Genomic DNA, 55,679 nt, shown 5'->3' with positions numbered 1-55,679 from the left:
CCAGCCGGCTGCGCGGACTGATCCAGACCATCGTCTACCTGCCGCACTTCTTCAGCTGGGTGCTGGTGGTGACGTTCTTCGTGGCGATGCTCGGCGGCGCCGGGCTGCTCGCGCAGACCATGCGCGAGGCCGGGACGCAGCCGTGGAACGTGATGACCAACCCGGACACGTTCATCGTCCTGGTCACCGTCGAGGCGGTGTGGAAGGACGTCGGCTGGGGCACGATCGTCTTCCTGGCCGCGCTGTCCACCATCGACCAGAACCTCTACGAGGCCGCCGCCGCGGACGGTGCCGGCCGGTGGCGGCGGCTGTGGCACATCACGCTGCCCGGCCTGCGGCCGGTGATCGTGCTGCTGCTCATCCTGCGCCTGGGTGACGCGCTCTCCGTCGGCTTCGAGCAGTTCCTCCTGCAACGCGACGCCGTCGGCCGGCAGGCTGCCGAGGTGCTCGACACCTTCGTCTACCACTTCTCCATCGCCACCGGGAACTACGGCTACGGCGCGGCGGCCGGACTGTTCAAGGCCGTCATCGGGCTGGTGCTGATCCTGGCCGCCAACCGCGTGGCGCACATGCTCGGCGAACGAGGGATCTACTCGAAGTGACCACGCTCATCCGCCGGGTCGCCGGCGACCGACAGCGCCGGCCGGTGTGGCAGGAACCGCCCACCCCCCTCGGCCAGGGGCTCAAGGCCGTCATGCTCACCCTGCTGGTGGCGGGCGTGCTGTTCCCGCTCTGGGTGATCCTGGTGACCAGCCTCTCCTCCCGGGAGACCATCGCGCGGGCCGGCGGACTGGTGGTCGTGCCCAGGGGCGTCGACACGTCCGCGTACGAGACGATCTTCGCCGGCGGCGCGGTCACCCGGGCCCTGTGGATCAGCACGCTGGTCACCGTCTTCGGCACCGCCATCGCGCTGACCGTCACAGTGCTCGCCGCGTACGGGCTGTCCCGGCCGGGCTCGCTGGGCCACCGCTGGCTGCTGGCGTACTTCCTGATCCCGTTCCTGGTCTACCCGCCGCTGGTGCCGCGCTACCTGGTGGTCACCGGGCTGGGGCTGAAGGACACCATCTGGGCGCTGGTCCTGCCGCCGGCGATCAGCGTGTTCAACCTGGTCGTGGTGCGCGGGTTCTTCCAGGGCATCCCGTCGGAGCTGCTGGACAGCGCCCGCATCGACGGCGCGAGCGACTTCCGGACGCTCGCGCGCATCGTGCTGCCGCTGTCCCGCGCGGTGATCGCCGTGGTCGGCCTGTTCTACGCGGTCAGCTACTGGAACGTCTGGTTCGACGCGCTGCTGTTCATCGACAGCAACGACATGTACCCGATCCAGCGGGTGCTGCAGAGCTACCTGCTGGCCGGGCAGGCTCCGCACACCTCCGGTGGGAGCAGCGGGGTGACCATGCCACCGACCGAGGCGGTCAAGATGGCGGTGGTGGTGCTGACCGTCGCGCCGATCGTCGCCGTCTATCCGTTCATCCAGCGGCACTTCGTCAAGGGCGTGCTGATCGGCGCGGTGAAGGGCTGAGGGCGCGTCCGGGCGCGGCGCACCGCACCGGGGATGTCAGAGCACCTGGGACAGGAAGCGCCGCAGCCGGGGGTGCTCCGGCGCGTCGAACACCGCCTCCGGCGGCCCGGCCTCCAGCACCACTCCCGCGTCCATGAACGCCACAGTGTCGGCGACGCTGCGCGCGAACCCCATCTCGTGCGTCACCACGACCATGGTCATCCCGGCGGCGGCCAGGTCCGCCATCACCGCGAGCACGCCCTTCACCAGTTCCGGGTCCAGCGCGCTGGTCGCCTCGTCGAAGAGCATCACCTGCGGGCGCAGCGCCAGCGCCCGCGCGATGGCGACGCGCTGCTGCTGGCCGCCGGAGAGCTGCGCCGGCCGTGCGTCCGCCTTGCCGGCCAGGCCGACCAGGTCGAGCTGGGCGCGGGCGAGCGCCACCGCCTCGTCCTCGCTCAGCTTCTTGAGCTTGCGCAGCGCCAGCGTGATGTTGCGCAGCACGCTCAGGTGCGGGAACAGGTTGAACTGCTGGAACACCATGCCGATGCGCTGGCGCAGCGCGTCCGGGTCGTCGCGCAGCACGCTGCGCCCGTCCAGCAGCACGTCGCCCCGGTCCGGCTCGATCAGCCGGTTGATGGTGCGCAGCAGCGTCGACTTGCCGGAGCCGGACGGGCCGATCACGCAGGCCGCCCGGCCCCGGGCCACGTCCAGGTCCGCGCCGCGCAGCACCCGGTGCGCGCCGAAGGCCAGGTGCACGTCGCGGACGGCCAGGCTGACCGAGGTCGTGGTGGCGGTGGTCATCGCGGGTCCTTTCCGGACGGGGTCAGGTCGGCCGGCTCGGCGTCGGGCTCCGGCTCGGGCGGCGCGGCCGGGCGGCCCTGCCGCAGGCGCCGGTCCAGCCAGTTGACCGCGTGGGTCAGCGGCACGGTCAGCACCAGGTAGAACAGACCGGCCAGCAGCAGCGCGGACTGGTTGCCGGTGTTCGCCGCGTAGTCCTGCCCGATCCGGAACAGCTCCCGCTGGCTGGCCAGCAGGCCGAGGAAGTAGACCAGGCTGGAGTCCTTGATCAGGGCGATGAGCTGGTTGACCCAGGCGGGCAGGACCCGGCGTACGCCCTGCGGGATGATCACCAGGCGCATCGCCTCGCCCCAGGAGAAGCCGAGCGCCCGCGCGCCCTCCAACTGGGCGGCCTCCACGCTCAGGATGCCGGCCCGGAAGATCTCGCCCAGGTAGGCCGAGGCGATCAGCGACAGGGCCAGCACGCCCAGCGGATAGGGGTTCGGGCCCCACACCCGCATGCCGAGCGGCGCCAGGCCCACGCCGATGAGCAGGATGGTCGCCGCGGCCGGCAGGCCGCGGAACACGTCGGTGTAGATCCGCGCCGGCCACCGCAACCATCGGGTACGCGAGATGCCGGCGACGGCCAGCAGCATGCCCAGCACCGAGCCGAGCAGGGCGGCGGAGACCGCCAGGGTGAGCGTGTTGGGCAGCCCGACGGTGAGCATCTCGGGCAGCGCCTCGCGCATCGAGTCCCAGTCGAAGAACGTCTCCCACAGCGTGCTCAGTGGATCCATGTCCGCTCCGTCCGCCCTGCTCGTGCTCGGTTACCGGTTCAGGAGGCGGCCGTCGGCGACGGCACCGCCACCGACCCGCTGCCCGGCTTGAAGTCGGCCGGCACCGGCCGCCCCGGGTAGTACTCGGCCTGCAGGCGGCTCCACGTGCCGTCGGCGATCACCTCGTCCAGGCCCTTGTTGAGCGCCTCGCGCAGCTTGTCGTCGCCCTTCGCCACCGCGTACGCGGTCGGGGTGGGGCTGAGCTGCTTCGCCGCGACCTTGATCTTGCCGTTGCTGTCGGCGGCGGACTTGTCGCCGATCTCGGCCGGGGCGATCCAGGCGTCAGCGGTGCCGGCCTTGAGCTGGTTGATCGCGCTGTTGTAGTCGGGCACCCGCACCGGGTCGAGGTTCTGCTTGGTGGCGTAGTCGTCCTGCACGGTGCCCTGGACCACCACCACCCGCTTGCCGGCGAGCTGGTCGAAGCCGGTGATCGGGGAGCCGGCGGGCACGTCCAGGCCGAAGTAGCCGAAGTCGTAGCCGTTGCCGAAGTCGACGGTCTTCTTCCGCGCCTCGGTGATCGTGATCGAGGAGCTTCCCACGTCGAACTTGCCGCTGTTGACCTGCGCGAGCAGGCCGGAGAAGTCGGTGCCGACGAACTCCACCCTCAGGCCGATCTTGGCGGCCACGGCGCGCAGCAGTTCGTTGTCGAAGCCGGTGAACTCGCCGTCCTTCAGAAAGACGTTCGGCGGGGCGTCGGTGAGCGTGCCGGCGCGGATCACGCCGGGCTGGAGCAGGCCGTACGGGTTGTCGGCCGCGTCGGTGTCGTCGCCGTCGCAGGCGGTGAGCGCGGTGACGGCGAGCAGGGCGGCCGCGCCGACGGCGGCGGCACGGGTCAGGACGGTACGGAAACGCACGATGTCTCTCCAGAGTGGACGGACGCGCGGGGTGCGCGTCGACGCCGGCCCGCCGGACGGACGGCCGGGCCGGAGAAGGGTGGATCGGGGAAAGGAGGGTGGCGCTCGCTCAGCGCGCGAGGCGACAGCCGTCGCTGCACACCCGCATCAGGTCGACGTGGCGGCGCTTGACCAGCGCGAAGCGGGCCGGGTACGCGGCGACGTCGCCGGATGGGGTGGAGGGTGGTGCGGACATCGGTCTCCCTGGTCTGTTGCTGACCTGGGTGCCAGGCCACGCTTGCACCGGCGGCTGCCGGTGCCTGGTCTTCACCCGGGGCACCCCACCGCGGAGGAGGGTTGCCGGCCAGCGAGCCGGGGCTTCGCGCTGGCGCTCATGACCTGCCCAGAAGGCTAGCAGCACCGCAGCGGCGCTCGTCCAGGGGTTATGACCACCCTCACGCGCCGGGCCTCACCGCCGGGCCGGGACGACCGGCGCGTCCCGGCCGGTACCGTGCCGCGACGGGCTGCGCTGCTCGTGGTAGTCCTGCTCGACGTTGACGGTCCAGACGTCGTGGCCCGCGCCGTGCGCGATGTTCTCCGCGGTCAGCATCGCCGTCAGCATCGAGTGGTCGGCGTTGTTGTACCGGTGCATGCCGTTGCGCCCGACCGGGTGCACGTTCGGCACGTTCGCGGCCAGCCAGTCCCGGATCACGTCGACGTTGCGCTGGTACCGCTCGTCGTAGACCGGGTACGCCTTCGGCATCCGGACCACGTGGCCCGCCTCGACGCACCCGGACTTCACCAGGCCGAGGCGTTCCAGCTCGGCGGTGGCGAACGCGACGAGCTCCGCGTCCGGCGTCCGCCACATCTCGTCGCCCTCGAAGACGAAGTACTCCAGCCCCAGGCAGGTCCGCCCGTCCTTGACCAGGTACGGCGACCACGAGCCGAAGTTCTGGATCCGGCCCACCCGGGCGGCCGGGTCGTGCACGTAGATCCAGTTGTCCGGGAACGAGAACTCCTCGGGCACCACGAGCGCCACGGTCAGGAAGTCCCGGTACCGCAGGTCGTCGGCGGCGGCCCGCACCTCGGGCGGCGCCTCCGGGCGCATCGCCCGCACCAGCGCGGAGATCGGCATCGAGGAGATCACGTGGTCGGCCGGCTCGGTGCGCTCCCCGCCCGCGCCGGCCACCGTCACGGCGGTGGCCCGCCGCGCGGCCGGATCCCGGTGCACCTCGGTCACCCAGGCGCCGGTACGCACGGTGCCGCCCCGCGCGGTGACCTCCTCGGCACAGCGCTCCCACATCATCCCCGGGCCGTGCTTCGGGTACTGGAACTCCTCGATCAGGCTCGTCACGTCTGTGCGGTTGCGGCGGGGCAGCAGCGCGTTGCGCATCGCCGTGGCCAGCGACAGGTTCTTGATCCGCTGGGCGGCCCAGTCGGCCTGCAACCGGTCCGCCGGCATCCCCCAGACCTTCTCCGTGTACGTCTTGAAGAAGATCGAGTAGAGCCGCCAGCCGAACCGCGCCGACACCCACCCCTCGAAGTGCGACTGGTCCTTCGGCGGGCGCAGCCGGGCCCGGCCGTACGAGCCCAGACAGCGCACCGCCTCCAGCAGGCCGAGGTTGCGCAGCGCGTTGCCGGCGCTGAGCGGGTAGTCGAACAGCGCGCCCCGGTAGTAGATCCGGCTCATCCGCGGCCGGAGCAGGAAGTCCTCGTCGGGCAGGATCTCGTGCCAGAAGTCCTCGACCCGGGACACCTTGGTGAAGAAGCGGTGCCCGCCGATGTCGAAGCGCCAGCCGTCACGCTCCACCGTCCGGCTGATCCCGCCCACCACGTCGTCGGCCTCGTAGACCCGGACCGGCTCGCCGTGCCGCAGCAGCTCGTACGCGGCGGTCAGCCCGGCCGGCCCCGCCCCGATGATCACGGTCCCGTCGCCGTCGCCCATGCCGTACGCGCCCCCTCGCCCGCCGATGCGGCAGCGCGCTTACCCGCCCTGGCGGCGTCCTCACCTGCCGGTTCCCGCCGGTCCGGCGGGTGTGAGCCGGTCCGGACGGGGAACGCGCACCGGGTTTTGCGGCCGGGCGAGCCGGCCCGAGGGCCGGACGGCGGGAGCGCGATGGCGGACGAAGGGCGGGCCGAGCCCGGCGGCACGGCCGGACCCGATCGTGCCGCCGACCCCGGCGGCCCGGCCCGGCCCGGCGGCACAGCCCGGCCGGACCGAGCGGCCGACCCCGGCGTCTCGGCACGCGCCGACGTCGATGGAGACCACGAACCGGACCAGGTCGCCGACCACCGAGCCGACGGGCCCGACCGCGCGGCCGGTGGCGGCACACGCGCGGGGCGTACCCGATGGTGGTCGCGGGCAGCGGCAGTCGCCCGCCGGCTGCCGGAGCCGTGGGGGTTCGTGCTCGCCGTCTTCGCCGGGTCGAAGCTCGTGCTCAGTCTGATCGGCGTGCTGGTGCTCGCCGCGTGGGACGGGGTGCCGGGCGCGCCACCGCCCGCCGAGACCGCGATGCGTGCCCAGCAGGACGCGATCTCGTCCCACCGCTGGTTCTCGCTCTGGTTCGCCTGGGACTCGTTCCTCTACGAGCACCTGGCCCGCCTGCCGCTGGACCGGCCGTGGCCGGACTTCGGCTTCCCGCTGCTCTACCCGTTCCTGGCCCGGCCGCTCGCGCCGCTGCTCGGCGGGCACACCGCCTGGGCGCTGCTGCTGGTGAGCAACGTGGCGCTGGTGGTCCAGCTCTACTACGCGTACCGGCTGGGGGGCCGGCTGCTCGGCGGCGCGGGACCGGCCGGCGGGCGGCGGGCGGTCCGGTACCTGCTGCTCCTGCCGACGGCGTTCCTGTTCCAGGCGGCGCTCACCGAGTCGCTGTTCGTCTGCCTGGCGCTGGCCGCCTTCTGGTACGCCGAGCGAGGCCGCTGGCTGTTCGTCGGCGTCGTCGGCTACTTCCTGGCGATGAGCCGCTCGGTCGGTTTCCTCGTGGTGGTGCCGCTGGCGCTGGTGCTGCTGCGCGAGCACGGGTGGCGGGCCGGTCCCCGGCGGTGGCCGCGCCTGGTGCGGCAGGGCTGGCCGCTGCTGCTGGTCCCGGCGGGCTGGCTGACGTTCATGGCGTTCTGCCGGTGGCAGAGCGGCGACTGGTTCGCCTACCAGCACGCCCAGGAGACCGGCTGGGGGATCCGGCTGCAGAACCCGATCACGACCGCCGCGTCCGCGCTGACCGGCGGCAACTCGGCCGACGCGCTGCGGGTCTGGATCGCCGTGGCGACGGTGGCGGTGGCGGTCGTCGGGCTGCGCCGCCGCGCCGACTGGCCGTACCTGGTCTACACGCTCGTCATGGTGCTGGTGCCGCTGTCGATGGGGCCGCCGGTGTACAAGAGCCTGCTGCGCTACCTGCTCGCCGCCTTCCCCGTGGCGTTCGTGCTGGCCCGCTGGGCGCGGCGACGCGGCCTCGACGGCTGGCTCACCGCCGTGCTGGCGCTGGTGCAGGGCGCGTTGTTCGCGGTGTGGCTCACCTACTGGACCCACCTGATCATCTGACCGCTGCCGTCGTGGCCGTGCGGGCTGTCCGGCGGGACTGCCGGGTGGGCCGCAGAATGGGCGGATGACCGACCGGCGCGTGACTCTCGACGACCTCGGCGCCTGGTTGATCAAGGGCAACGCGGACGCGGTGGACCTGGCGGCCCGCTTCGCCGCCGACCCGCGCGTGAGCGGCTGGTGCGTCCGCCCCGGCTACCGGGTACGCCTCATGCGCGCCGGCCAGCCGGTGGTGTTCTGGGCCAGCGGCAGCCGGGGCCGCGCGCCGTACGGCGTCTGGGGCGTCGGCCGGCTCGCCGCCCCTGCCGTGCCCGGGGCACCGGGCGAGACGTGGACCGCGCAGCTGGACCTGACGATCCTGGACGAGCCGCTGCGGGTACGCCGCGACCTGCTGCGCGCCGACCCACGGCTGGCCGGCGCGGAGGTGCTCCGGCAGCCGCAGGCGGCGAACCCGTCCTACCTGACAGTGGGCCAGTTCGACGCGCTTCGCGGCTACCTGCCCCGGGACGGGCGCGCCTGACCGGTCCGCCCGGTCCGCCCGGTGCGTTTGTGCCCCCCGCTGTCGACGTGCCGGCTCAGGCGGCCAGGGCGGCGGTGAGCCGGCGGGCCTCGGCGACCAGCCGGCTGCCGCCGCCCCGGGCCACCACGTCGGCCAGCCCCGGTATCTCGATCCGCACGCCCGTCGCGGTCGCCGTCTCCGCCGCCAGCGCCAGCAGGTCGGGCGTACCCCGGGGCGGTGCCGGCTCGGCCAGCAGCGGCGGCAACGCCGCGGCGAGCAGCAGCCACACGCTCAGCGGGGCGCCCGCCGCCACCGCGTCGCGCAGCGGCGTGACCGCCCGCGTCAGCGTCACCTGCCCGCCGGCCGCCAGCGCGCCGAGGTGCCCGCCGGTCGCCGGCGCGTCCAGGTCACCCGCGGCGGCCAGGATCAGCACCGCGTCGAGCGCGGCCACCCGGTCCGCCTCGTGGCGGGCGCACAACCCGTAGGCCAGCGCCAGATCGAGGGCCGGTCCGCCCGCGCCGGTGCACTCGGCCAGCACCGGCAGGGCCGCGGCGTGCCCGAGGCTGTCCTCCTGCGCCGCGCCGGCCACCTCGGGCAGCAGGTGGGCGGCGACCACACCCCGGTGCCCGGGCAGGACGGCCGGCCAGACGTCACCCCAGCTGTCGGTCCACCGGCCGATCGGCCTGGGCGTCAGGGTGAGCAGGCCGAGCCGGTCCTCGACGTCGTCCGGCGGGGTGAGCGCGACGAGCGTCCGGCCCTCGGGCAGCTGGTCGTAGCCCCAGTCGTACCCGGCCGACCGCGCCCGCCGGCCCACCGTCACCACCCGCTGCGCCGGGGCCGGCACGGCGTCGCCGCGCAGCCAGCGGGCCAGCTCGTCGCCGGCCGGCGTGCGCAGTGTCGCGGCACGCTCGGCCAGCGGCCCGTCGACGCCGGCCGGCAGGCGCAGCAGGGCCTGCGCGAGATCCCAGCGCCACACCGGACGGTCACCCAGCGCCGCGATCCGTTCGTAGAGCGCCACCGGCTCGATCGCCCCGGTGACCGAGGTCGGCGCGGACAGCAGGCCCGGGTCGTCGCGGCCGTCCAGCCGCTGCCCGATCTCGGCCAGGCGGGTGCAGGCGAGCTGGACGGGCGCGGGCCGGCGTGTGGCCGGAACCGGCGCACCACCGCGGAACGGGAACGGCGCGCGCGGGCGGGACTCGGCCAGCAGCGTGCTCCACTTGTCGCGGCGGATCGCCGCCTCGGCCTCGTCGCAGACGGCAAGCAGCAGCCCGTGCATCTGGGCCGAGATTTTGAACACCGACCAGGGATGGTCGTACGCGCCGACCCGCTCGCGGCGCACCACAGGCAGGAGAGCCGCCGCGAGCCGTTCGCGGTCGGCGGTGCCGAGCCGGACCAGTCCGTCCATGACGCGTTCCGTGGTCAGCGCGGGCCAGCGCCGGCCGAGCGACGCCGCGACCTCCTCCACCAGCTCGTCCACGTCGTCGATCGGCGGCGGCGCGTCCGCCGCCGGCAGCGGCGGCGGCAGGTCGTCGCGGGCCTCGGCAACCGTGGTGACGGCGACCGGCCGGTGGCCGTGCCGCTGCGCCAGCGTCAGCGCGCGCTCGCGCAGGCCGGCGTCCGGATGATCGGCCGCGACGGCGAGCACCGCGCCGATCTCCGCGGCCTGATCCGGGTGCTGCCGGGCCAGCCGGTCGAGCCAGGACACCTGCGCCCGGACCAGTGCCTTCTCCGGCCGGGCCAGCACCGTCCGCGCGGCCTCCCACAGCGCCTCCGGCTCGGCGGCGTCGCCGGCCTGCCGGAGCGTCCGCTGAGCGAGGCGGGCCACCGGTCCCGGCCCGTCGGTGAGCAGCCGCAGATAGGCGCTCGACCGCGTCGCCACCTCGTCCGGGGCCGGCGCCAGCAGGTCGTGCAGGACCAGGAACGGGCGCAGCGCGCCCGGCCGGTCGCCGCGCAGCAGCCGGCCGAGGACGCCGTTGAGCAGGACCGCCCGGTCGAGCCGGCCCTCCGCGGCCAGCGCCGCCAGAGCCCGGGGCAGCGCCTCCGCGTCCGTGCCCGCGCCGTCGCCGCGGGCCAGCTCGGTGCCCACACCGTCCACCTCGAACAGGCGCGGCAGCAGTGCGTCGAGGAACGGGTCCGCGCGCAGCCGGTCCACAGTCGGTGGGCGCGTCCCGCGCGGGCCCGGCGAGCCCTGCGCGGCGGCCCAGCCACGCACGAAGTCGTCCCCGGTCGGCGGCGGCGCCTTCTCCGCCAGCAGGAGACCGGCGACGAACCGCCAGCCCGCGAGCATCCGGTCCCGGGGGAGCCGGTCGGCCAGCTTGTACGCCACGTCGGCCAGCCAGGTCACCCCGCGTTCCCGGGCGGCCTCGACCACCGGCGCCGGATCGGCGTCGTCGAGCCAGACCGACCGGCGGCCCAGCAACGCGGCCACCTTTGCCGGAGTGCTGAGCGTGCCGACGGCGGCCACCGCCAGCGCGGTCGCCTCGGCATTCCACCACCAGGCATCCCGCCGCTGCCGGACGTGGGCGACCAGGGCCTCGCCGAGCGCCCGGCGGACCGGCTCGTCCAGCTCGGCCAGCGCCGACCGGACCCGCGACGGCCGTCCGCTTACCAGCGGCTTGAAGAACTCCCTCACGACAGCGCCCCCACCGGTGCCGCGACCATCGACACGGCCAGCGCGTGCCGGCACGGCCCCCGCTGCCCCCGGTGCCGCGCCCACCAGCGGCAGGAACACGAGTACGCGCCGTCCGGGTGGCGGCGTACCCGGTAGACCTCGTCGTCGGTGCGTACCGTCGCGTTCTCGCCGTCGCGCTCGACGGCGCCACGCTCGACGAGCGCCCGCGCGCCGACCAGCCGAGGGTTGTCCCGCTCCGCGCGGCCCGCGTCGTAGGGCATGACCCGGTGGAAGTACGCCCCGTCCGCCACGTCGTACCCGACCCGCCCGGCGGTGCCCAGCTGGGCGAGCGCGGCCCGCACCCGCTCGTCGGGCAGCGCGGCGGCGTCGGCCAGCGCTGCCACGTCGATCGCCGGATCCCAGTTGAGCAGCGCGCCCACCAGCTCCGCGTCGTCGACCACGTCGTCGCCGGCGAGCGCCGCCAGGGCCGCGCCCTCACCGGAGAACCCCCGGTACGGCTCGGGGGACAACGTGAGCGACACCCGCAGCGCCCCGGTGTCCAGCTCCCACGTGCTCGGCACGGCCGGCGACCCGGCGCGCACCGCCGGGCCGTACACCCGCAGGGAGCGCGCGTGCCGCAGCACGCCGCGCAGCGCCGCGAGCCGGCCCGCGCCGGCCAGGCAGACAGCGCCCGGCACCGGGCGGGAGGTCAGCCGCAGCGTACGCCCGGCGGGCACCGCCCACAGCACGCTCCGGTCGTTCGCGGCCGGCAGCCGGCGCAGGAACGCCGCCGCCTCCGCCGCCGGGATCTCGGCGCGCGGCTCGAAGCCGGCGGTGAGCATGTGCACCTCGGCGAAGCCGCGCAGCCAGCGGCCGGGCAGCGGCACCTTCCGCTCGACCACCGCCCCATCCATCGTGGAGACGGTCAGGTCGTCCGGGCCGACCGCCACGTGCAGCGGCTCGATGCCGCCGACCCGGGCCAGCGCCTCCCGCAGCGGCGGGTTGACGTCCACGTTCGTGGTGCCGTGGCCGCTGATCTCCCCGTCCAGCCCGGCCGGCAGCACGTCCATCCGCGCGTACACCCCGCAGCAGCCGGAGAACGACTCGAACCGCAGGCGGCCCCGGCTGCCGGTGACCACCGGATCCAGGCTGGCCGGGTTGACCGGCTGGTGGTAACGGGTGCGTGCCACCTCGGCGACGGCGAGCAGCCCGGCCGCCGCCGCGGCCGGGGCGGTGAGGAACCCGGCGAAGAAGCGCGGGTTGGCCGCCGGGCCGCCGCAGGTCTGCAGATCGAGACCGGCGGCGCGCAGCGCGGACGGCTGAAGATATCGGTACGTCTGGACGGCGTTCACGGCGCAGACCGTAGAGCGACCGACCGACAAAAACGCGACGGTCCTGCTAGCTTCCTCGGATGTTCGCCCACGCGCTCACCGACGACGCCGAGTTGCGTCCACTGTCGCCCTGGCACGCCGAGGAGTTCCTGGCCAACCTCGACCGCTGCCGGGACCACATCGCGCCCTGGGTCGGCGCGTCCTTCGTCGCCACCGACGCCGAGTCGGCGGGCAAGGTCCTCCAGGCGTACGCCGACCGCTGGGCCCGTGACGACGGCGGCATCTGGGGCATCTGGCAGCGCGGTACGCTCGTCGGCGGCGTGCTGCTCGTGTCGCTGAGCACCACGCGTGGGGTGTGCGAGGCCGGCTGCTGGCTGGAGCCGGGCGCCGAAGGGCAGGGCCTGGTCACCCGCGCCGCACGCGTGATCATCGACTGGGCGGTGCGGGAGCGCGGCATCCACCGGGTCGAGTGGATCACGAAGGCCGGCAACGAGCGCAGCGTCGCCGTCGCGCGGCGGCTCGGCATGCGCCGCGACGGCGTCCTGCGCGCTGCGGCACCGACGCCCGACGGCCGCGCCGACCTGGAGGTCTGGTCGGTGCTGGCACCGGAGTGGACCGCCTGACCGCCGAAAGTGTCGTACCCGGACGTGAACATGTGTCCATGGCTGTCCCCGCACTGGCCGACCGGTCCCCCCAGCCGCGCGCCCTGCCGCTGCGCGAGGTCCGCACCCGGCTCACCCAACTCGTCTCCCTGGCCGAGCTGACCGACACCGTCACGCTCGTCACCCGCGACGGCGATCCCCGGCCGGTGGCCGCGATCGTGCCCGCGTCCGCCGCCCGCACCGGCGCCCAGGCCCGCGCCGACGCCGAACGCGTCGCCGCGATCAGCGCCGGCTGGGCCCGCCGCCTGGAGGAACTGCACCGGCAGTCGGCCCGGCGGCACGCCGCCGAGCTGCGGTCTCTCGCCGACGCGCTCGCCGAGGCATGGGCCGAGCTGGACCGCCGCGCCCCGGCCGGCGACCCGGCGCTGACCCGGTTGCGCGCCGCGCACGCCGACCTGCTGCGCCGCTGACCCGTGGCGTCCCGGACCGGTCTGCGCGGGACGCCACGGGCATGCGGTCAGCTCCGGCCGCGTTCGGCCCGGTAGCGGCGGATCAGCTCGGCGGTCGACGTGTCGACGTCGGCCAGGTCCGGGTCCGGCCCGGTGAGCTTCGGCGCGAGCTGGTTGGCCATCACCTTGCCCAGCTCCACGCCCCACTGGTCGAAGGCGTTGATGTCCCAGATCGCGGCCTCGGTGAACACGATGTGCTCGTAGAGCGCGACGAGCTGACCCAGCGTCGCCGGGGTGAGCTTCGGCGCGAGGATCGACGTGGTCGGGTGGTTGCCCGCCATCACCCGGTGCGCCACCACCTCGGGCGCGGCGCCCTCGGCCTCCACCTGCTCCCGGGTCCGCCCGAACGCCAGCGCGGCGGTCTGGGCGAAGAAGTTCGACATGAACAGGTCATGCATGTCACCCAGGTCGTGGTTGGGCCGGCTGAACGCGATGAAGTCCGCCGGGATCAGCCGGGTGCCCTGGTGGATGAGCTGATAGAACGCGTGCTGGCCGTTGGTGCCCGGCTCGCCCCAGAAGATCTCCCCGGTCGGGTACGTCACCGGCGTGCCGTCGGCGCGTACCGACTTGCCGTTGCTCTCCATGGTGAGCTGCTGGAGGTAGGCGGGGAACCGGTGCAGGTACTGCGAGTAGGGCAGCACCGCGTGGGTCTCCGCGCCGAGGAAGTCGGTGTACCAGACGTTGAGCAGGCCGAGCAGCGCCGGCACGTTGCGCTCCACCGGCGCGGACCGGAAGTGCTCGTCGACAGCGTGGTAGCCGGCCAGCATCTCGCGGAACCGGTCCGGCCCGATCGCCAGCATCACCGACAGGCCGACCGCCGACGGCAGCGAGTAGCGTCCGCCCACCCAGTCCCAGAAGCCGAACATGTTCTCCGGGTCGATGCCGAAGTCCCGGACCCGCTGTTCGTTCGTGCTGACCGCGACGAAGTGCCGGGCGACCGCGTCGTCGTCCGCGTCCAGCCCGGCGAGCAGCCAGCGCCGCGCCTGGTCGGCGTTGGCGAGCGTCTCCTGGGTGGAGAACGTCTTCGAGACCACCACGAACAGCGTGCTCGCCGGGTCCAGGTCGGCGGTCTTGTCGTGGATGTCGGTCGGGTCGATGTTCGACACGAACCGGCAGCTGATGCCCGCGTCCCGGTACGCCTTGAGCGCCTCGTACGCCATCACCGGCCCGAGGTCGGAGCCGCCGATGCCGATGTTCACCACTGTGGTGATCCGCTCGCCGGTGTGACCGCGCCACGAGCCGGAGCGCACCCGCTGCGCGAACGCCGACATGCGCTCCAGCACCGCGTGCACGTCGGCGACCACGTCCTGGCCGTCCACGGTGAGGGAGGCGTCGGCGGGCAGGCGCAGCGCGGTGTGCAACACCGCCCGGTCCTCGGTGGTGTTGACGTGCCGGCCGGCGAACATGGCCGCGATCCGGCCGGTCAGCCCGACCCGCTCGGCGAGCGCGCCGAGCAGCGCGATGGTCTCGTCGGTGACGAGGTTCTTGCTGTAGTCAACGTGCAGGTCGGCGACCTCGCCGGTGAGCCGCTCACCCCGCTGCCCGTCGGCGGCGAACAGGTCGCGCAGGTGCGTGCCGCGCATCGCCTCGGCATGCTTGCGCAGCGCCTGCCATTCGTCAGTGGTGGTGACGTCCACAGCCATCAGGTCGATCTTCTCCTTCACGACGGGCGGTCGGCCGGCCCGCGCCGGCGAACCCCACAAGCCTGCCACCCGGAGCGGTCGCGCGCGACGCGACCCGGCGGCGATCACCGTGCGGACGGTTCTTTCCGTCCGCCGCGGCCCGGGCACGCCAGTTGGGACGCCTGTACGACACGCCGATCACTGAGTGACAGTGGTCGATAGCTGAACGTAGTATCCAGCGTTGCTGCCCGATCGCGTCGAGGGGGTGCCATGGCCGGGGTGGTCCACCCTCGTCCACCGTCCGACCCGCGGGAGGAGCCGGCCGGGGAGACGACCCTGCCCGAGCTCGTCGATCCGCACTGGATGCACCGGGCCACCGAGCTGGCCCACACCGGCTTCTGGTCGGTGGCCCGCCGGTTGCCCGCCCTGATCCGCGAGGCGATCAGCCTCGCCTGGGCGACCAGCCGCCGGGACACCGCCGCCTCGCTGGGTCTCAACGTCGCCGCCGGCGTGCTCACCACGCTGGGGCTGCTCGCCACCACCGGGGTGCTCCACCAGTTGTTCGCGGCCGGCCCGACACCGGAACGCATCCGGGCGGCGCTGCCCGCCCTGGCGCTCGCGGCGGCCGCCGTCGCCGGGCGCGGCGCGCTGACCATCGCCGCCGGCTGGGCGCAGGCCCGGCTCGTGCCGCAGATCAACTTCACGGTGGAGCGGCGGCTGTTCGAGACGACGTCCGCCGTGGAGCTGGCGGCCTTCGACGACGCCGGCTTCGCCGAGGAGATGGACCGCGCCCGCGACCGCGGACTGGTCGAGGCGGGGTCCCTGGTCAACGACACGGTCAACCTGGTCACCGGCGTGGTCGGCGTGATCGCCACGGCCACCGCGGTGACGATCATCCACCCGCTGCTGCTGCCCTGCCTGGTCGTCGCCGCGGCCCCGGAGGCGGTGACGGCGGTGCGGATGGCCCGCCGCCAGCACGTCGACTGGCTCGCCCGGATCACCCGGCGGCGACGCAAGTGGATGCTGGGCGACCTGATGGCCAACCGGCACACCGCGGCCGAGATCCGCGCGTACCAGATGCGCGACTTCCTGCTCTCCGAGTACCACCTCATGACGCGGCTGGAGACCCGCGCCGAGCTGCGCCTGGCCCGCGCGCAGACGGTGACCCGGGCGATCGGCCTGTCCATCACCGGCATCGCCACGTTCGGGCTCTACGTGGTGCTGGGCGCGTTGCTCGTCGGGGGCGTGGTGGCGCTCGCGGCGGCGGCCACCGCGCTGCTCGCCCTCCAGTCCGCGCGTACGAGCCTGCGCACGGCCATCTTCGCCACCAACTCGCTCTACGAGGACGCCCTCTACTACCAGGACTACCGCGACTTCCTCGACCGGGCGACCCGGCGGATCCCGGCCGGCGGGCACCTGCCTGTCGACGGCTTCGCGCGCATCGACCTCGAACGGGTCAGCCTGCGCTACCCGGACACCGACGCCGCCGCGGTCGACGAGGTCAGCCTCACGGTCCGGCGCGGCGAGGTGATCGCGCTGGTGGGGGAGAACGGCTCCGGCAAGACCACGCTCGCCAAGTTGATCGCCGGCCTCTACCGTCCGACCGGCGGCACGATCCGCTGGGACGGTGTGGACGCCGCCGAGCTGGATCCCCGGCAGACCGCCGCCCAGGTCGCGGTGATGAGCCAGGACTGGTGGAGGTTCCCGTTCACCGCCCGGCAGAACATCCGGGTCGGCCGCCACGACCGCGCCGGCGGGCCCGGCCCCAGCGTGGAGACCGCCGCCCGGGACGCCGCCGCGCACGACATGATCAGCGAGCTGCCGTTCGGGTACGACACGCTGCTGGATCGGCAGTTCAAGGACGGGCAGGACCTGTCCGGCGGGCAGTGGCAGCGGCTGGTGGCCGCGCGCGGCCTCTACCGCGACGCCCGGCTGCTGATCTGCGACGAGCCGTCCGCCGCGCTGGACGCGCGTGCCGAACACGCCCTCTTCCAGCACCTGCGGCGGCACCCGGACCGGGCCGTCGTGCTGATCACCCATCGGCTGGCGAACGTCCGGCACGCCGACCGGATCTTCGTGATGGACCACGGCCGGCTCGTGCAGTCGGGCGACCACGACACGCTGATGGCCCGGGGCGGGCTCTACCGCGAGCTGTTCGAGTTGCAGGCCGCCGGTTACCTCGCCGGCAGCGCGGAACCCGCCGACGGTTGACCTCCAGCGCACTCGAACTCCTACCGTGACCGGACCGCGCGCCACCCGGCCGGCGCGGTGCGACCCAGGGAGTCTCACATGCGCTATCGCGTCCTCGGCGGCACCGGCATCGAGGCCAGCGTCCACTGTCTCGGCACCATGATGTTCGGCGCGGTCGGCAACCCCGACCACGACGACTGTGCCCGGATCGTGCACGCGGCTCTCGACCACGGGATCAACGTCGTGGACACCGCCGACATGTACTCGGCCGGCGAGTCGGAGGAGATCGTCGGCAAGGCCCTGCGCGGCCGCCGCGACGACGTGGTGCTCGCCACGAAGGTCCACTTCCCGATGGGTGAGGGGCCCAACCGGGGCGGCAACTCGCGTCGCTGGATCGTCCGGGCGGTCGAGGACAGCCTGCGCCGGCTGGGCACCGACTGGATCGACCTCTACCAGGTGCACCGTCCCGACCACAGCACAGATGTCGAGGAGACGCTCGGCGCGCTCACCGACCTCGTCCGGGCCGGGAAGATCCGCGCGTTCGGCTGCTCGACCTTCCCGGCGGAGGAGATCGTGGAGGCGCACCACGTCGCCGAACGGCGGGCGCTCGGCCGTTTCCGTACCGAGCAGCCGCCGTACTCGATCCTCGCGCGCGGCATCGAGACGTCGGTGCTGCCGGTCTGCCGCCGCTACCGGATGGGCGTGCTGGTGTGGAGTCCGCTGGCCTCCGGGTTCCTGTCCGGGCGGTACCGGCAGGGCCGGCCCGTCGACCTCGGCGCGGGCCGCCCGGCGCTCACTCCGGCCCGGTTCGACCCGGCGCTACCGGGCAACACCGCCAAGTACGCCGCCGTGGAGGAACTGGTCGCGCTCGCCGGCGAGGTGGGCTGCACGCTGCCGCAGCTCGCCGTGGCGTTCACCGCCGCGCACCCGGCGGTCACCTCGACCATCATCGGACCGCGCACGATGGACCAGTTGGACGCGCTGCTGGCCGGGGCGGAGCTGACGCTCGACGACGCGGTGCTGGACCGTATCGACGAGATCGTCCCGCCCGGCACGAACCTCTACCAGCCCGACGGCGCCTGGTCCCCGCCCGCCCTGACCGACCCGTCCCACCGCCGCCGCCCCCTCCCAGAGCGGGCCGCAGCCTGACCCTCGCCCGTCCCGCCTCCGTCCCACCCTCAGTTCCCCGGCTCGTCGATCATGGGGTTTCGGCCCCAGCAAAGCGCGCGAAACGGGCACCCGAGGGGCCGAAACCGCAAGATCGACGAGGCGAGGCGAGGCGCGGCGCGGCGAGGCGAGGCGGGAACGGGAGGCGAGGGGGCGGGTGAGTGGGGAATCGCGTCGACAGGGGAGGGGCGCGGCTCCAGACTGGGCGGGTGGAACATCGCGATCTTGTTCGGGTGAGCAAGCGGCTGTCGCTGGGGCTGCGGCACCGGCCTGAGGCGTTCGGGCTGCGGCTCGACCGGGCCGGCTGGGTGCCGGTCGCCGACGTGCTCGCCGGGCTGAAAATCAGCCGCGCCCAGCTGGACGCCGTGGTCGCGGGCAACGACAAGCAGCGCTTCGCCGTCGAGGCGGGCCCGGACGGGGCCGACCGGATCCGCGCCAACCAGGGGCACTCCGTCCCGGTCGACCTCGGCCTGACCCCGGCCGCGCCGCCGCCCCGGCTGTTCCACGGCACCGGCGAGGCCGTGCTGGACGCGATCCGGGCGCAGGGGCTGCGCCGGGGCGGGCGGCACCACGTACACCTGTCGCCTGATGTGGCGACGGCCCGGCGCGTCGGTGCGCGCCGGGGCGGCGCGGTGGTGGTGCTGACGGTGGACGCGGCGGCGATGGCCGAGGCCGGGTACCTGTTCTACCGCTCCGCGAACGGGGTGTGGCTCACCGACACCGTGCCGCCGCCCTACCTCAGCACCACCTGAAGCGGCGGTCAGCAGGCGGTCACCGGGTGGGCCACCACGGCGTCGAACAGGTACGCGAGGTCGTTCGGCGCGGCCCGGTCGGGCTGAACCGCGCCGGTGCTGTCGGTGGCGCGGGCGCGCAGGACGTGCCGGCCGGCGGCCGGCGGGCGCCAGCGGACTGTCCAGCGCTGCCAGGCGCCGCCCCGGTCGGCGGCGACCAGGTCTGCCGGGCGCCATCCGTCGCCGGTGTCCACCTCGACGTGCGCGATCGGGCCGTTGCCGGACCAGGAACGGCCGGTGAGCAGCACCTCCTCGCCGGCCGGCACCCGGGCGTCCCAGGGCAGCTCGAACGCGCTGCGTACCGGCTGGGCGGTGAGCACTGTGCCGTCGGCCGGGTGGCCGGGGCCGAACATCCGGTAGAACTGCGTGTTCCACGGCGAGAACAGGGGAGTGGTGGAGACCTCGATCGCGCCCACCCACTTGATCGAGGAGATGCCGACCCAGCCGGGCACCACGACGCGCACCGGGAAGCCGTGGTCGGCGGGCAGCGGCTCGCCGTTCATCTCGTACGCCAGCAGCACGTCGTCGAGCGCCTTGGCGACCGGCATCGGGCGGCGTACCCGGCCGAGGTTGACCCCGCCGCTGACGTAGTCCGGGTCGAGTCCTTCGGGCATCACGTCGACCGCCTCGTCGCGCAGCCCGGCCAGGCGCAGCACGGTGCCGAGCCGGACGCCCCGCCACCGGGCCACGCCGACGCTGCCGAGCCCCCACGCCACGCCCGGGGCCGGCTCGTCCTGCTGCTCGGCGAAGTAGCGCCGCCCGTTGCCGGCGCACTCCAGCAGCGCCGCGTGCTCCTCGGCGGGCAGCCGGCGCAGCTCGTCGAGGTCGAACTCGACCGCGTTGTCCCGGCTCGGCGCGCCGCGAAGGCCGTCGCCGAACAGCCGCAGCCGCCAGGTTGCCGCGTCCAGGTACGGGGTGACGGTGTGGTTGCGGACGAAGAAGCGGTCGATCGGGACCACGTACCCCTGGCCGGCCATCGCCGGCCAGCGCATCTCGGCGTTGGTGTCCAACGGGCGCAGCAGCTCCGCCGGCAGCGGCTTGACGATCGGCGCCCCGGGGTCGACGCCGACCGGCGCGGACGCCACAGCGACCGGCTCGCGCTCCGCCGCGGCGGCGGTCACCGCGGCCATCGCCGCGCCCACCTCCAGCAGCCGCTCGCGGTCGACGCCCGGCCCGTGCGCCTGCCCGGTGAGCCACTGCCGGCTCCGGTCGGCGTCGTGGACGGCTTCGGCGGGGGACGGGGACTGACTCACGACTGACCTCCGGGATAGGCGACGCTGCCTTTCCTATTCAATCAGTAGGAGTTTTCGTCGATCTATCGCAGGTGGGGCGGCGGCACACGCCGCACCGACCAGCGTCACCACCCCGGCCGCCACCAGCACACCGGCCCGGAGCCGGTCGACGTCGAACCAGGTCCGGCGCAGCACGCCGGCGCGGGCGCGGGGAGGAGTCCCCGCGCTGACGTCAGCAGCCGGCTTCGTCCGGGCGTCCCTCGATGAGAACGGTGACGGTGGCGGCGTGGTCAGGCGTGCCGTCAGCAGTGCTGCTGATCTCCAGCCACGCCGCCCTGCTGTTGATCATTCTGCAGTACCGCAGGAGGCCGCCGCCGGCGTCACCCTGATGGTTGACGAGACGCCACCCGGCCCCGCGGGCCTCCGGCCCGATGAGGGCGGCCAGTTCGTCGGCTGAGAGACTTCGATCCGCGGTGTACCGGCGCCAGACCGTCGCGAACTGGGGTCCCGCCGACTCCTCCCGCTCCCGCGAGGCTGGTCGGTAGTCACAGGCGTGCGTCGATGCCTGTTCGGTGAGCAGGCGCCCGTGGGGCGGGGTCACGGAGAAGGCGGGATCTCTCTGGTACGCCGCCACCGCAGCGGTCTGGTCGTCGGGGGGAAAGGCGCAGCCCCACCATCTGGTGGCCCGGACGCTCAGCGTCGCCAGCGTCAGCAGCACCGCGACCACGAGGACGCGGACAACGAGTCGGCGCCGTCGCGACGCGGAATCCGGACCACGGTCGTGGGACGGGGGGCGGGCGCCGCGCGGGGAGGCCGCGGGATCTGTCTGCTCCATGGGACTCCGAGCGGGGAGCGTGGCACGGCGATGCGCTCGTGATCGCGGGAACCCGGCGACGTCGCCTGGCGCGCGAGCGGAAGAACCTGATCACCGGCATGGTCGCATATCCGCCGCGTCGGCGGGACAGCAGGATCGGTGATCGTCGTTATACGCTGCGACGACCCGCGCAGGGCGACCGGAGTGACACACCCAGTCGACCTGCCTGAGAAGCATGGCCGTCCCGACGCTGCACACGTCGGGACGGCCAAATTGTCCTATTTGGATGGAGACCAAGATGAGGACGAGTACAAGACTACTCGCTGCGCTCGGCGCCATGTCGCTGAGCGCCTTGGGTGGTGTCCTGGTGATGTCGGAGCCGGCGCTCGCGGTGGACACGCCTTTACCGCTTACGGCAGCTCAGGTACGGGGTTCGATCGCCTACCTCCAGTCGGAGTACGGGGTGTCGGAGTCCGAGGCGCTGCGTCGGCTCGATCTTCAGCGGATGAACGCCGTGCTCGACGAGCAACTCGCCCTGAACTACCCGGATACCTTCGCGGGGGCGGAGATCGATCAGGCCGCTGGTGGGTTGCTGCTCATCCATGCGACGGATACCCGGGCCATCGCTCAGGCGGTTCGTGAGGTGCGCGATGTCGAGCACATCCGGGTGGTGGGTGCCAAGTACTCACTGAAGGAGTTGCACGAGGTGGCCGGGCAACTGGACGCCGAGCTCAACACTCATGGGGGAAAGCAGCGTGTGGCCGAGGCGGTGGCCGACGTCCAGCAGAACGCTGTGGTGGTCTATCAGCACGCCGGTGAGCAGCAGGCAGCGAGAGCGACCGCAGCCGAGCGCAAGCGGCTGGAGAGCGAGTCGCCGGCGTCGGTGGACACGCGGATCGCCCGGGCGGCGGTCCGGCACGGGGACCGCGTCAAGATCCGGCAGATGATCGGCGGCAAGGAGAAGATGAAGGTCTCCTCCGGCCCGGTCGTGACCGGGCTGGTCAGCACCCCGAGCTGCATCCCCGAGTATTGCGGGAAGCCGATGCGAGGTGGGCAGCGGCTCGACGTCCGCCGTAACTCGCCATCGCCCGTCTATCCGAACGGTGAGGCGTTGAACGCCACGTGGGGCCAGTGCACGAACGGCTTCAACATCAAGGACAGCCGCGGCTGGTCGTTCATCCTCACGGCCGGTCACTGCACCGTCGGCCCGAACAAGACCGGCGACACCCGCACCTTCTCGAGCTACGAGACCGGTCGTACTCCGGTCGGTTACGAACTCGGTGACTGGGAGAACGCCAACGTGGACGGCGCCTCGTCGTACCCGTGGGACTTCGCCCTGCAGCCCTACGTCACGACGAGCACGACCAACTACGCCGAGACCTGGCTCAGCGGATACTCCCGGAACCTGGTGAACTCGTACTGCTGGTCCTCCGAGGGCACCAATGCTTGCACCGAGGGCACCTTCGGCATCACCGGCTACTACGGATACGGGTCCATCGACATCGGCTGGGTGGTGTGCGGCAGCGGTAGCGCGGACGCGAGCTCGACCTCGGGCTACCACTCGAACATCGGCTACTACAACGGCACCAGGTGCGGCGGCGTCACCGCGAAGGACGGCGGTATCAGGACCAACCTCTGCATGCGGCCGGGCGACAGCGGGGGGCCGCTCTTCAGCGAGGCGGACAGCAAGGCGTACGGGATCCTCACCGACGGAACCGATGGCTCCGGAAAATGCCCGACCAACCCCGCCGGCCGCGAATACAGCAGATACACGCCGATCAGCAACGCGTTCTCGCTCGCCAAGACCCAGAGTGGCTATACGTTCAACGTCCACACGTCATAGCCACTCCTGCCGGGCGCGCCGCATCGGGCGCGCCCGGCTCCCGACGTCGAAGGAGGATCCGATGAGATCCGCACCAGCTCTTCTGCGGCTCGGCGGGATGGCCGCCCTTATCGGCATCGCCCTCTGCACAACGGCCTGCGGATCGAAGGGCGGAGACGGCGCAGATGCCACCCCACCGTCCTCCGGGTGCCAGGTGCCGGCGGACCAGAAGACCCTCCTGGCGGACTTGCGCGGCAAAGCCCTCACCGGCTACGTGCCCGACGGCACCAGGAGCGCGGGGAGCAAGGAGTTCTCGGCTGCCTGTACCACCGACTGGCCCGAGTCGCACGGTGCGTTGCCACCGGCGAAGCGGGTGGCCGCCGTCGAGAACGACTACACCACCACGAACGCGATGACCGCAGCGCAACTGCTCACCACCTTCGGCGCACGAGCCGTCGCTGACGGCTGGCAGGCCAACGGCAGCTGGGATGACAGCCAGGGAGACGGCAGCGCCTACGCCGTCTACTGCCAGAACATCAGTGGTCACTGGTCCAGCCTCTCGATCTACCGCGGACCGAAGGCAGGAGGCGAGATGCCCCTCCACGTCTTCGTCGAGGCATACCCGGCTGCCACCTCCTGCCCAGGCCGTCCGAAGGACGGGTGACGGCGGGGCCGTCCTGCGCGCGCCCACCTTCAGCAGCCGCTCGCGGTCGACGCCGGGCCCGTGCGTCTGCCCGGCGAGCCACTGCCGGGTCACGCCGCGGCGATCAGCGTCACCACCCCGGCCGCCACCAGCACACCGGCCCAGAGCCGGTCGACGTTGAACCAGGCCCGGCGCAGCACACCGACGCCGAGCACCTCGTACACCAGCACTGCCACGACCAGCGCGACGGCGAGCATGGCGACCGTGTGCACGGCGGCGGCGAGCAGGCCGGTCAGCGCTCCGGCCGGCGCGGCGGCGAGGTGCCCGGCGTGCGGGCCTCCGCCGGCCGCCGGTTCGGCGAGCAGCACCGGCAGCAGCATCAGGCCCGCGCCGTGCGCCGCCGACATCAGGAACGACCAGGCGGTGAGCTGCGCCGCGGACAGCCGCATCCCGGCCCACCGGAAGTGCCGGTCGGACAGCAGCCGCCACAGCCCGAACCCGACCAGCAGCACCCCGCCGGCCACCGCGACCGCAGTGCTGGCCGTCACCGACCGGGTCGCGCTGACCAGGGCGGCGACCACCGCCACCGAGGCCAGGTGCCCGGCGGCGATCGGCGGCAGGGCCGCAAGCAGCGCCGCCCGGCGGCGCTCCTGGAGGCCCCGGGCCACCGCGAACAGCCACCCCATCGCCGGGTTCAGGCCGTGGAACGCGCCGAGGCCGGCCAGCGCCGCCCAGGTCGCGCCGGTCACGGGAAGCAGTACGAGTCGGACGAGGCGTCGCCGCCCTGCAACCGGGTCTGGTGCACCCGCAGGCCGCGGAACTCCTCCCCACGCGGGAAGAACCGCGGGTCCGGCACGAGGCCGCCGTGCTCCGGGTCGACGTCGAGCTTCGCCACCCAGGCGCCCACCCCGTCGGGGTAGAACTGGTCGTCCCAGGCGCCGTAGAGCGAGTTGCTGACGTAGACGCGGCGGCCGTCGCGGCTGATCTCCACCATCTGCGGGCCGCCGGCCAGCGGCTCGTCCGGGAACGCCGGGTGCGGGGTGCGGTTGACGATGCCGCCCAGGCGCACCGAGCCGACGCGTACCGGGTGGAACGGGTCGCTGACGTCGTAGCGGATCAGTTCGCCGGTGCCCCAGCAGGAGACGTGCAGGAATCTGTCGTCCACCGACAGGTCGATGTCGGTGACCAGCGGCGGTACCGCACCGAACGGCTTGAGCAGGTCCGGCAGGTCGGCCGGGTCGGCGGGCTCGGCCGGGATGTCGATCACCTTGGTCACCGCCCAGGCGTCGCCGTCGCGGTGCCACAGCCAGATCGAGGCGGACAGGTCCTCGACGCTGATCACCACGCCGACGAAGCCGTACGACTTCGTCGGGTCGTGCGCGGGGCGCAGCTCCAGCGGCATCTGGTACTGGTCGCCGAGGTCGACGCGCTGCACGTGCCGGCGCTTCGCCAGGTCCCAGAAGTGGATCGCGTGCCCGTACCGGCGGCCCAACAGCAGTTCACCGACGATGCCGTCCTCGATCATCGACGGGGTGCCCCACTCGCTGGTGACCAGCACGTCCTGGGTGTAGTGCCACCAGAAGTCGTACGCCAGGAACTGCGGCCCCCGGTCGGCCTCCCACGCGCCGCGCACCTCGAACGTGGTGTGGTCGAGCACGGCGATGCCGCCCGGCCCCTCCTGCCCGTCCGCGCCGCCCAGCGCGGAGACGTAGATGCCGTCCGGCCCGCAGTGCACGGTGTGCGGCCGGGAGTACCCGGCGCGCTCGCCGAGTTCCTTCGCCTCGATCACCTTGACCAGGTTCGGCCGGCGCGGGTCGGGTTTGGTGTCCAGCACGTGGATCCGGGACGAGCGCAGGCCCGGCACGATCAGGTAGCGGCGTTCCACGTGTGGGTGCGGAGCGGTCGGACAGAGCGCGCTGCTGCACGCGTTCCAGCCGAAGTGGTGCAGCTCGTCGCCGGTGTTCGGCAGCTCGGTCCAGCCCACCACCCGGCCGTACGAGTCGGAGTCCGGGTCGGTGTCGAGCACCGCGATGGCGTCGGGGCGCTGCCCGGCGCGATCGAACGCGGCGACGTACGCGAGCTTCTCGGCCGGCGCGGTGGCGGCGAGCGCGGGGGAGGGGTAGAAGGTGGGGTCGGGCGTCCAGCGGGTCATCGGTTCTCCATCGCGGTCAGCCGGCGGGTACGCCGAGGCGGTCGAGCAGGTGGCGGCGCAGCGCGCCGAGGGCCGGGTCGTCGGGGCTCGGGGACGGGCCGAGGCGTACCGGCATCTCCTCGGCGATCACGCCGTCGTCGAGGAGCAGGACACGGTCGGCCAGGAGCAGCGCCTCCTCCACGTCGTGGGTGACCAGCAGCGCGGCGAAGCCGTGCTGGGCGCGCAGCCGCCGCAGCAGCCCCTGCATGCGCAGCCGGGTCAGCGCGTCGAGTGCGCCGAACGGCTCGTCCAGCAGCAGCAGGTCGGGTTCGCGGACCAGCGCGCGCGCCACCGCGACCCGCTGCGCCTGCCCGCCGGACAGCTCGGCCGGCCAGGCCCGGCCCCGGTCGGCGAGGCCCACCTCGGCCAGCGCGTGGCCGACCCGGTCGCCCACGTCCGGCCCGGCCAGGCCGAGCGCCACGTTGCCGGCGACCCGCTTCCACGGCAGCAGCCGGTGCTCCTGGAACACGACGGCGGCGGTGCCGTGCAGCACGTGCTCGCCGCCCGCGTCGCCGTCGAGCCCGGCGAGCACGCGCAGCAGCGTGCTCTTGCCGGAGCCGCTGCCGCCGAGCAGTGCCACCGTCTCCCCGGCGGCGATGGTCAGGTCCACCCCGGCCAGCACCACCGCCGGGCCGAAGGACCGGGTCACCGCCCGTGCGGTGAGCACCGGCCCGGTCAGGTCGCGCGCAGTCCGCGTCGCCACGCCAGCGTCCTCCTCTCCGCGTACCGGATGAGCAGGTCGGAGGCGAGGCCCAGCAGCGCGTAGATGAGCAGGCCGAGCACCACCACGTCGGTCTGGCTGAACTCGCGCGCCTCCATCATCAGGAACCCGACGCCGGTCTGCGCGTTCACCTGCTCGCCGACGACCAGGCTGAGCCAGGCCGCGCCGATGGCCAGCCGCAACCCGAGGAACAGCGCCGGCAGTGCGCCGGGCAGCACCACGTGCCGCAGCCGGGCCGCCGCGCCGAGGCCGCAGGTACGCGCCGCCTCCACCAGCCGCTCGTCGATGTCGCGGATGCCGGCGTACGTGTTGAAGTAGATCGGGAAGAACGCGCCGAGCGCGACGAGCGTGACCTTCAGCGACTCGCCGATGCCCACCCAGATGATCAGCAGCGGGACCAGGCCCAGGTGCGGCAGCATCCGGGCCATCTGCACCGGCGGGTCGACCAGGTCGTCGCCGAGGCGCAGCAGTCCCGCCGCCGCGCCGAGCACCAGCGCCAGGCCGCCGCCGATGAGCAGGCCGAGCGCGGCGCGGGTGAGCGAGTCGAGCAGGTGCACGCCGAGCGTCCCGTCGCGGGCCAGCCGAGCGCCGGTGGCCAGCACCGCGCTCGGCGCGGGCAGCTTCTCCGGGGCGAGCAGCCCGGTCCGCGCGGCGACCTCCCAGGCGAGCACAAGCACGACCGGGCTCACCGCGCGCCGCCACCGCCGCGAGGCGCGGGCCCGCGACCGCCGCGGCGTCGCCCGATCGGGTACGACGGGAGCGGTCGCCTCGGCCAGCGCCGGACCGCTCACTGGAACGCCTCGTTGAACCGGCCGTCCACCCGCCCGGCGATGTCGACCGGTCCGGGTACCAGCTTCAGCTCCACGAAGCTGTCCGCGATGGCCTGCAACTCGGCGCCGATCTCCGGGGTGACCGGGGCGAGCGGCTTGGCGCTGCGGGCCAGCGCCCGGGTGGTCACGTCGAGTGGGATCTTCAGCTCGGGGGCGAGGACGGCGGCGCGTTCGGTCGGGTGGGCGATGCCCCAGTCGGTGGTCTGCCGGTACGTGTTCAGGAACGCCCGCACGTCGTCGGTGCGGTTCTGCACCGCGTCCGGCGCGGCCAGCACATACTCGCGGTTGCCGGCCAGCCCGGTGGCGTCGGCGAGGACCCGTACCCCCGGTCGCTCGGCCAGCGCGAAGTAGGGGTCCCAGATGATCCACGCGTCGACCTGCCCGTTGTCGAACGCGGGCCGCCCCTCGGCGGGCTTGAGGTACTTGACGTTGATGTCGGCGAGCGTCATCTTGTTGGCCTCCAGCAGCTTCACCAGCAGCCAGTGCACGTTGGAGCCCTTGTTCAGCGCGACGGTGCGCCCGCGTAGGTCGGCGAATCCACGATACGGGCTGTCCGCCTTGACCAGAACCGCCTCGCCCTGCGGGATCGGCTCGGAGGTGCCGACCACGGAGAACGGGATCTTCCCGGCGGCGGCGAACACCGGCGGCGCCTCGCCGACCTGACCGATGTCGATCGAGCCGGCCTTGAGCGCCTCGGTCAGCGCCGGGCCGCTCTCGAACAGCGACCAGGTGACGTTCTTCGCGTCGCCGCGCGCCTTGACCAGGCTGAGCCCGCCGAAGCGCTGGTAGCCGATCCGCAGTGGGCGGTCGCCGCCGCCGCTGGCGTCGGCCGCCTCGCCGCCGCAGGCCGTCAGCGCCGTCGCGGCGAGCAGCGCGAGGGTGGTGAGCAGCGCGGCCATCGGGCGGCGGCGCGATCTGGGGGTACGCATGGCGACTCCTCGGGGAGGGTGAACCCGGCCGTCGGCGGGCGACAGCAACCTACCAACCCGATAGGTTTTATGGGTAGGGTGTCGGCGTGGTCGTCCCACCACTCAGGAGGGGCCCGTCCGACCCGCGCACCGGAGGTACACCATGTCGCTCAGCTTCCACTGGTTCCTGCCGACCTACGGCGACAGCCGGGACATCGTGGGCGGCGGCCACGGCGTACCGGTCGGCACCGCCGGTGGCGCGCGACCCGCCACCGTGGCGTACCTGGGGCAGATCGCCCGCACCGCCGAGCAGCTCGGCTTCGCCGGCGCGCTCACCCCCACCGGCGCCTGGTGCGAGGACGCCTGGCTGGCCACCGCCATGCTCACCGAGGTCACCGAGCGGCTGAAGTTCCTCGTCGCGTTCCGGCCCGGCCTGCTCTCACCCACCCTGGCCGCGCAGATGGCGTCCACGTTCCAGCGCCTGTCCGGCGGGCGGCTGCTGCTCAACGTGGTCACCGGCGGCGAGTCCACCGAGCAGCGCGGGTACGGCGACTTCCTGGACAAGGACGCCCGGTACGCGCGTACCGACGAGTTCCTGCACGTGGTGCGGGCGCTGTGGCGCGGTGAGACGGTCGACCACGACGGCGCCCACGTGCGGGTCCAGGGCGCCCGGCTCGCCCGCGTGCCCGACCCGGTGCCGCCCGTCTACTTCGGCGGGTCGTCCGGCGCGGCCGGGCCGGTGGCGGTACGCCACAGCGACGTGTACCTGACCTGGGGCGAGCCGCCCGCGCAGGTGGCCGGCAAGCTGGACTGGATCCGCGGTCTCGCCGCCGAGACCGGTCGCGAGTTGCGGTACGGCATCCGGCTGCACGTGATCAGCCGGGACACCGCCGAGGAGGCGTGGGCGCAGGCCCGCAAGCTGCTCGACGGCATCCCCGAGGCCGACGTGCGCGCGGTGCAGGAGGGGCTGCGGCGCAGCGAGTCCGAGGGACAGCGGCGGATGCTGGACCTGCACGGCGGCTCCCGCGACGGGCTGGAGGTCTCGCCGAACCTGTGGGCCGGATTCGGGCTGGTCCGCGGCGGCGCGGGCACGGCACTTGTCGGCAGCCACACCGAGGTCGCCGACCGGATCGCCGAGTATCACGCGCTCGGCCTGGACGAGTTCATCCTCTCCGGCCACCCGCACCTGGAGGAGGCGTACTGGTTCGGCGAGGGCGTGCTGCCGATCCTGCGGCGGCGCGGGCTGTGGCGGCACCCGGCCGGTGAGCCGGAGATCGAGGTGCCCGCCGCCGTGCCGTTCTCGCCCCAGCCGGTCCCGGCCCGCGGCTGACCGCGCCAGGGTGGCCGCCGGTCCGTCCGGCGGCCCGGGTTCCGGTCAGAGCGGGCGTTGACCGGCGAGGAAGTCGGCCAGCACCCGGGTGTGCGTGGAGAAGGCCAGCTCGACCGGCTCGGTCAGCACCAGCCACTCGGTGGCCTCCTCGGTGGGCGCGGACGGCGGCAGGTCGCCGGCCGGCCGTTCGGGCAGCACGCCGAAGACCATCATGGCGCCGCCCGCCGGTGCGCCGTGCACCGCGAACAGCCGCGCCTCGCCGGCCTCGGCCAGCAGCCCGGTCTCCTCCCGCAGCTCACGCACGAGCGCCTCGGACCACTCCTCGCCGTACTCGATGAAGCCGCCCGGCAGCGCGAGCTGCCCACGCGCCGGTTCGATGTCGCGGCGTACCACCACCACGCCGAGCCCGTCCGGCGTGCGTACCGGCAGCATCGCCACCGCCACCGGCAGCGGATTGCGCCACACCGTCTCGCCGCAGGACGGACAGACGCGCGGCCACCCGGCGCCCGCCGGGTAGGCCGCGCCGCAGAACGAGCAGTGCGAGTACGCGGTCACGCCGCAGCACGTTACCCGCACCCGCCCCCGGAGGTCAGGCCTCGCCCCCTCGACCGGCGAGCTGGGCGCGTGCCTCCATCAGGGCGAACCCGAGCAGGTTGCCGCAAGTCCGCCACCGTGGATGTCACCGCTGGCCGACTCCACCGCAGGCACCCTCGCCGCACCGGCCGCACCGCACCGGCCTCGCTGGCTCGCTGGCTCGCCGCGCGCGTCGCCCGTCGCCACGGCTGGCCCGGAGCCCCGCTTCCTGCCCCTGTGGAGCGCGACACTCCACATCGAGAGAAGCCCGTTCCGCATCCCGGGACGCGGGTAGATCTTGGCAGGAAAGGGCCCTTATGGGGGCCGTTTCCTACCAAGATCTTAAAAACCCCGGCGAGGGCGACCGGTGAAGCGTGTCATGGGACGCGAATGCGGTGGGGCAACGAGCCGAGCACGCCGGACTGGGGCGAGCGCACTCGGTCAGCGGGACGCGACCGGTGCCACCGGAGAGGCCGCCGACCTCAGCAAGCCGGACCCGAACAGCCCGAGCCCCGGGGTGAACACCAACTCCCCACCACCTCCGCCGATCTTGCACTTTGGTGCCCGGCAATCCGCGCGGAGCGGACACCGAAAGGGCTCAAAGTGCAAGATCGGCGAGGAGGGGGTGACCCGGAGGGCGTCAGGGAGTGGGGGTGCCGGTGTAGAAGGCCTGGACCCGGGCGGCCGCGGCTCGGGCCTCCTCGGCCGGGGTACCTGCCTCGACGCTTGCCGCTGTCCAGCCGCTGCTGGACTCGGCGATGAAACGCAGGCCGTCGGGCGAGGCCATCCACTCGGCCGCGGCGGCCGGGTCGACGCCCGTGCCGTCGGCGGCGAAGTGGGAGGCCAGGCCGAGCAGCGCCAGGTCCCAGCCGATGCCGACCGCGCCCGGACCGTACTCGGCCCACCGGTCGTCGTCGACGTGCGCGACGTGTTCCAACTCGAACCGGGTACGCCCCGGGCCGGCTTCGCGCAGCCGTACCTCGATCCAGCTCACCTCGCCGCCGAACTCCCAGGTGGCGGCGAAGCCGTGCGGCGGGTCGCAGCGTTCGACGACGCCACCGGCGTTGCCCTCCAGCTGGTACCGGCCGCCGAGGCTCAGGTCGCCGGAGATCGGCAGGAACCAGCGGGGTATCCGTTCCGGATTGGTGCAGGCGTCGAAGACGTCGGCCACCGGTGCGTCGTACGTCTGGGCGATGGTGAGCACCCGCGCCTGCCCGGCGGGCAGCGTACGGTCGCCGATGCGGCGCTCGACGGCGCTGATCTGTCCGGTCACGTCCATCATGGGTCGGTCCTCTCGTCGGTGGTGTCCTCGCGCAGCCGTCGTTCGCGGCGGCCCCGGGCCAGCTCGGTGGCGAGCGCCGTCAGCGGCGGCGTCCAGAAGCGGCGGAACCCGTCCAGCCACGCGTCGATGTCGCGCAGCGGGGCGGGGTCCACGGCGTAGAGGCGGCGGGTGCCCTCGGCGCGCACTGTGGTGAAGCCGTGTTCGCGCAGCACCTTGAGGTGCTGGGAGACGGCGGGCTGGCTGATGCCGAACTCGCGCCGCACGGTCTCGCCGAGCGTGCCGGCGGGCTGTTCGCCGTCGGCGAGCAGCTCCAGGATCCGGCGGCGGACCGGGTCGCCGAGGACGTCGAAGGCGTGCACGACCCATGTATATCAGGAGAGGCTTATATAAGCCAGGACTGACGCAGCAGGCTACGCGGGGCGCCCGTCGCACCCGGGCGCCCCGCGTACCCCCGTGGGTCAGCCGCCGAGACGAGCGGCGACGGTACGGCGCAGCTCGGGGAGGCGGTCGTGCAGCAGCCCCGGGCACTGCGTGTTGTTGAAGTCCTTGTGCCCGTAGATCTCGGTGGGCGCGATGCCGTACTGCTGGCAGGTGAACGCGCAGAACGTGACGAGGCTGTTCCAGAGCGCCTGCGGCGGCTGCACGTCCACGTAGATGCCGTCGTTCTCGATGCCGATGGCCTGGCTGTTCTGCCCGACGCAGTGCGCGCCCTGCACCATGGTCTGGCCGTGCAGCAGCGCGTAGAGGCTGCCGTGCCGGCCCTCGGTCAGGTAGCCGCCCCGGCTGTTTGTGAAGTGCTGCCCGGAGTCGAGCCAGCCGTTGCCGTCCATGTGCAGGTCCTGGATGTCGCGGGAGTTCCGGTACGCCTGCGCCAGGCTGTAGTCGGTGGTGTTCGGGAACGCCGTGTGATGGACGATGATCTTGTTGGGCCGGCTCGACACCACGCTCACCGGCGACGAGGGCTGGCGGGCGCCCCAGGTCGCGCAGTTGGCGATGGTCGGCTGGTCGACCCGGGTGGCGGCGGCCCGCGCGCCGGGACCGGCGCCGATCTGGGTCAGCGCGCCGACGCCGGCGGCGGCGCCGAGCAGGACCGCGCCGCGCAGCACGGTCCGCCGGGGTACGGGAACGGACATCGCAACCTCCTCGCGGAAGGGGAGCGCCGGATCTTCCGGTACGCCGGGCGTGGCGGGACCGGCACCGCCCGCCACGCCCGGGCCGGGCTCAGCAGGGTCCGTTGCAGGCCAGCACGCGCAGCCGGTCGAGTGAGCCGTTCCAGACGTTCTGGTCACCGGGGAAGATCCCGGAGGAGGACCACTGCCAGAACGAGTACGTGCCCCAGCCCGCCGGCAGCGTGCCGACGCTGCTTGCGTAGCGGGCGATCCACAGTGGGTTGTTTGCGGCGAACTGCGAGGTGTTGCCGGTGCAGGTGCTCCACCAGTCGGTGGTCGTGTAGATGGTGGCCCACCGGCCGGTGCGGGCGTAGTACTGGTTGACGAACGAGGCGATCCAGCTGCGCATCGACGCCTGGCTCAGGCCGTAGCAGGTCGCGCCGTAGGGGTTGTACTCGATGTCCAGCGCGCCGGGCAGCGTCCGGCCGTCCTTCGACCAGCCGCCGCCGTGGTCGACGAAGTAGTTGGCCTGGGTGGCGCCGCTGGTGGTGTCGGGGCGGGCGAAGTGGTACGAGCCGCGGATCATCCCGACGTTGTACGAGCCGTTGTACTGCTGGGCGAAGTACGGGTTGGTGTAGTACGTGCCCTCGGTCGCCTTGACGTAGGCGAACCGGGCGCCGTTGGCCCACGCCCCGGACCAGTTCACGTTGCCCTGGTAGCTGGAGACGTCCATGCCGGGTAGTCCGGCCGGGGCGGCGGAGGCGGGAGCCGTCCCGGACAGGGCCGCCGCGGCGACGGTGACGGTGGCGAGCAGCGCGGCTCCGGCCACGCGCAGCGCCGATCGGATCGATCTGTGCATCTGTCCTCCCTGGGGGTTGCCGCGCTCCGGCGGCGGGAGTATGACGAAGGGAACTGTCGTCATTAGGGCACAGGGCGGAGAAACTTTTCAATAGATTGCATCGAAGAATTTCACTGAATAGGGCGCTCAGCCGAGCTGGGCGAGCGCCTCGGTGGCGGCGCGCTCGCCGGCGGTCACCGCGCCCTCCAGGTAGCCGCTCCACCGGGTCGCGGTCTCGGTGCCGGCCCAGTGCACCCGGCCCACGGGCGTGCGCAGTTCCGGGCCGTACGCGCACCACGCGCCGGGTGGCAGGACGCCGCAGAAGCAGCCGCGCGTCCACTCGTCTGCCGACCAGTCGTACTCGACGAGGTCGTCGGGGCGCGCGGCGGCCGGGCCGAAGATCGCGGCGAGCGCGTCGCACAGCGCGTCCCGGCGCGCGTCCTCAGCTAGCCGGCGCAGCGCCCGGGCCTGTGCGCCGTAGCTGAACGCGGTGAGCACCCCGCCCGGCGCTCCCGGCAGCGAGTTGTCCACCGTCTCGGTGAGCGGCCCGGTGTCGGTGCTGGACACGCCGGATCGGCCGTCGGCCCGCCAGAACGGCTCCGGGTAGAGCGCGTGCACCTTGAGCGCCACGCCCATCGGCATCCGCTGGGTCAGCCCGTCGCGCAGCGGCGGCAGCGGCGGGTCGTACCGGATGCGCCCGGCCAGCGTCGGTGCCAGCGCGACCACCACGGCGTCGCCGCGGTGAGTCTCGCCGCCGGAGCGCACCCGCACGCCGTCGCCGTCCTGCGCGACGCCGTCCACCGGGGCGCGCAGGCACAGGCTCCCCGGCGGCAGCGCGGCGGCCATCCGCTCGGCCAGCGCGGCCGGACCACCTGCCACGCGGTCCTGCTGGGCGCCACCGGCCATGCGCAACAGTGAACGGGTGCCGCCGCCGCTGCGCAGGTAGAACAGCATGTGCAGCAGCGAGACCTCGTCCGCCGAGGCGGCCAGCAGCCCACCGGCGAGCATCCGTGCGGCGTACCCGGCGGTGGCCGGGTCGGCCGCGCTCGCGTCGAGCCAGCCGCCGAACGTGATCCGGTCCCACCGGGCCGCCTCGTCCGCCCGCCACGGCGCGGCCGGGTCGAGCCCGGCCGCCATCTCGTCGAGCGTGTCAAGCAGCGCGGACAGCCCCGGTGGCTCGCCGGTGGCCGGGCGTCCGCCGAGCAGCAGCGTCGCCGCGCCCCGCGTGGGGGAGGGGAACGTGGTCAGGCCGTACGCGGCGACGAGCGCGTACATCCGCTCCTGGGTCGGGCCGATCCACTGCGCGCCGAGATCCAGCCAGCCGCCGCCGGGCAGCGGGCGGCTGAGCGTCCGTCCGCCCACCCGGTCCCGGGCCTCCAGCACCCGTACCTCGGCGCCTGCGGCGTCCAGGGCGAGCGCGCAGGCCAGGCCGGAGAACCCGGCGCCCACGACGACGACCCGGTGGCGGCGCACGCGACGGCGTACCCCGCTCCCGGCCGGATTCACCCGGCCCGGCGTGTCGAAACCGGCGCCCACCGTTCGTGTGGAGGGTGAAGGGGCGGCGCGGGGCCGTCCCCGGCGGTGAGGAGACACCGATGAAGCAGTACCTGATCAGCATGTACCAGCCGGCCGGCCAGGGCCGTCCGGACCCGGAGTTCCTGGCCGGGGTGATGCGCGAGGTCGAGGCCATCGGCCGGGACCTGCGGGAGGCGGGCTGCTGGGTGTTCGGCAACGGCCTGCACGACCCGCAGACCGCCACCGTGCTGCGCCCGGCCGGTGACGAGGTGCTGGTGACCGACGGGCCGTTCGCCGAGGGCAAGGAGTACCTGGGCGGCGTCACCATCATCCGGGCGCCCGACCTGGACGCCGCGCTGGACTGGGGCCGCCGCTACGCCCTCGCCACCACGCTGCCGATCGAGGTCCGCCCGTTCCAGGGCGAGGGATGACCGCTGTCGAACGGGTCTTCCGGGCCGAGTACGGCCGCGCGGTAGCCGTCCTGGTCCGCCTCCTCGGCGACATCGACCTCGCCGAGGAGGCGGTCCAGGAGGCGTTCACCATCGCGGTGACGCGCTGGGCCGCCGACGGCCCGCCGGCCAGCCCGGCCGGCTGGATCATCACCACCGCCCGGAACCGGGCGATCGACAGGTTGCGCCGTGAGGCGACCCGGGCCGCCCGGCACGCCGAGGCCGCCCTGTTGCACGCCGCCGACCCGCCCGCCGAGGAGGGGCCCGTGCCCGACGACCGCCTGCGCCTGATCTTCACCTGCTGTCACCCGGCGCTCGGCACCGGCGCCCGGGTGGCGTTGACGCTGCGCCTGCTCGGCGGCCTGAGCACCGCCGAGATCGCGCGGGCCTTCCTGGTGCCGGAGCCGACGATGGCCCAGCGCCTGGTCCGGGCCAAGGCGAAGATCCGCGACGCCGGCATCCCGTACCGGGTGCCGCGCGACGCGGACCTGCCGGACCGGCTGCGCGGGGTGCTCGCGGTGGTGTACCTGATCTTCAACGAGGGGCACACGGCGAGCGCGGGGGACCGTCTGGGCCGCGCCGAGCTGGGTGCCGAGGCGATCCGGCTGGGCCGGCTGCTGGTCACGCTCATGCCGGACGAGCCGGAGGCGCTCGGCCTGCTCGCGCTGATGCTGCTCACCGAGGCCCGCCGCGACGCCCGGACCGGCCCGGACGGCGTGCCGGTGTCGCTGGCCGAGCAGGAGCGCGGCCGGTGGGACCGGGAGCTGATCGCCGAAGGGCAGGAGCTGGTCCGCCGCTGCCTGCGCCGGAACCGGCCCGGCCCGTACCAGATCCAGGCCGCGATCGGCGCCGTGCACGCCGACGCGCCCGCCGCCGCCGACACCGACTGGCGGCAGATCCTCGCGCTCTACGACCAGCTGGCCGCCGTCGCGCCCGGGCCGGTGGTGGCGCTGAACCGGGCGGTCGCGCTGGCCGAGGTACGCGGGGCGGCGGCCGGACTGGCCGAAGTGGAACGCCTGGACCTGGCCGGCTACCACGTGTGGCACGCGATCCGGGCCGACCTGCTGCGCCGGCTGGACCGTCCGGCGCGGGCGCGGGCCGCGTACGACGCGGCGATCGCCGGCACCGGCAACGCGGCGGAACAGACGTTCCTGCGGCGTGCCCGCGACCGCATGGCGGGATGATCGCACCGACAGTGCACGTAGGAGGCGCGAAGTGGGCACGTGAGGCCCGTGATCATCAAGGCATTGACGCGGCGGCAGAGAAAAGTACACTCCCGGTGTAATTAGTTTTCCGCGCTCCGTCGACCGCCACGAGGTGACGATGAGCCCACCGGGCACAGCCACCGACGATCAGGGCCTGGCGCTGCACCGCGTCGGCGTCCGCTTCGGCGGCCTGACCGCCCTCGACGACGTCTCGCTGCGGGTGCCGCCCGGCCGGGTCGTCGGCGTGATCGGGCCCAACGGCGCCGGCAAGACCACGCTGTTCAACGTGGTCTGCGGGTTCGTCCGGCCGACCGGCGGATCGCTCACACTGGACGGCAGGCCGTTCCGGCCCCGCCCGCACGCCCTCACCCGCCTCGGCATCGCCCGCACACTCCAGGGCGTCGGCCTGTTCGCCGGCCTGACCGTGCTGGAGAACGTGGTCGCCGGAGCCAGCCACACCGCCCGCGCCGGGTTCGCCGCCGCCCTGTTCGGCCTGCCTCGCAGCGACCGGGACGAGCGCCGGCTGCGCGCCCTGGCCATGGACCTGCTCGCCGAGCTGGGCATCGAGAAGTATGCCGACGCCGCCCCGGCCACCCTGCCGTACCCGGTGCGCAAGCGCGTCGCGCTGGCCCGCGCGCTGATCGCCCGGCCCCGGCTGCTGCTGCTCGACGAACCGGCCGGCGGCCTCGGCGCCGACGACGTGGCCGAACTGGCCGACCTGGTCCGCGCGCTGCCCGGACGCGACGACGGCTGTGCCGTGCTGCTCGTCGAGCACCACATGGACCTGGTCATGTCCGTCTGCCACGAGCTGGTGGTGCTCGACTTCGGCAAGGTGATCGCCGCCGGTGACCCGGAGAGCATCCGCGACGACCCGCGGGTCACCGAGGCGTACCTCGGGGCCGACGTGCCGGCCGAGGGGAGCACGACGTGACCGCCGTGCTGGAGGTGGAGGCGCTCAGCTGCGGCTACGGCCCGGTGCCGGTGCTGCGCGACGTGGCGTTCGCCGTTCCGGCCGGCACGGTCACCGCCGTGCTGGGCGCCAACGGCGCGGGCAAGACCACGTTGCTGCGTACCCTCTCGGGTCTGCTGCGGCCCACCGGCGGCCGGGTCCGGTACGCGGGGGAGGACCTGCGTGGTGTCCGGGTGGAACACCTGGTCCGGCGCGGCCTGGCGCACGTGCCGGAGGGACGCGGCGTCGTCACCGAGCTCACAGTGGCGGAGAACCTGCGCCTCGGCGGGCTGTGGCGGCGCGACCGGGCCGACGCCCGGCGCGCGCAGGACGAGGTGTACGAGCTGTTCCCCGCCCTGGCCCGCCGCCGCGACCACGCCGGGCACCAGCTCTCCGGCGGGGAACGGCAGATGCTCGCGATCGGCCGGGCGCTGATCGCGCGACCCCGGCTGCTGCTGCTCGACGAGCCGTCGCTCGGGCTGGCGCCGAAGGTCACCGCGCAGATCATGGCGCTGCTACGGCGGCTGCGCGACGAACGCGGGCTCACCGTGCTGCTCGTCGAGCAGAACGTGCGTTCCGCGCTGTCCGTCGCCGACCAGGGCATCGTGATGTCGCTCGGGCGGGTGGTGACTGCCGCGCCGGCCGCCCGGCTGCGCGACGACGACCAGCTCCGGCACGCGTACCTCGGATTCTAGGAAGGGGTGGCGGATGCAGCGGTTCTGGTTCCTCACCTTCGACGGGCTCGCCACCGGGGCGGTCTACGCGGCGTTCGCGCTCGCGCTGGTGCTCATCTGGCGGGCCGCCCGGGTGGTCAACTTCGCCCAGGGCGCGATGGCGGTGGCCACCGCCTACATCGGGTACGCGGTCGTCTCCGCCACCGGCTCGTACTGGCTGGGCCTGGCCGCGGCGATCCTGTCCGGGCTGGCCCTGGGCGCGCTGGTGGAGCGGCTGCTGATGCGGTTCGCCGGGCCGGGCGGGCCACTGAACCAGGTGATCGTCGCGCTCGGGCTGGTGCTGGTCATCCAGGCGGTACTCGGCATGGTCTTCGGCAACGACTACCGGCCCGCCCCGGCGCCCTTCGACACCGACGCGCTCACCATCGGCGGGGTGGCCGCGCTGTCCCCGTACGACCTGTGGGTGCTCGGCGCGGCGTTGACGGTGGTGGCGTCGCTCGCGCTGCTGTTCACCCGTACCCCGGTCGGGTTGCGGATGCGGGCCGCCGCGTTCGCGCCCGAGGTGTCCCGGCTGCTCGGCGTCAGCGTCGGCCGGATGCTCACGCTCGGCTGGGCGCTCGCGGCCGGGGTGGGCGCGCTGGCCGGCATGCTCGTCGTCCCCACCGGACTCGGACTGCACTCGCACGCCATGGACCTGGTCTTCGTGGTCGCGTTCACCGCCGCCGTGGTCGGCGGCCTGGACAGCCCGGTCGGCGCGGTGGTCGGCGGCCTGCTGGTCGGGCTGATCCTGTCCTACGTCACCGGCTACCTCGGACCGGACACCACCCCGCTGGCCGTCCTGGTGCTGCTGCTGGCAGTCCTGCTGGTCCGCCCCGGCGGGCTCTTCTCCGCGGCGAGAGCGAGGCACGTGTGACGACCACCCCCACCGAGATCGCGCCCGCGGCACCGTCCCCGCTGCGGCGGCTGCTCCCCGGCGCACCGGCCGGACGCGAGGCGCGCGGCTCCACGCTGCTGCGTCACCTGGCGCTGGCCGTGTTCGCCGGCACGCTCGTCGTGCTGGTCACCAACCAGCTCGCGCCGTACCAGAACCTCCAGGTGGCGCGCGTCTGCGCGTTCCTCTGCGTCACCGCCGGGCACACCGTGCTGGTCGGGCTCAACGGCCAGCTCTCGCTCGGGCACGGCGCGCTGATGGCCACCGGCGCCTACACGGTGGCGCTGACCCAGCGGGCCCTGGACGAGCGGGCCGTGTCCGGCTGGTGGACGCTGCCCGCGTCGCTGCTCGTGGCCGTCGCGGTGACCGCGCTCGGCGGGCTGGTGATCGGGCTGGCCGCGGCCCGGCTGCGCGGCCCCTACCTGGCCGGCGTCACGCTGGCCGTGGCGACGCTCGTCCCGGCGGTCACCACGATCTTCACCGGCGTGTTCAACGGCGAACAGGGCCTGCCGTTCCCGGCGCAGACGCCACCGGCGGCGCTCGGCGCCTACTTCCAGCCGGAACGCTGGCTGGCCTGGATCGCGCTGGCCGCCGCGCTGCTCACCATGCTGCTGCTGGCCAACCTGGTGCGCAGCCGCTTCGGCCGGTCCCTGCGGGCGGTACGCGACGACGAGGTCGCGGCCCGGCTCGCCGGCATCCCGGTGGCCCGCACGCAGGTGCTCGCGTTCGTGGTCAGCGCCGCCTGCGCCGGTCTGGGCGGCGGCGCGTACGCCATGATCACCGCCACCGTAGCGCCCGGCAAGTTCCCGCTGGACCTCTCGCTCTTCCTGCTCATGGCCATCGTGATCGGCGGGCTGGGCAGCCTGGCCGGCGCGGTCTGGGGAGCGGTGCTGCTGGTCGCGCTCCAGGATCTGCCCGGCCTGCTCACCGAACATCTCAGCCTCTCCGCCGGCCTGGCCCAGCGGCTGGAGGGCAACCTCGCGCTCGCAGTGTTCGGCCTGGTCCTCATCGTCGTCATGCTCGCCGCGCCGGGCGGCATCGCCGGTGGCGTCCGCGCCGCCCGCGCCCGGCTGCGCGCCGCGCTGCGCCGCCGCCGGGCCCCCCACCGGTCGCCGGACCGCTGACCTCACCGGTTCCACCCACCGTTCGCACCGCCGCACCGGATTGGAGAACCATGCGCCCCACCACCCGTCGCGTTCTCGCGGCCGCCGCAGGCCTGGCCCTGCTGGCCGCGTTGCCCGCCTGCGCCGACGACGAGAAGCAGGCCGCCGAGAACGTCCCCGGCGTCACCGACACCGAGGTCGTCATCGGCACCCACCAACCGCTCACCGGACCGGCCGCGCCCGGCTACTCGAAGATCTCCGCCGCCACCAAGGCGTACTTCGAGCACGTCAACAGCAAGGGCGGGGTGCACGGCCGGAAGATCGTCTACAAGGTCATGGACGACGGCTACAACCCGGCCAGCACCGAGAACGTCGTCCGCAAGCTGGTGCTCGACGACAAGGTCTTCGCGCTGCTCGGCGGCCTGGGCACGCCGACGCACACGAACGTGCTGGAGTTCGTCAAGACGCAGAAGGTGCCGGACCTGTTCGTCGCCTCCGGCAGCCGCAACTGGAACCAGCCGGACAAGTATCCGACGACGTTCGGCTGGCAGCCCGACTACACGGTCGAGGGCAAGATCCTCGCCGCCTACGTCAAGCGCGAGTTCCCCGGCGCGAAGGTCTGCCACTTCGGGCAGAACGACGACTTCGGGCGGGACTCGCTCGTCGGGGTGGAGCAGATCCTCGGCCCGGTGACGGCGAAGCAGACGTACACCACCACCAACCAGCAGGTCGGCCCGGCCATCGGGGCGCTGCGCGCGGCCGGCTGCCAGGTGGTGATCGCGGCGACCATCCCCGGCTTCACCGCGCTCGCCATGGGCCAGGCCGCCGGGCAGGGCTTCAAGGCGCAGTGGGTGGTCTCCAACGTGGGCGCCGACTACACCACGCTGGCCGCCCAGCTCGGCGACAAGAAGGTGATCCTCGAGGGCATGGTCGCCGACAACTACCTGCCGAACGTGGCCGACACCGCCAACCCGTGGATCCAGGAGTTCACCAAGATCCACCAGAGGTACAACGCGGGTAACCCGGTCGACGGCAACGCGATCTACGGCTACTCGATGGCGTACACGTTCGTCCAGGCGATGCTGGCCGCCGGGCCCGACCCCACCCGGGAGAAGCTGGTCGAGGCCGTGCGCAAGGGCGGCTTCCGCGGCCCCGGCCTGGTCCCCTTCCGGTACGCCGACGGCGTGCACGCCGGCTACGGCGGTGTCCGGCTCACCAAGGTGAGCAACGGTGTGCAGGAGTACTTCGGTCCCGCCTACACCACAGACGACGGTGCCGGCGCGGTCACCGAGTTCACCGAGCCGCCGACCGCTCCGCCCGCCGACGCGGTGCCGACCGCGTGAGGCGTACCGCCGGGCGGCCGGGTGCCGGTCGCCCGGCGGCACGCACGTAGAGTGGCCGCCGGTACCCGAGCACAGGAGATCCGTACCCATGATCGAGGTGGAGGCCGACCCGCCGGAGCGGGTGGACGGCCGCGCGGCGCGGGCCGAGCGCACCCGGGCGGCGATCGTGGAGGCGCACCTGGCCCTGATCGACTCCGGTGACCTGCGGCCCACCGGGGAACGGATCGCTGAGCGGGCCGGGGTGTCGCTGCGCACGCTCTGGACCAACTTCAAGGACATGGAGACGCTGTTCGCCGCGACCGGGCGGCGGGTCGGCGAGCGGCAGGCCGCACTCTGGCGGCCGGTGCCGCCGGAGCTGCCGCTGACCGCCCGGATCGCCGCGTTCTGCGACCAGCGCGCCCGGCTGCTGGAGGTGCTGGCGCCCTCGGCCCGCGCGTCGGCGCTGCGGGAGCCGTTCTCCCCGCAGTTGCGCCGCAACCGGGAGGCGGCCGTCGCCCGCGTCCGGCAGGAGATCGAGTCGGTGTTCGCCCCCGAGCTGGCGCAGGCCGGGCCGGGCCGGGAACAGTTGCTCGACGCGCTCACCGTGGCCGGCACCTGGTCGGCCTGGTCGATGATGCGCGACTCGATGGGGCTCGACGTCGACGCCGCCCGCGCCGTGATGGCCCGTACGCTCGGCGCGCTGCTGGTCGACGCGATCGCCGCCGGCCTGCGCTGAGCGCTCGCGCCGGCCTGCGCTGACGGTCCCGGCTCCCGGTCAGGCGATCTCGCCGGTGGTGGCCACCTCGCCGAGCTGGCCCAGCGTGCTCAGGTAGGTGTCGTGCAGCTCGTCGGTGGCCGCCGTGCACGCGTCGGAGACGGTGACGATGCGGTACCCGTTGTCGACCGCCTGGTAGGCGGTGGCGGCGATGGCCAGGTTCGTCGCGACGCCGGTGAACACCACGGTCCGCACGCCCCGGGCGCGCAGGATCAGGTCCAGTTCGGTGCCGGAGAATCCGCCGAGCCGGGTGCCGGTGACCACGATGTCGCCGGGCTGTCGCGCGACCTCGTCAACGATCCGGGTCTTCGGGTCGCCCTCCAGGAACGCCCCGCGTTCGGCGATCATGGCGAAGCTCGGGGTGTTGGTGATCAGGTCCGGATGGCCGGGCCGGTAGGCGACGCGGGTGAAGACCACCAGGCCGCCCGCCGCCCGCGCGGCGGCGGCGACCCGGGCCGCGTTCGCCGCCACGCCGTGCCGGGCCACCTGGCCGGCGAAGAACGGGCCGAAGACGCCGTCCGGGCTGACCACCTCGTGTTGCCAGTGGACGCCCACGACCGCTGTGTGTGCCCAGTCGATGCGCTGCATGGGGATCCCGTCACGGTGCGGAGAGCTGCTGCGGCGCCAGCTCGTAGCGGCTCAGGCCGCCGGCGGGGGTGCTCCTGCCGAAGGCGTCCAGGCGTCCCCAGCGGCCGGGGACGTCGAGCAACGCCACGTACTCGAGGTTAGCAGGCAGGGCGGGCCGGGCCACGAGATCGTCGCCGACCGGCCGGAGGCCGAGCATCGTCCGCAGGAGCAGCAGCGGCGCGCCGGCCGACCACGCCTGCGGGCTGCACGCGGTCGGATACCGGATCGGATACCGGGTCTCCGAGCGGGCGTGCCCGGCGAACGCCTCCGGCAGCCGGCCGTCGTAGAAGGCCGCCGCGTCCAGGATGCCGGCCGCGATGCGGGCCGCCTCGTCGGCGTACCCGTAGCGCCGCAGACCCCAGGCGATGAACGAGTTGTCGAACGGCCAGATGGTCCCGACGTGGTAACCGACCGAGGGCGGCGTCGCCGGTCCACCGCTCGTACTCGTCGAGCAGCACGAGGAACAGGGGAGTGACGTCCGCGCTGCCGAAGTAGGGGCTGTGCGGTGTCTCGTCGAAGACGGTCAGCTCGCCGTAGCGCATCTCGTGCAGGATCCGGCCCGGCTCCTCCTCCCGGAAGTCGTCGATCCGGCTGCCCTGACGGAAGGCGAGCACGGTGAGCGTGGTGGCGGCGAGTTCGGGCGCGAACGGCAGCGCCTGGAGGCTGGTGAGGATGCTGTCCCGGCCGAACAGGCACATGAACCAGGGCAACCCGGCCGCCAGCACGCACCCGGTCCCGGCGAGGAACGGGCTGAACCGCAGCGCGGCCAGGTCGATGAGGCTCTGCCGGTAGGTGTTCTGCAACGGCCCCCAGCTGGTCTCCAGGCGCGGCGCCCGGTCCAGCCACTCCCGTAGTTCGCCTGCCTTGTTCCGCTCGGCGCCGGCGGCCCGTCCCGGCAGGCGCAGCCGCTCCAGCCCGCGGGGCAGGGGGAGGTCCGGCTCGGCCGTCAGCCGGGTCTGCCACCGGCCGTGCGGTTCGATGTGCACGCGCAGCGTCAGGCCGTTCTCGTCCACCTCCGCCGGAGCCGTCGCGGACACGATCGTCTCGCGGCGGTAGCGTTCGCGCTGGTAACCCAGGACGAGTCGCGGGCCGTCGACCCGACGGTAGTGCCGCCCCTCGCGGTTCGTCGTGCCCTCCTTGACCGCGAAGAGGTCCGCGAAGTCCGTCCACCTCGATCCGCACGGTCAGGTCGACGGGCCGCCGGTCGTTGTTGACCAGGAGCAGGTCCTCCTGGAGTCCGCTGTCCAGCCGGTGGGTCCGGCGCACCTCGAGCGTGCTGTTGACGTAGACGTCCTGACTGCCCGGAACCAGGTAGAACCGGTTCTCGAAGTACTGGATGTCGTCGATGGACAGCGTGCTGAGCCGCTCGCCGTCGATGGTGAGCTGCCACCGGGACAGCAGACGGGTGTCGTGGGCGAACAGGCCGTGGGTGGCGTCGGCCGCCGGGACGATGTCGCCCGCCCGGTCGCAGACCAGGAAGGTCGTCCCGTCGAAGATGCCGACGTGGTCGTCACCCATCGTCGTCTCCCCGGTGTCGTGCCGGGCGCGAGCCGGGCGGGGAGGGGAACAGCCGGCGTACGGTCGCGAACAGCCGCGGGCTGCCCTCCACCTCGGCCTCGCCGCGCAGGACGGTGGTCAGGAAGTACGCCTCGCCTCGCGCGATCCGGTCGAAGACGGCCCGGTCCGCCCGGACGACCGCGTCTCCGCCGGTGGCCTGCCGCGTCGCCGTGACCTCGCCCCGGGCGACGGAGACCAGCCAGTGGTCGACCGAGCCGTCGCCGGCGATGTCGAACCGGACGGTGCCCTCGTGCAGCGCTGTCGGCCCGCGCTGCCTGCGCTGCCCCAGGCTCCGGAAGAACTCTTCGGTGGCGTCGACCATCGGCCCTCCTTCCGATGGCGCTATTCCCCGCAACGGGGCCCGTCGTCTCACCCGGAACGGGTGAAAAACGGCGGATCTATTCCTCGCGCAGCAGGCGCAGGATGCGGGCCAGCTCGGCCCGGTCCTCCGGTGCGAGCGCGCCGAAGAACCGTTCCGCCTCGGTGGCCCGCGCCTGCCGGATCGCGGTGCCCACCCGCTCGCCCTCGGCGGTGGGGGCGACCAGCGTGGCCCGCCTGTCACCCGGGTCGGGCCGCCGCCGCACCAGGCCACGTTCCTGCAACCCGTCGATCACCTCGGTGGCCGAACGCGGGGCGATGCGCAGGTGCTCGGCGAGCGCGCCGGGCCGCAGCGCGCCGTGGCGCATCAGCACGCCGAGTGCCCGCGCCTGCCCGGGGCTGATCTCCCACGGTTCCAGCGCACGCTTGGTCTGGTGCCGCAGCCGGCGGGTCACCGCCCAGAACGTCTCGGCCAGGCTCTCGTCGCTGCCGCTCACGGGGAATACGGTAACAGGCTTTCGTGTTGTTCCCTCATGTTGAGGTAACCTCAGCATTGTTGGTGGCAGCATCGTCCCCCACACGAGGAGCACCCTTGGATCGCATCCCCGACGGCCGCCGCGACGGCCGAACCGTCTCCCCGGCCGAGAAGGCCCAGGCCCGCGACGTGTCCCTGCGCCGCATCGGCGGCCTGTTCACCGCCCACCGAGGCCCGCTCGCCACCGTGGTGGCGATCATCGTGGCGTCCTCGATCATCGCGATGGCGACGCCTTTCCTGCTGCGTACCGTGATCGACAGGGCCCTGCCGGAGCGTGACCTGACGCTGCTGGCCTGGCTGGTCGCGGGCATGGTCGCGGTCGCCGCCGTGACCGCCGTGCTCGGCGTCGTCCAGACCTGGATCTCCACCCGCGTCGGCCAGGAGGTCATGCACCGGCTGCGCACCGACGTCTTCGCCCACCTCCAGCGGCAGTCGATCGGCTTCTTCGTGCGCACCCGCACCGGCGAGGTCCAGTCGCGCATCACCAACGACATCGGCGGCATGCAGTCGGTGGTCACCTCCACCGCCACCTCGATCGCCGCCAACCTCACCACGGTGGTCGCCACCACCATCGCCATGCTGGCGCTGAGCTGGCGCCTCACGCTCGTCTCGGCGGTCGTGCTGCCGCCCGCGCTCTGGCTCACCCGCCGGGTCGCCCGGCTGCGCCGGGAGATCACCGCCCAGCGCCAGCGGGAACTGGCCGACCTCACGGTGACCATCGAGGAGGGGCTGTCGGTAAGCGGCGTGCGGCTGGCCAAGACGCTCGGCACCGGCCCCGCCCTGGTCGACCGGTTCACCACCTCCTCGGCCCGCCTGGTCGACCTGGAACTGCGCTCGGAGCTGGCCGGACGCTGGCGGATGGCCGCCATGAGCATCGTCTTCGCCGCCATCCCGGCGGTGATCTACCTGGGCGCCGGCCTGCCCGGCACCGCCGGCACGCTCACCATCGGCACGCTCGTCGCGTTCACCGCGCTGCAGGGCAACCTGTTCCGGCCGCTGATGGGCCTGCTCAACGTCGGCGTCACGCTCACCGCGTCCCTGGCCCTGTTCGCCCGCATCTTCGAATACCTCGACCTGCCCGTCGAGGTCGCCGAGCCGGATCGCCCGGTCCCGCTGGACCCGGCCACCGCCCGTGGCCACCTGCGCGTCGAGGACGTCACCTTCAGCTACCCGGGCAGCGACACCGCCGCCCTGGCCGGCGTCAGCCTGGACGTCCCCGCCGGCACCAGCCTCGCCCTGGTGGGGGAGACCGGCTCCGGCAAGAGCACACTCGCCGCGCTGATCAGCCGGCTGCACGACCCGGACGCCGGCCGCGTCACCATCGACGGGATCGACCTGCGCGACCTGCGCCCGGCCGACCTGGCCGCCGTCGTGGGCGTGGTCAGCCAGGAGACGTACCTGCTGCACGGCACCGTGCGGCACAACCTCCGGTACGCCCGCCCCGACGCCACCGACGCCGACATCGAGGCCGCCGCCCGCGCCGCGCGCATCCACGACCTCATCAGCGCGCTGCCCGACGGGTACGACACCATGGTCGGCTCACGCGGCCACCGGTTCTCCGGCGGCGAGCAGCAGCGCCTGGCGATCGCCCGGACCCTGCTGCGCGACCCGCGGATCCTGGTGCTGGACGAGGCGACCAGCGCGCTGGACACCGAGACCGAGCGCGCGGTCCAGCGGGCGCTGGACGAGCTGGCCCGGGGCCGCACCGTGGTGACCATCGCGCACCGGCTCTCCACCGTCCGCGACGCCGACCGCATCGCCGTCCTCGACCACGGCCGGATCGTCGAATCCGGCACCCACGACGCGCTGCTGGACCGGCGCGGCCGCTACGCCGCCCTGGTCGGCTGAGCACCGGCCCGCGCGGTGCCGCCGGTGCCGGGCCCGGCGGGCTCGTCGGGGCCGCTTTCGCTGCCCGGCCCGTCGGGCCCGTCGGGGCCGCTTTCGCTGCCCGGCCCGGCGGCGCCGATGCCCGACGCCAGCTCCAGGGCGGCCCGGATCGGGTCGCCCGCCCAGCGGCTGGCGAACGCCTCGTGCAGCCGCCACCCGGCCCGGATCAGCGTGCGCTGCCGTTCCAGGTGCGCCGCCGCACCGTCCGGGTGCACCCCGCAGATCACCCCGACGGCGTCGGCGTCCCCGCCCACGCAGAGGTCGACGCGCCACCGGCCCACCGGATATCCGGGCCGCACCGGCAGCCCGAGCCGGCTCAGCTCCTCGGCCAGCTCGGCGGTCCAGCCGGTCACCGGCACCGCCTCCGGCGCGACGGGTGGCCGGTCCGCGTAGGCCAGGAAGTCACCCACCAGGCCCTCCGGCGAACGCAGCGAGGTGACCACTGTCAGCCGCCTCCGGGCCCGGGTGACGAGCACGTTGAACAGGTTCGGCCCGGCGGCGAACCGGTGCCGTGCCGGCGGGTCGCCGTCCACCAGCCCGAGTGAGGCGATCACCACGTCCGCCTCGCTGCCCTGGAACGCGTGCACCGTGCCCGAGCGCAGGCCGAGGCGCTCGATCTCGTCGACGTCGTACGCGGCCAGCAGCGCCGCCTCCACCGCGTCCGCCTGCGCGCGGAACGGGGTGACCACCGCGATGCCGCCCGGCGGGGGATCGGCGGCGAGTCGCCGTACCAGGTCGAGGACGGCGGTGACCTCGGCCTGGTTGACGCCGTCGACAACGCTCGCACCCTCGACGGTCACCACGTCGATGACGTCGGCGCGCTCGTTGCGCGGATGCCGGGTGACCAGTTCCAGCCGGTCGCCGTAGAACCGGCGCGCGGAGAACCCGATCAGGTGCGGCACGGACCGATGGTGCTCGCCCAGCCAGGTGACCGGGGCGGCGCCGGTGGCCACGTCGAAAGCGCTGGACCGGCGTACGTCGAGCCGGTCGCCGAAGCGTTCCAGACCGTGCCGGCGCAGGGTGGCGGCCACGTCCACGTCGGCCACGAACGACACGAACCGCAGCTGCCGGGGGTCGCCGGCCACCAGCGCCCGCCGGGCCCGGGCCAACGCCGGCGCGGCCCGCAACTGGTCGATGTGCGCGGCCTCGTCGAGCACCACCAGGTCGAACATCCCCGGCATCGGGGGCAGCAGGTCCTCGACGTCGGTGACCGTGCCGACCCACAGCGGCAGCGCCCGTACCAGCGCCCGGGCGTCCAGCCCGGCGAGCAGTTCGCGGCGGCGGTTGCGTCCGGCCCGCAGCGCGGCGGCCAGGCCACCCGTGGCACGCCGCGCCGCGTCGCTCCACCGGTGGGCGCTCGTCGCCCGGTGGCGCATCGCCGTGCCGACGGCCTCGGCGAGCGCCGCCTCGGCGGTGGCCAGGGCACGCCAGGAGCCGGCCAGGTCGGTACCGCCGGTGGCCGCCAGCCGCGCCGCCGCCCGTACCGCGCCCGCCGCCTCCACCGCTGTTCGCAACCGTTCCGCGGGTACGTCGCCGCCGCTGAGCCGGCGCAGCCGTGTCCCGGCCCGCGACCGCCGCCAGCGCCGCCACCAGCCGTCACCGGGTGCCGTCGACGCCACCAGCGTGGTGTGGACCGCGTCCAGGTCGGTGTCCGGGTCGAACAGGTGGGGGAGGTCCCGGCTCAGGGCGGGCAGCAGCGGCTGCCAGTCGGGCAGCGTGGCGGCCCGGTGTTCCTGGTCGAGGGCGGCGGTGATCGCGTCCGACAGGGCGCGTACCCGGTCGGCGGCGGACGCCACGGCGGCCTCGGCGGTCCGCAGTGTGGCGTCGTCGGTCCCGGCGCCCGCGCCGCCGGCCAGATCGGCGGCGATCGTCTCCCGGCGCTCGGCGTCGCCGAACAGCACCGGTGCGGGGCCGCTGTGCCGGCGCAGCAGTTCACCGAGCACGTCGGCGGCGTGCACCGACTGGGTGGCCACGAGCACCGACCCACCCCGGTCCACGGCGTCCAGCGCGGCGGCGACCAGGGCGTGGCTCTTGCCGTTGCCCGGTGCGCCCGAGACGACCACCACCGGTTCGACGCGGGTACGCCGCACCACGTCACGCTGGGCAGGACTCAACGGCAACGGCGACAGCACCTCCGCCTCGCCGGCCACGCCACCGGCGTCCGCGCGCCGTCTGCCGTCCGCGCGCCGTCCGCGGCGGCCGCCTCGGACGTTGCCGCCGACTGGGACGGTCTCGCCGCCCTGGCCGGTGTAGAGGCGACTCAGGGCCGTGTCCGCCAGCCCGGGCCGGACCGCCCAGGCGAGCAGCGTGTCGCGTAGCCGGCCGCCCAGCACGTCGCGGGTGGTGAAGAGCGCGGCGGCGGCGACGCCGACAAGTGTCTCGTCGTCGACGCGGCGGGGCGGTCGCGCCTGCACCGTCGCGAGCTTCAGGCCGGCGGCCTCGGCGGCGGCGGTGATCCACGCCCTGGTGCCGGGCGCACCGAGCCAGCCGGATCCGGCCAGCCCGGGGGCGGCCTCCAGCCGGCCGGCGAGGTCCCGATCCTCGATCAGCGTGGTCAGTTCCAGGTCACCGGCCGGCACGATCCGGTAGGTCCGGCTGGTGCGCTCCAGGCGTACCGGCTGGGCCAGTAACGGCACGCGGACCCGCCGGTGGCTGCCGTCGAGGTCGGCGCCGCCGACGACGAAGGCCAGACCCCGGCGCAGGATCCGCTGGTCGCGGTGCAGCGCGTCGAGGGCGGCCAGCCGGTCCAGCCGGGCGTCGCGCGGCGCGCGGTCGGGCCCGGGCAGCCAGATGAGCGGCCGGCCGGCGCCGGAGACGTCGAAGGCCCGCTCGGCGCCGGCCGGGGCCAGGTCGGCGAGCGCGGTGAGGATCTCGGCCGCCTCCATCGCCCGCGATTGTGCCGTACGTGCTCCCGGCCCGGCCACCGCCGAACGACGCCGCCGGGCGACGGAATGTAGGAAACCTTTGCCAAGACATTCATCTCTGTAGCTATTTACCCGGCGGGACGGCTGCCCTAGCATCGATTTACATCGTTGTCGATGAAGAGGAGAGGTCGATGTCCCTGACGTTCACCGCGGCCCGGATGCGCGTGCCCGCAGTGCTCACTGTCGCCGTCGTCGCCGGTGCGATGCTCGGCGTGCAGCCCGCGCAGGCCGCCCGGCCGGGCTTCCGGATGCCGTTCCTGTGCGGCCAGACCTGGCAGGGCAACAACTGGAACGGGCACAGCCCGGCCCACGCCATCGACTGGAACCACTACGACGCCAGCGGCAGCCCCGACGACCTCAACCGCCGGACGGTCGCCAGTGCCGCCGGCACCGTGCTGGAGTCGTACTACTCCACCACCTCCGGCTACGGGAACACCATCGTGATCGGGCACGGCGACGGCTGGCGCACCCGGTACGCCCACCTCAACTCCCGGGCCGTGGAGAAGGGCGACACCGTCAAGCGCGGCGACGTCATCGGGCGGGTCGGCGCGACCTCGGCGAAGTACGACCTCAGCCCGCACCTGCACTACGAGCAGATCCACGACGGCAGCGTCGTGGTGGCCGTCGTCCAGGGCGTCACCTGGTCCGACGGGCTCAAGCGCAACCAGACCAGCACCAACGCCTGCTGACCGGCGCCGGGACCCGATCCGACGCCGCCGTCCCGGCCTGACTGGCGGGCTCAGACCGCCGGCGGCTCCGGGCCGTCCGCCCGCGACCGCTGTCCCGGGGCCGGACGCGGCGCGGGCGGGGGGAGCAGCGGCTCCAGCGGGGTGAACGACTCGACCGGACCGTCCGGCTGTGCGCCACGCCGCCCCTGCCCCGGGCCGGTGCCCGCCCCGCCGGGCGTCCCGCGCGCGTCCGCCGCCCGGTCGCGCTGGTCGCGCCGGTCGTGCTCCTCGGCGTACCCGGCGCGACGGCGGGCCAGGTCGCGCTCGCACTCCAGTGCGATGCGCTGCTCCCAGTACGGCTGGAGCAGCCGGCGTACCCGCTCGTCCAGGTGCACTGTGACGTCCGGCTCGCAGGTGAACGTCACCTCGCCGTGCGCGTACGTCCAGGGCGGCGGGTCGTCGTCGGCGAGCGCGGCGGTCAACGCGGCGTGCAGGTCGCGCGGGCGGTGCGGCGGCACGTCCACCGCGTACCGGACCGCGAGCCGGTGCAGGCGCTGCGTGGCCTGCCGCTGGAAGTAGTCCACGTACCAGCCGAACAGCTCCGGCCGCGCCGAGTCCGACGACCAGGTGTAGGTGGCCCGGACCAGGAACACGTACACCTCGCCCTGGGCCGGCACCGCGAGCGGCTCCGGGACGCGCCGGTCGACTGTGGTCACCGGCGTCACCGGCTCCTCGGTCCACCAGAGCTGCCGCAGCGTCGGCTGCGCGCCGTCCCAGAAACGCCGGGCCCGTACGCGCGCCGCCTCGCCGAACGCCCGCGCCCGCCCGGCCCACCGCCGTCGGCCGTCCGCCGGCACGCCGGGCTCCGGCGGGCCGCCGGCCGGTTCGGGCCCCTCCGGCACCGCGGTCATCGCACCCCCTCCATGCCGGATCGCGGCACCGTGTCCCGCGGCGTCGGGACGCGCGGGCCGTCGGGCGAGGGGTGGCCGGACCGCCGTGGCGGTCCGCGATCCACGCTAACAACCCCGACCGGTGTACGCGCGCAGCCGCGCGCACGGCGCGTTCGGCCGGTGCCGCCCGCTCCGGCGGGTGCGGGGCCGGATGCTGACCGATCGGACGAGCCGTCCCGTAGTCCTATCCGTGGGACTCGGAGCGGTTTCGGTCCCGTTCACGGGACCAACCATCCAGACTCGATGATCACGCCTTGATCGGGCTCCGTCGCGCTTCGTAGCGTGAGGATCCGCCATCCGCCGGGGAGGACCACACCACATGGGCGTAGACGCTCGCGACGCCGCCGGCCGGACCGTGCAGTTCGTGCGTTCCCTGGCCGAGCGGCAGTACGACCGGGTCTGGACCCCGGACTTCCTGGACCTCACCCCCGACGTGCAGGGCTTCGCCGTCTTCCACCGTGGGGGCCTGGTGCTTGTCTACGGCGCGGTGTCACCAGACGACCCGGCCCGCTGGTTCTTCCGGATGGCGTGCGCGGCCGGCGCCGACGTGCCGGACATCTCCGGGGCGATGGCGTGGGCGAACATCCGCAACCGGCTGGCCGAGGCCGGGCGCTACTACTGCGTCGTGAAGGCCGACCAGAGTGCCTGCCACGTGGTGTTCGCGCTCGACGTGCGCAGCCCGCTGCTCGACGACGTGACCGCGCCCGACGCGCACGTCGTGCGGGAACTGCTCCACTTCTCGCTGGCGGTGTGCGTCCACAACGCCACCGCTGACTTCCGCGACCTGGCCTCCTATCTGCCGGCGCGACCGTTGGCACCGACCGAGATCGACGCCTGGACCCTGTTCGCCGGCACCCAGGACTGATCGCGCAGCAACGGTTCGCCGGCTCGGCGCAGTCCGGAGAGCTGCACAAATATCTCCCGCTTCGCGGTGACGACGCCACGGCGGTTCAGGACGTAGCCGGTCAGCCAGATCCAGCCGGTGTGCGGCACCTCGGGGCCGACCGACACGACCCGGAACGTCAGCGCCCGGTCGCCGCCGAACTGCACCGACGCGCGGCCGTCGACCTGCAGGAGGTGGCCGGGTTGCGGGCGCACCGCTACCAGTGGCCGTCGTTGGGCGGGCGGCACTCCCGGGCGTGCATGGTCTGCCAGTCCCGCAGGGCGCGCTTCAGCCTGTCGTTCTCCTGCGCGAGCAGGCGTACCCGGCGGTGCAGTTCGGTCAGCTCGTCGGCGACCAGGGCCTGGAACTCGCGTACCTGCTCGGGGTCGACGCCCTGCCTGCGGGCGTCGAAGGCGTGGGTGCGCACCTCGTGCGGGGTGAGCCGGGAAGGTAGGCCGGTCAGGTAGAGCCGGCCGGGTCGGTGCAACGTCACTTCGGTCCTTCCATGAGCGGGGGACAGGTGTGGAAGGGCGGGCCGTCCGCACGCCGGCTGCGGACGGCCCGCCCGCTCCGCCCCCGCAGCCCGGATCGGCGGTACGGAGGCGGAGCAGTCCGGAGGGTCGGGACGGGTACGCGCACCCGCCCCGACAGGGGGATGAGCCGAACCCGTTGCCACGCGAGGAACGGCCCGGCATCAACTATCTAGACATGTCAGATGAGTCAACGCTGCTTGTTAGGCGCGTCGCGGTGTGATCGAATCGGATCGCCACGCGAGGAGTGCAATGCGAGAAGTGCCGGATTACTGGCGCATCGCCGACGATGTGATCGCCGACGTCAGAGGAAAGAAGCTGAAGCCGGGGGAGAAGCTGCCCTCGATCGCCGAGCTGCGCGAGCGCTACGACGTCAGTCACGGCACCGTGCAGATGGCGTATGCGCGTCTCGAAGCCTTGCGGGTGATCCGGCGGCAGCAGGGCAAGGGCGTCTTCGTCACCGATCCGAAGACCTGGATGAGAGAGCCGTAACCGGCGTCCGTCCAGCAAACCCCACCGGCCGGCTCGCGCCGCCATACTGTCGGCGATGGCTGCTGACGTGCGTACCGAAGACGGTTGTCGCCTGTGGGCCGAGCAGGTCGGCGCCGGGTCGCCGCTGGTGCTCTGTCACGGCGGCCCCGGCGTCTGGGACCACCTCGGCCCGGTCGCCCGGCTGCTCGGCGAGCACGCCCGTGTCATCCGGTGGGACCAGCGTGGTTGCGGGCGCTCCGAGCGGCGTGGCCCGTACTCGATCGGCCGTTTCGTCGCCGACCTCGACGCGGTACGCGAACACCTGGCCGGACCGCGAACGGCGGTGCTGGGCCACTCGTGGGGCGCGCACCTGGCGCTGCGGTACGCGATCGAGCACCCGGAGCGGGTCAGTCACCTGATCTACGTCTCCGGCACCGGCATCGACGCCGAACGCGGCTGGCATCCGCACTACGAACGCAATCTCCGGCGGCGGCTCGGCTCGCACCTGAAGCGGTGGGAGGCGCTTGGCGCGCGGGAGCGCACCCCGGCGGAGGACCGGGAACGGGCGGTCCTGCAGTGGTCGGCCGACTTCGCCGACCCCGAGGCCGCCATGACGCACGCCGAGGACATGGCCACGCCGTGGCTGGGCGTCAACAGCGACTGCAACCGGGCGATCAACGCCGAGGTCAAGCGGGAACTGCGCACCTGCGACATCGCGGCGCGGTGCCGGACACTCGACCTGCCCGTGCTGATCATCGACGGACCCGAGGACATCCGTCCCCGCTGGGCGTCGACTCGCTGGCGAAGGCGCTGCCGAACTGCGAGCGGGTCAGCCTCCCCGGATCGGGTCATCTGCCGTGGGTCGAGAATCCGCGCGACTTCCGCCGGGCCGTGGCCGCCTTCCTCGCCTCCGTGCCGTGAGGCGGAGACGGACGGTGGTAAGGCTGACGGGTATCTGACTTCAGGCTCAGCCGTGTGTACGAAGATCCGCTAAGGTCACCCAAAGCACCCGCGTCGCTGCTTTGCGTATCGCTTGCCGATCATCTGGAGGTGTGATGGCGCCGACCAGGCGTTCGGCCGTGCTTATCGGAGTGAACACCTACGGGGCCGACCCGCAGTTGCCTGCGCTGCGCTTCGCCGAGGACGATGCGCGGGAGATGCGAGCCGTGCTGTTGGACCCGACCATCGGCACCTTCGACGACGTCGATCTCTTCGTAGGCCCTGACGCCAGATGGCGCAACATCAAAACACGGCTCCGTGAGATCGCTATCGATTCCCGCCCCTCCGACCTTCTGCTTGTCTACTTCGCCGGTCACGCGCTGGTGCCCGACTGGAACAGCCAACTCGACGCGTACCTGGTCACCGCGGACCTGGACCCGGCCACGCTGCGTAAGGAACCCGACGACGGGTTGCGGCTGGCGTTTCTGAAGCGCGACGTGTTCGAGACGTTCGCCGGGACGTCCTTCCTCATCCTCGACTGCTGTCATGCGGGGATCTATCGAGATGCCGCCCTGCAGCACGCCGAGGTGGTGCAGACCTACCGCACGCAGGTTGATCGACACAGCGCACTTCTCGCCTGCCCCAACGGCTCGGCCGCGCGGGAGAGCGACGAACACCAACACGGCTTGCTGACCCATCATCTACTACGTGGTCTGCGTGGCCAGGCTGGCGACAACGGGCGCGTGTCGTTCGGCCAACTGGCCGAGTATGTCGCGTCGCAGGGTCTTGAACCGCCACCCGTACCGCTCGTCCAGACCTACGCACCGACCACAGCCCTCACGCACCCGCCGGTGTCACGCCACGAGCGTCAAAAACTGACCTCCTCTGCCAGCCCTGGCACGATCCAGCCGGTCAAGAGCCCTCTCGATGACCGCGCAAGTTCAATCCTGCAGATGCTCAGCCGAGTGTTTCCGGCCAGTTCTCAGCCATCTCCGCCGCATCAGCAAGCCCAAGTCGGACGCGTGGAACTCATCCGACACGCCCTCGATGCCGAGTCTGCGGCAGTCGTCGAGTTCTCGGGCGGCCGGATCGGCGTGGTCAACTCGACCGCCCGTTTCGACAGGGACGAGCTGTGGCCGCTGCTTGAGCGCAGTGCCCCCGACACCATGCAGTTCCGCACCTCGGTCCCGGGGCACATCGTCTCGGATGACTCCGACCGGCGCCTGCTCTGCGTACCCGTGTCGTTCGACAACGACCGGACGCTCGCGCTGATCGTAGTGTCAATCCCCTGGAATCGTGGAGGGCTCCGTTATGCGGCCTGGGCCTCCAGGGCGCGGGTCTCTGGTCGTTCGTAGTCGGCGGGTGAGCGCCAG

At 73.5% G+C, this 55,679-nt stretch carries 54 protein-coding genes, 1 pseudogene and 1 riboswitch (1 of these 56 running past the window's edge); of the genes and pseudogenes, 26 read left to right on the top strand and 29 right to left on the bottom strand.

All coding sequences use genetic code 11. The features are described from left to right. A protein-coding gene (locus AB0C17_RS13510; protein ID WP_357383085.1) for an ABC transporter permease subunit crosses the window boundary here: on the top strand, positions 1-602 show its 3' portion. The gene continues 421 nt to the left of window position 1, outside the view; the window shows 602 of its 1,023 coding nt (coding positions 422-1,023); its start codon lies off the left edge, out of view; its stop codon occupies positions 600-602. After that, on the top strand, positions 599-1,519 hold the full coding sequence (locus AB0C17_RS13505) for a carbohydrate ABC transporter permease (protein ID WP_357383087.1): 921 nt from the start codon (positions 599-601) through the stop codon (positions 1,517-1,519). The genes AB0C17_RS13510 and AB0C17_RS13505 overlap by 4 nt, the downstream gene beginning before the upstream one ends. Before the next feature lie 36 nt (positions 1,520-1,555). On the opposite strand, the gene AB0C17_RS13500 is transcribed toward AB0C17_RS13505, so the two are convergent. The 5 genes from AB0C17_RS13500 to AB0C17_RS13480 form a co-directional block, all read right to left on the bottom strand. Next, complete coding sequence (locus tag AB0C17_RS13500; protein WP_357383089.1) at positions 1,556-2,299, bottom strand: amino acid ABC transporter ATP-binding protein; 744 nt, start codon at positions 2,297-2,299, stop codon at positions 1,556-1,558. Continuing rightward, entirely contained in the window at positions 2,296-3,072 is a 777-nt protein-coding gene (locus tag AB0C17_RS13495) for an amino acid ABC transporter permease (RefSeq protein ID WP_357383091.1), read from the bottom strand. The genes AB0C17_RS13500 and AB0C17_RS13495 overlap by 4 nt, the downstream gene beginning before the upstream one ends. 38 nt (positions 3,073-3,110) lie before the next feature. After that, positions 3,111-3,965, bottom strand: coding sequence for an ABC transporter substrate-binding protein (locus AB0C17_RS13490; protein ID WP_357478581.1), 855 nt, complete (start codon positions 3,963-3,965; stop codon positions 3,111-3,113). Positions 3,966-4,074: 109 nt separating this feature from the next. Then, complete coding sequence (locus tag AB0C17_RS13485; protein ID WP_357383095.1) at positions 4,075-4,200, bottom strand: hypothetical protein; 126 nt, start codon at positions 4,198-4,200, stop codon at positions 4,075-4,077. Positions 4,201-4,233: 33 nt separating this feature from the next. Beyond that, positions 4,234-4,344, bottom strand: a riboswitch (SAM riboswitch). A 69-nt stretch (positions 4,345-4,413) separates the two neighbouring features. After that, on the bottom strand, positions 4,414-5,889 hold the full coding sequence (locus tag AB0C17_RS13480; protein WP_357478578.1) for an NAD(P)/FAD-dependent oxidoreductase: 1,476 nt from the start codon (positions 5,887-5,889) through the stop codon (positions 4,414-4,416). Positions 5,890-6,060: 171 nt separating this feature from the next. Here AB0C17_RS13480 and AB0C17_RS13475 point away from each other — a divergent pair, with 171 nt between their 5' ends. Together AB0C17_RS13475 and AB0C17_RS13470 are read left to right on the top strand one after the other, a co-directional pair. Then, complete coding sequence (locus tag AB0C17_RS13475) at positions 6,061-7,482, top strand: hypothetical protein (RefSeq protein ID WP_357478576.1); 1,422 nt, start codon at positions 6,061-6,063, stop codon at positions 7,480-7,482. 64 nt (positions 7,483-7,546) lie between these two features. Then, positions 7,547-7,999 carry a hypothetical protein gene (locus AB0C17_RS13470; RefSeq protein ID WP_357478573.1) on the top strand — a complete coding sequence of 151 codons (453 nt, stop codon included), beginning with the start codon at positions 7,547-7,549 and terminating at the stop codon, positions 7,997-7,999. Between the two features lie 55 nt (positions 8,000-8,054). Here AB0C17_RS13470 and AB0C17_RS13465 read toward each other — a convergent pair whose 3' ends face one another. Further along, positions 8,055-10,610, bottom strand: coding sequence for a hypothetical protein (locus AB0C17_RS13465; RefSeq protein ID WP_357478570.1), 2,556 nt, complete (start codon positions 10,608-10,610; stop codon positions 8,055-8,057). After that, a complete protein-coding gene (locus AB0C17_RS13460; protein WP_357478567.1) occupies positions 10,607-11,941 on the bottom strand; it encodes an SWIM zinc finger family protein in 1,335 nt (444 codons plus the stop codon). Before AB0C17_RS13460 ends, AB0C17_RS13465 begins: the two co-directional genes overlap by 4 nt. 59 nt (positions 11,942-12,000) lie before the next feature. On the opposite strand from AB0C17_RS13460, the gene AB0C17_RS13455 reads away from it, so the two are divergent. Both AB0C17_RS13455 and AB0C17_RS13450 read left to right on the top strand, forming a co-directional pair. Next, positions 12,001-12,543, top strand: a complete 543-nt coding sequence (locus AB0C17_RS13455) for a GNAT family protein (RefSeq protein ID WP_357383107.1) — start codon at positions 12,001-12,003, stop codon at positions 12,541-12,543. A 38-nt stretch (positions 12,544-12,581) separates the two neighbouring features. Beyond that, positions 12,582-12,992 carry a type II toxin-antitoxin system Phd/YefM family antitoxin gene (locus tag AB0C17_RS13450; RefSeq protein ID WP_357383109.1) on the top strand — a complete coding sequence of 137 codons (411 nt, stop codon included), beginning with the start codon at positions 12,582-12,584 and terminating at the stop codon, positions 12,990-12,992. 47 nt (positions 12,993-13,039) lie between these two features. Here AB0C17_RS13450 and pgi read toward each other — a convergent pair whose 3' ends face one another. Continuing rightward, positions 13,040-14,674, bottom strand: coding sequence for a glucose-6-phosphate isomerase (pgi, locus tag AB0C17_RS13445; protein ID WP_357478564.1), 1,635 nt, complete (start codon positions 14,672-14,674; stop codon positions 13,040-13,042). Between the two features lie 249 nt (positions 14,675-14,923). Between pgi and AB0C17_RS13440 the strand changes: the two genes are divergently transcribed. From AB0C17_RS13440 to AB0C17_RS13430, 3 genes are all read left to right on the top strand, one after another. Next, positions 14,924-16,864, top strand: coding sequence for an ABC transporter ATP-binding protein (locus tag AB0C17_RS13440; RefSeq protein ID WP_357383111.1), 1,941 nt, complete (start codon positions 14,924-14,926; stop codon positions 16,862-16,864). A gap of 78 nt (positions 16,865-16,942) precedes the next feature. After that, a complete protein-coding gene (locus tag AB0C17_RS13435; RefSeq protein ID WP_357467631.1) occupies positions 16,943-17,992 on the top strand; it encodes an aldo/keto reductase in 1,050 nt (349 codons plus the stop codon). Positions 17,993-18,219: 227 nt separating this feature from the next. Beyond that, positions 18,220-18,762, top strand: a complete 543-nt coding sequence (locus AB0C17_RS13430; protein WP_357478561.1) for an RNA 2'-phosphotransferase — start codon at positions 18,220-18,222, stop codon at positions 18,760-18,762. Between the two features lie 8 nt (positions 18,763-18,770). On the opposite strand, the gene AB0C17_RS13425 is transcribed toward AB0C17_RS13430, so the two are convergent. Continuing rightward, a complete protein-coding gene (locus AB0C17_RS13425; RefSeq protein ID WP_357478559.1) occupies positions 18,771-20,054 on the bottom strand; it encodes a sulfite oxidase in 1,284 nt (427 codons plus the stop codon). 211 nt (positions 20,055-20,265) lie between these two features. Then, positions 20,266-20,751 carry a hypothetical protein gene (locus tag AB0C17_RS13420; protein WP_357383119.1) on the bottom strand — a complete coding sequence of 162 codons (486 nt, stop codon included), beginning with the start codon at positions 20,749-20,751 and terminating at the stop codon, positions 20,266-20,268. 382 nt (positions 20,752-21,133) lie between these two features. Here AB0C17_RS13420 and AB0C17_RS13415 point away from each other — a divergent pair, with 382 nt between their 5' ends. Beyond that, a complete protein-coding gene (locus AB0C17_RS13415) occupies positions 21,134-22,690 on the top strand; it encodes a hypothetical protein (protein WP_357478556.1) in 1,557 nt (518 codons plus the stop codon). Positions 22,691-22,751: 61 nt separating this feature from the next. Continuing rightward, the gene (locus AB0C17_RS13410; protein ID WP_357478554.1) at positions 22,752-23,333 is read left to right on the top strand and encodes a hypothetical protein; all 582 of its coding nucleotides are present in this window, start codon (positions 22,752-22,754) and stop codon (positions 23,331-23,333) included. Between the two features lie 89 nt (positions 23,334-23,422). Here the strand turns inward: AB0C17_RS13410 and AB0C17_RS13405 are convergent, their stop codons facing one another. Genes AB0C17_RS13405 through AB0C17_RS13385 form a run of 5 tightly spaced genes read right to left on the bottom strand, consistent with a single transcriptional unit; the run spans position 23,423 to position 27,983 of the window. After that, complete coding sequence (locus tag AB0C17_RS13405) at positions 23,423-24,061, bottom strand: hypothetical protein (RefSeq protein WP_357383125.1); 639 nt, start codon at positions 24,059-24,061, stop codon at positions 23,423-23,425. After that, positions 24,058-25,464, bottom strand: coding sequence for a selenium-binding family protein (locus tag AB0C17_RS13400; protein ID WP_357383127.1), 1,407 nt, complete (start codon positions 25,462-25,464; stop codon positions 24,058-24,060). The genes AB0C17_RS13405 and AB0C17_RS13400 overlap by 4 nt, the downstream gene beginning before the upstream one ends. Before the next feature lie 16 nt (positions 25,465-25,480). Continuing rightward, entirely contained in the window at positions 25,481-26,206 is a 726-nt protein-coding gene (locus AB0C17_RS13395) for an ABC transporter ATP-binding protein (protein WP_357383129.1), read from the bottom strand. Further along, positions 26,179-27,015 (bottom strand): ABC transporter permease, encoded by an 837-nt coding sequence (locus AB0C17_RS13390; RefSeq protein WP_357383131.1) that lies wholly within the window; start codon positions 27,013-27,015, stop codon positions 26,179-26,181. The genes AB0C17_RS13395 and AB0C17_RS13390 overlap by 28 nt, the downstream gene beginning before the upstream one ends. After that, entirely contained in the window at positions 27,012-27,983 is a 972-nt protein-coding gene (locus tag AB0C17_RS13385) for a sulfonate ABC transporter substrate-binding protein (protein WP_357467619.1), read from the bottom strand. The genes AB0C17_RS13390 and AB0C17_RS13385 overlap by 4 nt, the downstream gene beginning before the upstream one ends. A 142-nt stretch (positions 27,984-28,125) precedes the next feature. Between AB0C17_RS13385 and AB0C17_RS13380 the strand changes: the two genes are divergently transcribed. Beyond that, complete coding sequence (locus AB0C17_RS13380) at positions 28,126-29,292, top strand: LLM class flavin-dependent oxidoreductase (protein WP_357478551.1); 1,167 nt, start codon at positions 28,126-28,128, stop codon at positions 29,290-29,292. Between the two features lie 45 nt (positions 29,293-29,337). Here AB0C17_RS13380 and AB0C17_RS13375 read toward each other — a convergent pair whose 3' ends face one another. From AB0C17_RS13375 to AB0C17_RS13350, 6 genes are all read right to left on the bottom strand, one after another. Further along, the gene (locus tag AB0C17_RS13375) at positions 29,338-29,847 is read right to left on the bottom strand and encodes an NUDIX domain-containing protein (RefSeq protein ID WP_357478548.1); all 510 of its coding nucleotides are present in this window, start codon (positions 29,845-29,847) and stop codon (positions 29,338-29,340) included. 658 nt (positions 29,848-30,505) lie between these two features. Further along, positions 30,506-31,147: an SRPBCC family protein gene (locus AB0C17_RS13370; protein WP_357383139.1), complete on the bottom strand. Its 642-nt coding sequence runs from the start codon at positions 31,145-31,147 to the stop codon at positions 30,506-30,508. Next, a complete protein-coding gene (locus tag AB0C17_RS13365) occupies positions 31,144-31,506 on the bottom strand; it encodes a metalloregulator ArsR/SmtB family transcription factor (protein ID WP_357383141.1) in 363 nt (120 codons plus the stop codon). The genes AB0C17_RS13370 and AB0C17_RS13365 overlap by 4 nt, the downstream gene beginning before the upstream one ends. 99 nt (positions 31,507-31,605) lie before the next feature. Beyond that, the gene (locus tag AB0C17_RS13360) at positions 31,606-32,280 is read right to left on the bottom strand and encodes a peptidoglycan recognition family protein (protein WP_357478545.1); all 675 of its coding nucleotides are present in this window, start codon (positions 32,278-32,280) and stop codon (positions 31,606-31,608) included. A gap of 88 nt (positions 32,281-32,368) precedes the next feature. Next, positions 32,369-33,115, bottom strand: coding sequence for a lysozyme (locus AB0C17_RS13355; RefSeq protein ID WP_357383145.1), 747 nt, complete (start codon positions 33,113-33,115; stop codon positions 32,369-32,371). Positions 33,116-33,241: 126 nt separating this feature from the next. Continuing rightward, a complete protein-coding gene (locus AB0C17_RS13350) occupies positions 33,242-34,630 on the bottom strand; it encodes an NAD(P)/FAD-dependent oxidoreductase (RefSeq protein ID WP_357478542.1) in 1,389 nt (462 codons plus the stop codon). A 59-nt stretch (positions 34,631-34,689) separates the two neighbouring features. Here AB0C17_RS13350 and AB0C17_RS13345 point away from each other — a divergent pair, with 59 nt between their 5' ends. The 8 genes from AB0C17_RS13345 to AB0C17_RS13310 all read left to right on the top strand — a co-directional run bounded on the left by AB0C17_RS13345 (position 34,690) and on the right by AB0C17_RS13310 (position 41,978). Beyond that, complete coding sequence (locus tag AB0C17_RS13345) at positions 34,690-35,040, top strand: YciI family protein (RefSeq protein WP_064445706.1); 351 nt, start codon at positions 34,690-34,692, stop codon at positions 35,038-35,040. Then, positions 35,037-36,242: a sigma-70 family RNA polymerase sigma factor gene (locus tag AB0C17_RS13340; protein ID WP_357383149.1), complete on the top strand. Its 1,206-nt coding sequence runs from the start codon at positions 35,037-35,039 to the stop codon at positions 36,240-36,242. Before AB0C17_RS13345 ends, AB0C17_RS13340 begins: the two co-directional genes overlap by 4 nt. Before the next feature lie 139 nt (positions 36,243-36,381). Then, entirely contained in the window at positions 36,382-37,194 is an 813-nt protein-coding gene (locus tag AB0C17_RS13335; protein WP_357383151.1) for an ABC transporter ATP-binding protein, read from the top strand. After that, on the top strand, positions 37,191-37,907 hold the full coding sequence (locus AB0C17_RS13330) for an ABC transporter ATP-binding protein (RefSeq protein WP_357383153.1): 717 nt from the start codon (positions 37,191-37,193) through the stop codon (positions 37,905-37,907). Before AB0C17_RS13335 ends, AB0C17_RS13330 begins: the two co-directional genes overlap by 4 nt. Positions 37,908-37,920: 13 nt before the next feature. Continuing rightward, complete coding sequence (locus tag AB0C17_RS13325; RefSeq protein WP_357383155.1) at positions 37,921-38,799, top strand: branched-chain amino acid ABC transporter permease; 879 nt, start codon at positions 37,921-37,923, stop codon at positions 38,797-38,799. After that, a complete protein-coding gene (locus AB0C17_RS13320) occupies positions 38,796-39,941 on the top strand; it encodes a branched-chain amino acid ABC transporter permease (protein ID WP_357383157.1) in 1,146 nt (381 codons plus the stop codon). The genes AB0C17_RS13325 and AB0C17_RS13320 overlap by 4 nt, the downstream gene beginning before the upstream one ends. A 50-nt stretch (positions 39,942-39,991) precedes the next feature. Continuing rightward, the gene (locus AB0C17_RS13315) at positions 39,992-41,263 is read left to right on the top strand and encodes an ABC transporter substrate-binding protein (RefSeq protein WP_357383159.1); all 1,272 of its coding nucleotides are present in this window, start codon (positions 39,992-39,994) and stop codon (positions 41,261-41,263) included. Between the two features lie 88 nt (positions 41,264-41,351). Next, positions 41,352-41,978, top strand: coding sequence for a TetR/AcrR family transcriptional regulator (locus tag AB0C17_RS13310; RefSeq protein WP_357383161.1), 627 nt, complete (start codon positions 41,352-41,354; stop codon positions 41,976-41,978). 39 nt (positions 41,979-42,017) lie between these two features. Here AB0C17_RS13310 and AB0C17_RS13305 read toward each other — a convergent pair whose 3' ends face one another. The 4 genes and pseudogenes from AB0C17_RS13305 to AB0C17_RS13290 all read right to left on the bottom strand — a co-directional run bounded on the left by AB0C17_RS13305 (position 42,018) and on the right by AB0C17_RS13290 (position 45,016). Continuing rightward, entirely contained in the window at positions 42,018-42,605 is a 588-nt protein-coding gene (locus AB0C17_RS13305) for a cysteine hydrolase (RefSeq protein WP_357467603.1), read from the bottom strand. Between the two features lie 10 nt (positions 42,606-42,615). Next, a pseudogene (locus AB0C17_RS13300) lies at positions 42,616-44,162 on the bottom strand (glycogen debranching N-terminal domain-containing protein). After that, positions 44,155-44,523, bottom strand: a complete 369-nt coding sequence (locus tag AB0C17_RS13295; RefSeq protein ID WP_357383167.1) for an SCP2 sterol-binding domain-containing protein — start codon at positions 44,521-44,523, stop codon at positions 44,155-44,157. The pseudogene AB0C17_RS13300 and the gene AB0C17_RS13295 overlap by 8 nt, the downstream one beginning before the upstream one ends. A 76-nt stretch (positions 44,524-44,599) precedes the next feature. Further along, entirely contained in the window at positions 44,600-45,016 is a 417-nt protein-coding gene (locus AB0C17_RS13290; RefSeq protein ID WP_357467599.1) for a MarR family transcriptional regulator, read from the bottom strand. A 95-nt stretch (positions 45,017-45,111) separates the two neighbouring features. On the opposite strand from AB0C17_RS13290, the gene AB0C17_RS13285 reads away from it, so the two are divergent. Next, positions 45,112-46,902, top strand: coding sequence for an ABC transporter ATP-binding protein (locus AB0C17_RS13285; protein WP_357383172.1), 1,791 nt, complete (start codon positions 45,112-45,114; stop codon positions 46,900-46,902). On the opposite strand, the gene AB0C17_RS13280 is transcribed toward AB0C17_RS13285, so the two are convergent. Beyond that, positions 46,881-49,826, bottom strand: coding sequence for an AAA domain-containing protein (locus tag AB0C17_RS13280; RefSeq protein WP_357383174.1), 2,946 nt, complete (start codon positions 49,824-49,826; stop codon positions 46,881-46,883). The two genes, AB0C17_RS13285 and AB0C17_RS13280, sit on opposite strands and share 22 nt — an antisense overlap. 170 nt (positions 49,827-49,996) lie before the next feature. On the opposite strand from AB0C17_RS13280, the gene AB0C17_RS13275 reads away from it, so the two are divergent. After that, positions 49,997-50,554: a M23 family metallopeptidase gene (locus AB0C17_RS13275; RefSeq protein ID WP_357383176.1), complete on the top strand. Its 558-nt coding sequence runs from the start codon at positions 49,997-49,999 to the stop codon at positions 50,552-50,554. Between the two features lie 50 nt (positions 50,555-50,604). Here AB0C17_RS13275 and AB0C17_RS13270 read toward each other — a convergent pair whose 3' ends face one another. Next, complete coding sequence (locus tag AB0C17_RS13270) at positions 50,605-51,444, bottom strand: hypothetical protein (protein WP_357383178.1); 840 nt, start codon at positions 51,442-51,444, stop codon at positions 50,605-50,607. 358 nt (positions 51,445-51,802) lie between these two features. Between AB0C17_RS13270 and AB0C17_RS13265 the strand changes: the two genes are divergently transcribed. Beyond that, entirely contained in the window at positions 51,803-52,348 is a 546-nt protein-coding gene (locus AB0C17_RS13265) for a hypothetical protein (protein ID WP_357383180.1), read from the top strand. Here AB0C17_RS13265 and AB0C17_RS13260 read toward each other — a convergent pair. Continuing rightward, positions 52,276-52,581, bottom strand: a complete 306-nt coding sequence (locus AB0C17_RS13260; RefSeq protein WP_357383182.1) for a hypothetical protein — start codon at positions 52,579-52,581, stop codon at positions 52,276-52,278. The genes AB0C17_RS13265 and AB0C17_RS13260 overlap by 73 nt on opposite strands. A 2-nt stretch (positions 52,582-52,583) precedes the next feature. Next, complete coding sequence (locus tag AB0C17_RS13255; RefSeq protein ID WP_357383184.1) at positions 52,584-52,859, bottom strand: DivIVA domain-containing protein; 276 nt, start codon at positions 52,857-52,859, stop codon at positions 52,584-52,586. A 289-nt stretch (positions 52,860-53,148) separates the two neighbouring features. Between AB0C17_RS13255 and AB0C17_RS13250 the strand changes: the two genes are divergently transcribed. From AB0C17_RS13250 to AB0C17_RS13240, 3 genes are all read left to right on the top strand, one after another. Beyond that, positions 53,149-53,388 carry a winged helix-turn-helix domain-containing protein gene (locus AB0C17_RS13250; RefSeq protein WP_357478539.1) on the top strand — a complete coding sequence of 80 codons (240 nt, stop codon included), beginning with the start codon at positions 53,149-53,151 and terminating at the stop codon, positions 53,386-53,388. A gap of 55 nt (positions 53,389-53,443) precedes the next feature. Then, the gene (locus tag AB0C17_RS13245) at positions 53,444-54,361 is read left to right on the top strand and encodes an alpha/beta hydrolase (RefSeq protein WP_357478536.1); all 918 of its coding nucleotides are present in this window, start codon (positions 53,444-53,446) and stop codon (positions 54,359-54,361) included. A 61-nt stretch (positions 54,362-54,422) separates the two neighbouring features. Continuing rightward, a complete protein-coding gene (locus tag AB0C17_RS13240; protein ID WP_357478533.1) occupies positions 54,423-55,661 on the top strand; it encodes a caspase family protein in 1,239 nt (412 codons plus the stop codon). The last annotated feature ends 18 nt before the right edge of the window (positions 55,662-55,679 follow it).

Source organism: Micromonospora sp. NPDC048887, from assembly GCF_040649715.1.
GTDB lineage: Bacteria > Actinomycetota > Actinomycetes > Mycobacteriales > Micromonosporaceae > Micromonospora.
This window is presented reverse-complemented; position numbering and strand designations above follow the sequence as displayed.

Bases quoted from the DNA above. Each gene is read 5' to 3' on its own strand.
- AB0C17_RS13500 (WP_357383089.1), bottom strand. From the start codon at position 2,299: ATGACCACCGCCACCACGACCTCGGTCAGCCTGGCCGTCCGCGACGTG.
- AB0C17_RS13495 (WP_357383091.1), bottom strand. From the start codon at position 3,072: ATGGATCCACTGAGCACGCTGTGGGAGACGTTCTTCGACTGGGACTCG.
- AB0C17_RS13485 (WP_357383095.1), bottom strand. From the start codon at position 4,200: ATGTCCGCACCACCCTCCACCCCATCCGGCGACGTCGCCGCGTACCCG.
- AB0C17_RS13480 (WP_357478578.1), bottom strand. From the start codon at position 5,889: ATGGGCGACGGCGACGGGACCGTGATCATCGGGGCGGGGCCGGCCGGG.
- AB0C17_RS13475 (WP_357478576.1), top strand. From the start codon at position 6,061: ATGGCGGACGAAGGGCGGGCCGAGCCCGGCGGCACGGCCGGACCCGAT.
- AB0C17_RS13470 (WP_357478573.1), top strand. From the start codon at position 7,547: ATGACCGACCGGCGCGTGACTCTCGACGACCTCGGCGCCTGGTTGATC.
- AB0C17_RS13455 (WP_357383107.1), top strand. From the start codon at position 12,001: ATGTTCGCCCACGCGCTCACCGACGACGCCGAGTTGCGTCCACTGTCG.
- AB0C17_RS13450 (WP_357383109.1), top strand. From the start codon at position 12,582: ATGGCTGTCCCCGCACTGGCCGACCGGTCCCCCCAGCCGCGCGCCCTG.
- pgi (WP_357478564.1), bottom strand. From the start codon at position 14,674: ATGGCTGTGGACGTCACCACCACTGACGAATGGCAGGCGCTGCGCAAG.
- AB0C17_RS13440 (WP_357383111.1), top strand. From the start codon at position 14,924: ATGGCCGGGGTGGTCCACCCTCGTCCACCGTCCGACCCGCGGGAGGAG.
- AB0C17_RS13435 (WP_357467631.1), top strand. From the start codon at position 16,943: ATGCGCTATCGCGTCCTCGGCGGCACCGGCATCGAGGCCAGCGTCCAC.
- AB0C17_RS13415 (WP_357478556.1), top strand. From the start codon at position 21,134: ATGGAGACCAAGATGAGGACGAGTACAAGACTACTCGCTGCGCTCGGC.
- AB0C17_RS13410 (WP_357478554.1), top strand. From the start codon at position 22,752: ATGAGATCCGCACCAGCTCTTCTGCGGCTCGGCGGGATGGCCGCCCTT.
- AB0C17_RS13400 (WP_357383127.1), bottom strand. From the start codon at position 25,464: ATGACCCGCTGGACGCCCGACCCCACCTTCTACCCCTCCCCCGCGCTC.
- AB0C17_RS13385 (WP_357467619.1), bottom strand. From the start codon at position 27,983: ATGCGTACCCCCAGATCGCGCCGCCGCCCGATGGCCGCGCTGCTCACC.
- AB0C17_RS13380 (WP_357478551.1), top strand. From the start codon at position 28,126: ATGTCGCTCAGCTTCCACTGGTTCCTGCCGACCTACGGCGACAGCCGG.
- AB0C17_RS13370 (WP_357383139.1), bottom strand. From the start codon at position 31,147: ATGATGGACGTGACCGGACAGATCAGCGCCGTCGAGCGCCGCATCGGC.
- AB0C17_RS13360 (WP_357478545.1), bottom strand. From the start codon at position 32,280: ATGTCCGTTCCCGTACCCCGGCGGACCGTGCTGCGCGGCGCGGTCCTG.
- AB0C17_RS13355 (WP_357383145.1), bottom strand. From the start codon at position 33,115: ATGCACAGATCGATCCGATCGGCGCTGCGCGTGGCCGGAGCCGCGCTG.
- AB0C17_RS13345 (WP_064445706.1), top strand. From the start codon at position 34,690: ATGAAGCAGTACCTGATCAGCATGTACCAGCCGGCCGGCCAGGGCCGT.
- AB0C17_RS13340 (WP_357383149.1), top strand. From the start codon at position 35,037: ATGACCGCTGTCGAACGGGTCTTCCGGGCCGAGTACGGCCGCGCGGTA.
- AB0C17_RS13335 (WP_357383151.1), top strand. From the start codon at position 36,382: ATGAGCCCACCGGGCACAGCCACCGACGATCAGGGCCTGGCGCTGCAC.
- AB0C17_RS13325 (WP_357383155.1), top strand. From the start codon at position 37,921: ATGCAGCGGTTCTGGTTCCTCACCTTCGACGGGCTCGCCACCGGGGCG.
- AB0C17_RS13315 (WP_357383159.1), top strand. From the start codon at position 39,992: ATGCGCCCCACCACCCGTCGCGTTCTCGCGGCCGCCGCAGGCCTGGCC.
- AB0C17_RS13310 (WP_357383161.1), top strand. From the start codon at position 41,352: ATGATCGAGGTGGAGGCCGACCCGCCGGAGCGGGTGGACGGCCGCGCG.
- AB0C17_RS13305 (WP_357467603.1), bottom strand. From the start codon at position 42,605: ATGCAGCGCATCGACTGGGCACACACAGCGGTCGTGGGCGTCCACTGG.
- AB0C17_RS13295 (WP_357383167.1), bottom strand. From the start codon at position 44,523: ATGGTCGACGCCACCGAAGAGTTCTTCCGGAGCCTGGGGCAGCGCAGG.
- AB0C17_RS13280 (WP_357383174.1), bottom strand. From the start codon at position 49,826: ATGGAGGCGGCCGAGATCCTCACCGCGCTCGCCGACCTGGCCCCGGCC.
- AB0C17_RS13275 (WP_357383176.1), top strand. From the start codon at position 49,997: ATGTCCCTGACGTTCACCGCGGCCCGGATGCGCGTGCCCGCAGTGCTC.
- AB0C17_RS13270 (WP_357383178.1), bottom strand. From the start codon at position 51,444: ATGACCGCGGTGCCGGAGGGGCCCGAACCGGCCGGCGGCCCGCCGGAG.
- AB0C17_RS13265 (WP_357383180.1), top strand. From the start codon at position 51,803: ATGGGCGTAGACGCTCGCGACGCCGCCGGCCGGACCGTGCAGTTCGTG.
- AB0C17_RS13250 (WP_357478539.1), top strand. From the start codon at position 53,149: ATGCGAGAAGTGCCGGATTACTGGCGCATCGCCGACGATGTGATCGCC.
- AB0C17_RS13245 (WP_357478536.1), top strand. From the start codon at position 53,444: ATGGCTGCTGACGTGCGTACCGAAGACGGTTGTCGCCTGTGGGCCGAG.
- AB0C17_RS13240 (WP_357478533.1), top strand. From the start codon at position 54,423: ATGGCGCCGACCAGGCGTTCGGCCGTGCTTATCGGAGTGAACACCTAC.